General features: G+C 73.4%; 42 protein-coding genes and 2 tRNA genes (1 of these 44 only partly in view). 24 read left to right on the forward strand and 20 right to left on the reverse strand.

Annotated features, from left to right (window positions below):
- Window positions 1-228: the final stretch of a hypothetical protein gene (locus O4U47_RS11515; protein WP_270677788.1), read on the forward strand. It extends 555 nt beyond the left edge of the window; 228 of the gene's 783 nt are visible here — the last part of the coding sequence; its start codon lies beyond the left edge, outside the window; it ends in the stop codon at window positions 226-228.
- Between the two features lie 42 nt (window positions 229-270).
- Here the strand turns inward: O4U47_RS11515 and O4U47_RS11520 are convergent, their stop codons facing one another.
- Window positions 271-564 carry a GroES family chaperonin gene (locus tag O4U47_RS11520; protein ID WP_270677834.1) on the reverse strand — a complete coding sequence of 98 codons (294 nt, stop codon included), beginning with the start codon at window positions 562-564 and terminating at the stop codon, window positions 271-273.
- Window positions 565-762: 198 nt separating this feature from the next.
- On the opposite strand from O4U47_RS11520, the gene O4U47_RS11525 reads away from it, so the two are divergent.
- A tRNA-Ala gene (locus O4U47_RS11525) sits at window positions 763-835 on the forward strand.
- Window positions 836-1066: 231 nt separating this feature from the next.
- Here the strand turns inward: O4U47_RS11525 and O4U47_RS11530 are convergent.
- Complete coding sequence (locus O4U47_RS11530) at window positions 1067-2053, reverse strand: AraC-like ligand-binding domain-containing protein (RefSeq protein WP_270677789.1); 987 nt, start codon at window positions 2051-2053, stop codon at window positions 1067-1069.
- Between the two features lie 224 nt (window positions 2054-2277).
- Between O4U47_RS11530 and O4U47_RS11535 the strand changes: the two genes are divergently transcribed.
- Complete coding sequence (locus O4U47_RS11535) at window positions 2278-4263, forward strand: primary-amine oxidase (protein ID WP_270677790.1); 1986 nt, start codon at window positions 2278-2280, stop codon at window positions 4261-4263.
- Window positions 4264-4335: 72 nt separating this feature from the next.
- On the opposite strand, the gene O4U47_RS11540 is transcribed toward O4U47_RS11535, so the two are convergent.
- The 5 genes from O4U47_RS11540 to O4U47_RS11560 form a co-directional block, all read right to left on the reverse strand.
- Window positions 4336-5742: an aldehyde dehydrogenase family protein gene (locus O4U47_RS11540; RefSeq protein WP_270677791.1), complete on the reverse strand. Its 1407-nt coding sequence runs from the start codon at window positions 5740-5742 to the stop codon at window positions 4336-4338.
- Between the two features lie 99 nt (window positions 5743-5841).
- The gene (locus O4U47_RS11545) at window positions 5842-6606 is read right to left on the reverse strand and encodes an SDR family NAD(P)-dependent oxidoreductase (RefSeq protein WP_270677792.1); all 765 of its coding nucleotides are present in this window, start codon (window positions 6604-6606) and stop codon (window positions 5842-5844) included.
- A gap of 49 nt (window positions 6607-6655) precedes the next feature.
- Complete coding sequence (locus O4U47_RS11550) at window positions 6656-7429, reverse strand: SDR family NAD(P)-dependent oxidoreductase (protein ID WP_270677793.1); 774 nt, start codon at window positions 7427-7429, stop codon at window positions 6656-6658.
- The gene (locus O4U47_RS11555; RefSeq protein WP_270677794.1) at window positions 7426-8883 is read right to left on the reverse strand and encodes an APC family permease; all 1458 of its coding nucleotides are present in this window, start codon (window positions 8881-8883) and stop codon (window positions 7426-7428) included. Before O4U47_RS11555 ends, O4U47_RS11550 begins: the two co-directional genes overlap by 4 nt.
- 35 nt (window positions 8884-8918) lie before the next feature.
- Window positions 8919-9719: a MoaF C-terminal domain-containing protein gene (locus O4U47_RS11560; RefSeq protein ID WP_270677795.1), complete on the reverse strand. Its 801-nt coding sequence runs from the start codon at window positions 9717-9719 to the stop codon at window positions 8919-8921.
- A gap of 236 nt (window positions 9720-9955) precedes the next feature.
- Here O4U47_RS11560 and O4U47_RS11565 point away from each other — a divergent pair, with 236 nt between their 5' ends.
- On the forward strand, window positions 9956-11803 hold the full coding sequence (locus tag O4U47_RS11565; protein WP_270677796.1) for an amidohydrolase: 1848 nt from the start codon (window positions 9956-9958) through the stop codon (window positions 11801-11803).
- 16 nt (window positions 11804-11819) lie between these two features.
- On the opposite strand, the gene O4U47_RS11570 is transcribed toward O4U47_RS11565, so the two are convergent.
- The 5 genes from O4U47_RS11570 to O4U47_RS11590 are packed head-to-tail and all read right to left on the reverse strand — an operon-like array spanning window position 11820 to window position 17498.
- Complete coding sequence (locus tag O4U47_RS11570; protein ID WP_270677797.1) at window positions 11820-12497, reverse strand: GntR family transcriptional regulator; 678 nt, start codon at window positions 12495-12497, stop codon at window positions 11820-11822.
- Window positions 12498-12508: 11 nt separating this feature from the next.
- Window positions 12509-13561: a 3,4-dihydroxyphenylacetate 2,3-dioxygenase gene (gene hpaD, locus O4U47_RS11575; RefSeq protein ID WP_270677798.1), complete on the reverse strand. Its 1053-nt coding sequence runs from the start codon at window positions 13559-13561 to the stop codon at window positions 12509-12511.
- The gene (gene hpaE, locus O4U47_RS11580; protein ID WP_270677799.1) at window positions 13558-15081 is read right to left on the reverse strand and encodes a 5-carboxymethyl-2-hydroxymuconate semialdehyde dehydrogenase; all 1524 of its coding nucleotides are present in this window, start codon (window positions 15079-15081) and stop codon (window positions 13558-13560) included. The genes hpaD and hpaE overlap by 4 nt, the downstream gene beginning before the upstream one ends.
- Window positions 15078-16016: a 4-hydroxy-tetrahydrodipicolinate synthase gene (gene dapA / locus O4U47_RS11585; protein WP_270677800.1), complete on the reverse strand. Its 939-nt coding sequence runs from the start codon at window positions 16014-16016 to the stop codon at window positions 15078-15080. The genes hpaE and dapA overlap by 4 nt, the downstream gene beginning before the upstream one ends.
- A 51-nt stretch (window positions 16017-16067) precedes the next feature.
- Complete coding sequence (locus O4U47_RS11590; protein WP_270677801.1) at window positions 16068-17498, reverse strand: fumarylacetoacetate hydrolase family protein; 1431 nt, start codon at window positions 17496-17498, stop codon at window positions 16068-16070.
- Between the two features lie 337 nt (window positions 17499-17835).
- On the opposite strand from O4U47_RS11590, the gene O4U47_RS11595 reads away from it, so the two are divergent.
- Window positions 17836-17908, forward strand: a tRNA-Ala gene (locus tag O4U47_RS11595).
- 264 nt (window positions 17909-18172) lie between these two features.
- On the opposite strand, the gene O4U47_RS11600 is transcribed toward O4U47_RS11595, so the two are convergent.
- On the reverse strand, window positions 18173-19060 hold the full coding sequence (locus O4U47_RS11600; protein WP_270677802.1) for a LysR family transcriptional regulator: 888 nt from the start codon (window positions 19058-19060) through the stop codon (window positions 18173-18175).
- Between the two features lie 104 nt (window positions 19061-19164).
- On the opposite strand from O4U47_RS11600, the gene O4U47_RS11605 reads away from it, so the two are divergent.
- The 4 genes from O4U47_RS11605 to O4U47_RS11620 all read left to right on the forward strand — a co-directional run bounded on the left by O4U47_RS11605 (window position 19165) and on the right by O4U47_RS11620 (window position 23651).
- Window positions 19165-20226 (forward strand): MBL fold metallo-hydrolase, encoded by a 1062-nt coding sequence (locus O4U47_RS11605; protein WP_270677803.1) that lies wholly within the window; start codon window positions 19165-19167, stop codon window positions 20224-20226.
- The gene (locus O4U47_RS11610; RefSeq protein ID WP_270677804.1) at window positions 20223-21554 is read left to right on the forward strand and encodes an MFS transporter; all 1332 of its coding nucleotides are present in this window, start codon (window positions 20223-20225) and stop codon (window positions 21552-21554) included. Before O4U47_RS11605 ends, O4U47_RS11610 begins: the two co-directional genes overlap by 4 nt.
- Before the next feature lie 105 nt (window positions 21555-21659).
- Window positions 21660-21824 carry a DUF202 domain-containing protein gene (locus tag O4U47_RS11615; protein WP_270677805.1) on the forward strand — a complete coding sequence of 55 codons (165 nt, stop codon included), beginning with the start codon at window positions 21660-21662 and terminating at the stop codon, window positions 21822-21824.
- A gap of 363 nt (window positions 21825-22187) precedes the next feature.
- The gene (locus tag O4U47_RS11620) at window positions 22188-23651 is read left to right on the forward strand and encodes a hypothetical protein (RefSeq protein ID WP_270677806.1); all 1464 of its coding nucleotides are present in this window, start codon (window positions 22188-22190) and stop codon (window positions 23649-23651) included.
- 239 nt (window positions 23652-23890) lie between these two features.
- On the opposite strand, the gene O4U47_RS31275 is transcribed toward O4U47_RS11620, so the two are convergent.
- Window positions 23891-24085 carry a helix-turn-helix domain-containing protein gene (locus tag O4U47_RS31275; RefSeq protein ID WP_408638958.1) on the reverse strand — a complete coding sequence of 65 codons (195 nt, stop codon included), beginning with the start codon at window positions 24083-24085 and terminating at the stop codon, window positions 23891-23893.
- Between the two features lie 337 nt (window positions 24086-24422).
- Between O4U47_RS31275 and O4U47_RS11635 the strand changes: the two genes are divergently transcribed.
- Both O4U47_RS11635 and O4U47_RS11640 read left to right on the forward strand, forming a co-directional pair.
- The gene (locus tag O4U47_RS11635) at window positions 24423-25214 is read left to right on the forward strand and encodes a DUF427 domain-containing protein (protein ID WP_270677807.1); all 792 of its coding nucleotides are present in this window, start codon (window positions 24423-24425) and stop codon (window positions 25212-25214) included.
- 117 nt (window positions 25215-25331) lie between these two features.
- Window positions 25332-27383 carry an ATP-dependent DNA helicase gene (locus O4U47_RS11640; protein ID WP_270677808.1) on the forward strand — a complete coding sequence of 684 codons (2052 nt, stop codon included), beginning with the start codon at window positions 25332-25334 and terminating at the stop codon, window positions 27381-27383.
- Between the two features lie 78 nt (window positions 27384-27461).
- Here the strand turns inward: O4U47_RS11640 and O4U47_RS11645 are convergent, their stop codons facing one another.
- The 3 genes from O4U47_RS11645 to O4U47_RS11655 all read right to left on the reverse strand — a co-directional run bounded on the left by O4U47_RS11645 (window position 27462) and on the right by O4U47_RS11655 (window position 29892).
- Window positions 27462-27989, reverse strand: coding sequence for a DUF6315 family protein (locus O4U47_RS11645; protein ID WP_270677809.1), 528 nt, complete (start codon window positions 27987-27989; stop codon window positions 27462-27464).
- Between the two features lie 213 nt (window positions 27990-28202).
- Complete coding sequence (locus O4U47_RS11650) at window positions 28203-29432, reverse strand: AI-2E family transporter (protein WP_270677810.1); 1230 nt, start codon at window positions 29430-29432, stop codon at window positions 28203-28205.
- A 112-nt stretch (window positions 29433-29544) separates the two neighbouring features.
- Entirely contained in the window at window positions 29545-29892 is a 348-nt protein-coding gene (locus O4U47_RS11655; protein WP_270677811.1) for a hypothetical protein, read from the reverse strand.
- Between the two features lie 182 nt (window positions 29893-30074).
- Here O4U47_RS11655 and O4U47_RS11660 point away from each other — a divergent pair, with 182 nt between their 5' ends.
- Window positions 30075-31541, forward strand: a complete 1467-nt coding sequence (locus tag O4U47_RS11660) for a hypothetical protein (RefSeq protein ID WP_270677812.1) — start codon at window positions 30075-30077, stop codon at window positions 31539-31541.
- 77 nt (window positions 31542-31618) lie between these two features.
- On the opposite strand, the gene O4U47_RS11665 is transcribed toward O4U47_RS11660, so the two are convergent.
- Complete coding sequence (locus O4U47_RS11665; RefSeq protein ID WP_270677835.1) at window positions 31619-32371, reverse strand: glutamate racemase; 753 nt, start codon at window positions 32369-32371, stop codon at window positions 31619-31621.
- A gap of 397 nt (window positions 32372-32768) precedes the next feature.
- Here O4U47_RS11665 and O4U47_RS11670 point away from each other — a divergent pair, with 397 nt between their 5' ends.
- The 9 genes from O4U47_RS11670 (at window position 32769) to O4U47_RS11710 (ending at window position 42042) form a co-directional block, all read left to right on the forward strand.
- The gene (locus tag O4U47_RS11670; RefSeq protein ID WP_270677813.1) at window positions 32769-34190 is read left to right on the forward strand and encodes an FAD-binding oxidoreductase; all 1422 of its coding nucleotides are present in this window, start codon (window positions 32769-32771) and stop codon (window positions 34188-34190) included.
- Window positions 34191-34261: 71 nt separating this feature from the next.
- Window positions 34262-35521 carry an SAM-dependent methyltransferase gene (locus O4U47_RS11675; RefSeq protein ID WP_270677814.1) on the forward strand — a complete coding sequence of 420 codons (1260 nt, stop codon included), beginning with the start codon at window positions 34262-34264 and terminating at the stop codon, window positions 35519-35521.
- Window positions 35522-35592: 71 nt separating this feature from the next.
- Window positions 35593-36099 carry a hypothetical protein gene (locus tag O4U47_RS11680; protein ID WP_270677816.1) on the forward strand — a complete coding sequence of 169 codons (507 nt, stop codon included), beginning with the start codon at window positions 35593-35595 and terminating at the stop codon, window positions 36097-36099.
- A gap of 60 nt (window positions 36100-36159) precedes the next feature.
- Entirely contained in the window at window positions 36160-37413 is a 1254-nt protein-coding gene (locus tag O4U47_RS11685; protein WP_270677817.1) for a cytochrome P450, read from the forward strand.
- A gap of 149 nt (window positions 37414-37562) precedes the next feature.
- Window positions 37563-38828 (forward strand): sugar ABC transporter substrate-binding protein, encoded by a 1266-nt coding sequence (locus tag O4U47_RS11690; protein ID WP_270677818.1) that lies wholly within the window; start codon window positions 37563-37565, stop codon window positions 38826-38828.
- A 16-nt stretch (window positions 38829-38844) separates the two neighbouring features.
- On the forward strand, window positions 38845-39816 hold the full coding sequence (locus O4U47_RS11695) for a carbohydrate ABC transporter permease (protein ID WP_270677819.1): 972 nt from the start codon (window positions 38845-38847) through the stop codon (window positions 39814-39816).
- Window positions 39813-40640: a carbohydrate ABC transporter permease gene (locus tag O4U47_RS11700; protein WP_270677820.1), complete on the forward strand. Its 828-nt coding sequence runs from the start codon at window positions 39813-39815 to the stop codon at window positions 40638-40640. The genes O4U47_RS11695 and O4U47_RS11700 overlap by 4 nt, the downstream gene beginning before the upstream one ends.
- Window positions 40637-41653, forward strand: a complete 1017-nt coding sequence (locus O4U47_RS11705) for a glycoside hydrolase family 3 N-terminal domain-containing protein (protein WP_270677821.1) — start codon at window positions 40637-40639, stop codon at window positions 41651-41653. Before O4U47_RS11700 ends, O4U47_RS11705 begins: the two co-directional genes overlap by 4 nt.
- Window positions 41654-41778: 125 nt before the next feature.
- Complete coding sequence (locus O4U47_RS11710) at window positions 41779-42042, forward strand: hypothetical protein (protein WP_270677822.1); 264 nt, start codon at window positions 41779-41781, stop codon at window positions 42040-42042.
- Window positions 42043-42109: 67 nt separating this feature from the next.
- Here the strand turns inward: O4U47_RS11710 and O4U47_RS11715 are convergent, their stop codons facing one another.
- Entirely contained in the window at window positions 42110-43651 is a 1542-nt protein-coding gene (locus O4U47_RS11715; protein WP_270677823.1) for a long-chain-fatty-acid--CoA ligase, read from the reverse strand.
- Window positions 43652-43868: 217 nt separating this feature from the next.
- Window positions 43869-44339: a DUF6406 domain-containing protein gene (locus O4U47_RS11720; protein WP_270677824.1), complete on the reverse strand. Its 471-nt coding sequence runs from the start codon at window positions 44337-44339 to the stop codon at window positions 43869-43871.
- A gap of 527 nt (window positions 44340-44866) precedes the next feature.
- Here O4U47_RS11720 and leuS point away from each other — a divergent pair.
- The 3 genes from leuS (at window position 44867) to O4U47_RS11735 (ending at window position 49767) form a co-directional block, all read left to right on the forward strand.
- The gene (gene leuS / locus O4U47_RS11725; protein ID WP_270677825.1) at window positions 44867-47362 is read left to right on the forward strand and encodes a leucine--tRNA ligase; all 2496 of its coding nucleotides are present in this window, start codon (window positions 44867-44869) and stop codon (window positions 47360-47362) included.
- A gap of 3 nt (window positions 47363-47365) precedes the next feature.
- Window positions 47366-47998 carry a hypothetical protein gene (locus O4U47_RS11730; protein ID WP_270677826.1) on the forward strand — a complete coding sequence of 211 codons (633 nt, stop codon included), beginning with the start codon at window positions 47366-47368 and terminating at the stop codon, window positions 47996-47998.
- A 1136-nt stretch (window positions 47999-49134) separates the two neighbouring features.
- Window positions 49135-49767, forward strand: a complete 633-nt coding sequence (locus O4U47_RS11735) for a hypothetical protein (protein WP_270677827.1) — start codon at window positions 49135-49137, stop codon at window positions 49765-49767.
- The last annotated feature ends 341 nt before the right edge of the window (window positions 49768-50108 follow it).

Consider the following 50108-nt stretch of genomic DNA (forward strand, 5'->3'; position numbering starts at 1 on the left):
GCCGCGGGTGCGACGGACCTGTGGACACCGTCGGTGATGGGGGCGGTGTCGCTTGGGACGATGGTGCTCCTCGCCAGGCCGACGCTCCCGTTCAGGCGGCCGTGGTCAGGGAAGGCCAGGAAGGACCGACGCCCCCACAGGCGCGACCCGTGGGGGATCGACGACGACGGGGACTCGGATCGGTCGGACCGCCCTGACCCGTGGGAGAAATACGGCTTCGACTTCTGACCCGCCGTCAGGGCCGTCCGTGTGTCCGACCCCGCCAGGCGGTCACAGGTACAGGCCGGTTCCCTGCTGTGGGGACTCGTTGGCTACGGCGTGGATGTCGCGTTCCCTCAGGACCAGGTAGCGCTCGGCCTGGAGTTCGACCTCCAACTGGTCCTCGGGGTTGAACAGGACCCGGTCACCGGTCTTGACGTGTCGGGCGCTGGTGCCCGCGCCGCAGACCTCGCCCCATACGAGGCGGGTCGCCATCTTCACGGTGTCCGGGATGACCAGCCCGCCGGTGCTGCGGCGCTCCCCCTTCTCCGGGAGCAGCCGCACGAGCAGGCGATCGTGGAGCATCTGGATTTCGAGCTTTGAATCGGGCACCCTGCAAGCCTATTGGGTCCCGACCCGTGACCGGGCGGGATGGCCGGTGCGGGGTGGTGGGCCGCCACCGGGGTGAACACCTGGGGAACGGCGCGAGCACCCCTGCGGATCCGGTAGAGTCGAGGTGTCGCCGCGGCGAGGCCGGACACCGGCACGCAGGGGCGACGACCAGGGGCTATGGCGCAGTTGGTAGCGCGCCTCCATGGCATGGAGGAGGTCTGGGGTTCGAATCCCCATAGCTCCACCGGGTGGGCCGTTGTGCACACCGTTTTCTTCAGAGGTCGCTTGCGCCGGTGAGGCGGGGCGGCCTCTTTTCGTTCCGTAGGGATGCGGGGACCGGGGTGAAGCGCCCGGATCCGTGCCCGCTCCCCGCTCTCCCGACCCTGGGCGGGCACTCCGCACGGGGCGTCCGGCGCGGTCGGCCGAGGGGACACCCGTTGCGCGCGGCCGACGGCCTGGGCGCCTGCCGAGGGGCTCAGACGGCCTGGCGGACGGGGGCGCCGACCAGTCGCTGCCGGTAGGCGGTGGGGGACTCGCCGAACTCGGCCTTGAACAGCCGGCTGAAATGCGCGGCGTCGTGGAGGCCCCAGCGGCCCGCCACCCATGAGACGGGGCGGTCGGCGAACAGGGGGTCGGCGAGGTCGCGGCGGATGTGCTCGAGGCGCCGGGAGCGGATCCACATCGAGACCGTCTGCCCCTCCGACGAGAAGATCGTGTGGAGGTGCCGGGTCGAGATGTAGTGGGCCCGCGCGATGGAGGACGGCGTGAGGTCGTGCTCGCCGAGGTGCCGGAGGATGTACTCGCGCACCTCCCGCGCCAGACTCCGGGCCGGGTGCGTCGCCGGCCCCTGGCGGCGGTGCAGTTCCTGCGACAGCATGGTGACGAGCAGGTCCAGAGCCGAATGGACCAGTCGTGACGCGTGGCTGTCGGCCAGCTGGTCCATGTTCCTGCCGAGCTCGACGAAGAACGGGTTGATCACCCGGCCCAGGCCGTCCTCCCCGGGGAACCGCGTGGCGGTCACCCGGGCGACCTCGTCGCGCGGCAGGTCCACGAGCTCGTGCGGGAACATGATGACCATGGCCCGGCTCCGCTCGGGGAAGGTCAGCGTGTACGGCCGATGCGTGTCATAGATGGCCAGGTCGCCGGGGCCCAGTCCCACGGAGCGGCCGTCCTGCTCCAGCACCGCGGGGCCGGCCAGCTGCAGGCTCAGCTTGTAGAACCGGTCGCCGCCGTCCGAGATGAGCTCCGGGGTCCGCCGCACGACGTGCGGCGTCGCCGCGATCCCGAACAGGGAGACGTTGTCGACCACGGTCTGGGCGATGTGGCCGTGGAAGGCGACGCCGCCGAGCTCGTCGATCCTGAGCGGTACGACGGCGTGCGCGACCGCGGATCTCCAGGCGTCGAGAGCGAGTGGCGCGTTCGGCGTGGCGGTCGCGTGGCTCGCGCTGGCGGAAACGGACATCGCTCGTCCTTCCCCCGACGGGTGGCGGGTGCCGGTGATCATATACGATCCGTGGTGTTGTCTCTACCACATTTCCGAGACGTTCGTCAGCGCCGCTTGTCCGAGCGCGCAGACCGTTTGACGACCCGCGACCGATCGGGCGGGTGGGCCGGGGCGCCCCCGCGCGGACGGCTACGTTGATCCACGACCCGCGACCGCTGGCACCCCTGTACGGAGGAGGATCGTTGACGACGGACACCACCCCGCGCGGCACCCGGCCGTCGTCGTTCGGTGTGACGCACCCGCTCGACATGCTGACGGCCGAGGAGATCTCCGCGGCCCGGGAGATCCTCGTCCGCCACGGCAAGGTCGGCCCGGCGACCCGGTTTCCGCGCGTGCTGCCGGTCGAACCGGACAAGCGGGCCGTCCTGAGCCATACCCCCGGCGCGGACGACTTCGACCGCAGCGTGCTGGTCACCCTCCTGGACACCGCCACCGGCCGGGTCGGCGAGGCCGAGGTGTCCGTCACCGGCGGCGCGGTCACCTCGTGGCGGGACCTGCCGACGGGGGAGCACCCGTACGGCCAGCCCCCGTACCTGCTGGAGGAGTACGGCCGCGCCGCCGAGATCGTCAAGGCGGACCCCCGGTGGCAGGCGGCCATGGCGCGCCGCGGCATCACCGACACGGCGCACACGTTCGTCGCCCCGCTCGCGCCCGGCTACTTTCCCCGGGAGGGCGAGACGGGTCGGCGCATGATCCGGTCGCTCACCTTCCACCGGCGCCACGAGGGCGACAACCCGTGGGCGCACCCCGTCGAGGGGCTGGTCGCGCACGTGGACCTGACGGCCGGGGAGGTGACCCGGCTGGACGACGAGGGCGACGTCCCCGTGCCGCTGGACGACTGGAACTACAAGCACACCGGACCCGCCCGCACCACGCTGAAGCCGCTGGAGATCACCCAGCCCGAGGGCCCCTCCTTCACCGTGGACGGCACCCTCGTCCGCTGGGAGGACTGGTCCCTCCGGGTCGGCTTCAACGCCCAGGAGGGGCTGGTCCTGAACGAGATCGCCTTCCGCGACGGAGACGAGGACCGCCCCGTCATCTACCGGGCCTCCGTCCCCGAGATGGTGGTGCCGTACGGCGACCCGGCGGCCCCCCGCTACTGGATCAGCTACTTCGACGCGGGCGAGTACGCCCTCGGCAAGAACGCCAACTCGCTCAAGCTCGGCTGCGACTGCCTCGGCGAGATCACCTACTTCGACGCCGTGGTGGCCGACGACAACGGCGACCCGATGCCCATCCCGCACGCCGTGTGCATGCACGAGGAGGACTACGGGATCCTCTGGAAGCACACCGAGCCGGGCGAGGCGTCCCAGGTGCGGCGCTCCCGCCGCCTCGTGCTCTCCTACTTCGCCACCATCGGCAACTACGACTACGGGTTCTTCTGGTACTTCTACCTCGACGGCTCGATCCAGATGGAGGCCAAGGCGACCGGCATCGTGTTCGCCGGGGCCGCGGAGCCCTGGACCGAGAACCCCCACGCGCCGGAGATTGCACCGGGCATCATCGGCCCGGTCCACCAGCACATCTTCTGCGCGCGGCTGGACATGTCCGTCGACGGGCCCGAGAACTCGGTCGAGGAGGAGAACCTCGTCGGGATCCCCACCGGGCCGCGGAACCCGTACGGGAACGCGTTCACCTACGAGCGCGTCCCGCTGTCCCGCGAGTCGGAGGCCGTGCGGGACGCCGACAGCGAGGCCGGACGCCGGTGGTACGTCACCAGCGCGCACCGGCGCAACGCCGTCGGCAGGCCCACGGCGTACCAGCTCACCCCGATGGCGGGCCCACGGCTCATGGCCCAGCCGGGCTCCTCGGCGGGCGACCGCGCCGCGTTCGCCCGCCACCACCTGTGGGTGACCGCGCACGACCCGGCCGAGCGCTTCCCGGCCGGGGACTTCCCGAACCAGCACGCGGGAGACGGCATCGGCCGGTGGGTGCAGGCCGACCGTGCGCTCACCGACACCGATGTCGTCCTGTGGCACACGTTCGGGCCCACCCACATCCCCCGGCCCGAGGACTGGCCGGTGATGCCCGTCGACTACTCGGGGTTCTGGCTCAAGCCGCACGGCTTCCTCGACGCGAACCCGGCGCTCGACCTGCCGGACGGGTCCGCCGGCGGGCACAGTGGGCACGGCGGAACCGGTGGGTCCGCCGACGGCCGCTGCCACTGACCCGGCGCGAGAGCGGCCCCGCGGCACCTTCGGGTGCCGCGGGGCCGTGTACTCCTGCGGGCGCGGGCGGCGTCAGGCCGCGATGACCTGCGGCACGCCGACGGCCTTGAGTCCTTCCACGCCGAACTCCAGGCCGTAGCCGGAGCCCTTGACCCCTCCGAACGGCACCATCGGGTGCAGGGTCCCGTGCTTGTTGATCCAGACCGTGCCGGCCTCGATGCGCGCCGCGACCTCCTCGGCATGCTCGGCGTCGCTCGACCACACCGACGCGCCGAGCCCGACGTCCAGGGCGTTGGCCTGGTCGACCACCGCGTCGAGGTCCGTGTACGCGAGGATCGGCAGCGCCGGTCCGAACTGCTCCTCCACGACGAGCGGCGCGTCGGCGGGCAGGCCGGTGACCAGCGTCGCCGGGTAGAAGTGGCCGGGCGCCCCGCGGTCGGGGTCGCCCCCGGTGACCACGCGCCCGCCCGCGGCCCTGGCCTGCTCGACGAGGCCGTCGACGATCCGGAACTGGGCGGCGTTGGTGAGCGGCCCGAGCATGCTCTCCTCGCTGACCCCCGGCCCCATCGGCATCCGGGCGGCCACCTCGGCCAGCGCCTCGACGACGTCGTCGTGGAGGGTGTGGTGCACGTACAGGCGTTTGAGCGCCGCGCACGTCTGCCCCGTATTGATGAACGCGCCCCAGAAGAGGTCCTCGGCGATGGCGGCCGGGTCGGCGCCGGGAAGCACGATGCCCGGGTCGTTGCCGCCGAGTTCGAGCGTGAGCCGCGGCAGGTTGTCCGCGCTGGCGGCGGCGATCGCCTTGCCCGTGCGGGTCGAGCCGGTGAACATGATCTTGTCGAACGCCGGGTGCGCCGCGAGCGCGGCACCGAGGCCGCCGTCCCCGGACAGCACCGTCAGCACGCCCTCGGGGAGCACCTGGTTCACGATCGCGGCCAGCGCGAGCACCGAGAGCGGCGTGTCCTCGGACGGCTTCATCACCACGGTGTTGCCCATCCGCAGCGCGGGCCCGAACTGCCAGGAGGCGATGAGTGCCGGCCAGTTCCAGGGCCCGATGGCGCCCACCAGGCCCACGGCGCGGTACCTGAGCGTCGCCTGGCCGGATCCGTCGTCGAGCACCCGCTCGGGTTCGAGCGGGGTGGCGGCGGCGGTGCGCAGCCAGGCGGCGACCCCGCCCGCCTCGAAGCGGCTGCCCGGGCCGTTGAGCGGCTTGCCCTGCTCGCGGGAGATCAGGTGCGCCAGCGCTTCGGCGGACCGGTCGACGGCGTCGGCCGCGGCGTTCAGCAGCCGGGAGCGCTCCTGGTGGCCGAGCGCCTCCCAGGTGGGCTGGGCCTTCCGGGCGGCCGCCACGGCCCGCTCCAGGTCGTCGGTGCCGCGTTCCGGAGCCCGGCCGATCTCCTCGCCGGTGGCGGGGTCGGTGACCGGCCGACCGCCCTCCGGCGCCGCCACGGCAGCCAGCAGGTTCTCGTAGTTCTCCATGTCCTCACCTCTGTGTCGTTCACCATGCGTGGTCGGTGCCCCGGTCCGCCCGAGCGGGCGCCTGTGCGCGCGCACGGGACCGGCGCGGACGTGCTCGGCTCACGCGGGGAAGGCCGAGCGCGCGGAGAAGCCGAAATCCATGGTCAGGGCCGTTCCATGGATCCCCGCGGCCTGCGGGGAGGCGAGGAACAGCACGTGCTCGGCGACGTCCTCGGGCCGGTGGACCGGGTAGTCGGCGTCGGCGAAGTCGCGGCGCCCGAGGCTGCTCCGGCTCATCGGGGTGTCGACGACGGACGGGCAGACGGCGTTGACGCGCACCTCGCCCGCCGTCTCCACCGACAGCGCCCGCGCCAACTGCACCACGGCGGCCTTCGAGGCGCAGTACGGCACCATCCCCGGTGCGGCGACGAGCGCCGAGTCGCTCGCGACCAGGACCGCCGCGCCGTGGGGGGAGCGGCGCTGGGCCGGGAGGGTGTGCTTCAGCACCAGGAACGCGCCGGTGGTGTTCACGGCGAAAATCCGCTGCCAGTCGGCGAGGGAGACCTCTTCCAGCGGGGTGCCGACGGGCCCGGACACCCCGGCGCACGTGACGACGGCGTCGATGCGGCCGAGGCGGTGGAGCGTCGCCCCGACCGCCGAGCGCACCGACTCCTCGTCCGTGACGTCCGCGGCGAACGCCTGGGCCCGGTCGGGCGTGCCGAGGGCGGCCGCCCGCTCTCGGGCGCCGTCGCCGTCCTGATCCAGCAGCACGGGCGTCGCGCCCCGGTCCGCCGCCGCGGCGGCGACCGCGGCGCCGATGCCGCTCGCGGCGCCCGTGACGAGGACGACGAGGCCCCCGAGGTCCGAGGAAGGGGTGGTCACCATATGTTCCCTGCCTTTCGGCGGTGGATCGGTGCCGTTTCGCGGGCGGCCATCAGCCGAACGCCAGGGTCGGCACGTCGACGATGTGCGCGCCGCCGTCCACCACGAGGGTCGCGCCGTTGACGTACGTCGCGTCGGGCCCGAGCAGGAACGCCACCACACCGGCGATCTCCTCCGGATCGGCGGGCCGTCCGAGCGGCACGTCGCGCGTCACCTCGGCGTAGGCGGATTCGACGTCGGCCGCGCCGCCGCCCTCGACGAGCACCTGCATCTCCTGGTCGGCCATCGGTGTGCGGACCCAGCCGGGACAGACGGCGTTGGCCCGCACGCGGTGCCCGTAGTCGCGGGCGAGCGACCGCACGAGCCCGAGCAGCGCGTGTTTGCCGACCGTGTACCCGGCCGTCTCCGGCCCCGCCCGCAGGGCCGCGAGCGAGGAGACGACCACGATGCTTCCACCGGACCGCACCAGCGGTTCGAGCGCCTCGCGGGCGGTGACGAAGGCCGTCGTCAGGTTGGCGTCCAGGCTGGAGCGCCACGCCTCGTCGCTGGTATCGCCGACGGTGTCGTAGCCGTGCCCGCCCGCGTTCGCGACCACGCCGTCGAGTCCGCCGTAGCGTTCGGTGACGTCCTCGACGACGCGCCTCATGGCGGCACCGTCCGTGGCGTCGGCGGGCATGGCGGTGATGCGCGGGTGCGCCGAGGCGACCTCTTCGAGGGGTTCGCGCCGCCGACCGGAGACGACGACGTCGCCGCCGTCCTCGGCCAGCCGGGTGGCGACCGCGGCGCCGATCCCCGTGCCGCCGCCGGTGACCAGGTAGGTGCTCATGTGGTCCCTCCGGTGGTCACGGCCTGGTCGGGGACGCGGTCGAGGTCCTGGTCGAGGGACCGCCACACCTCCGGCTTCGACGAGCGCAGCCGGTAGGCCACGGCCGCCGCCGCGGCGGCGGCGACCGGCAGCAGCCAGGGGAGCAGGGCGATGACCGGGCTGTCGCTGCCCGCGAGCTCGGGGAAGTTGCCGAACGCCAGCGCCGTGACGGTCCACAGCCCCAGTCCGCCGAGGAGCGGCAGGACGAGCGTCGAGAGCGGGCGCGGGTCCCGGACCCGCCGGAAGTGCACCACGATCGCGGTCGCGGCGATCGCCTGGAGGACGACGATGCCGAGCGTGCCGATGCCGGTGAAGGCCGCGACGAGGTTGGCGATCGGGTCGGCTCCGGCGACCGCGTACGCCATCGCGACGAGCGTGGCGAAGGCGAGCTGGGCGGTGGAGGCGGCGACGGGCGCCCCGCTGGCGCGGCGGGTGTGCGCCAGCCGCCGGGGCAGGACGCCGACCCGGCCGAGCGCGTACAGGTAGCGGGTCGCGGAGTTGTGCAGCGCGAGCAGCGCCGCGAACAGGCTGACCACGAGCAGCAGCTGCATCGCGTCGGTCAGGCCGCCGCCGAGGTACCGCCGGGAGACGGTGAAGACCAGGTCGCCCGCCGCGAGGTGGTCGCGCGCGGTGTCTCCGGCGCTGCGCACGCCGAGCGCGGAGACGATCGCCCAGGTGGTGACGGCGGCGAAGACGCCGATGAAGACGATCGCCACGTAGGTGGCGCGCGGGATGGTGCGCCTGGGGTCGCGCGCCTCCTCGCTGAACAGCCCGGTCGCCTCGAAGCCGACGAACGCGTTGGCGGCGAAGAGCAGCCCGAGCCCCACGGAGCCCGTCAGGAACACCTCGGGCAGGAACGGCTCGAACGAGTAGCCCGTGGTGACGAGGATGGCGGCGTCGAGGATGAGGAGGATCGCGACCTCGAGGACCAGCGCGACCCCGAGCACCTTCGCCGAGACGTCGATGCCGCTGCGCGTCAGCAGCCACACGCCCGCGGCCGAGACCAGGCTCCAGAGCCACCACGGCAGGTCCAGGCCGAAGACGTCGGCGAAGACGATCGAGGTGAAGAAGCCGCTCGTGCCGACCGCCCCGGCGACGAAGCAGTTGTAGCCGACCAGCGCCACGAAGGCGGCGACCAGGCCCGCGGTCCGGCCGAGGCCGCGCACCACGAAGGCGTAGAAGCCCCCGGCGTTCACCAGGCGCTTGGACATCTGGGCGTACCCGACGGCGAAGAGCAGGAAGACGGCGGTGGCGAGGAGGAACATCATCGGCGTCCCGCCGCCGGTTCCGACGGCGATGCCGATGCCGCCGATGACGATGATGCCGGTCAGGGGGGCGACCGCGGCCAGGACGAGGAACACGACCCCCGGGACGCCGAGGCGCCCTTTGAGCCGCGTTTCCGGTGGGGTGGACAAAGGTCTGCTCCTTTGCCGAGGGGACGCTTGGGGGGTCAGGCCGTGGCGGCGCTGAGGATCTCGGCCCGTGCTCCGACGGGGAAGTTCACGATGGCGCCGGCGTCGAACCCTTGGTTGCCGAAGATCTTTCCGTCGGTGCGCATGCGGTCGAGGTCGATGAGCAGGAGCCCGAGCGTCGGGACGATCTTCTCCCGCCAGACGAACAGGGTCAGCCGGTCCCGGATGGCCACGTGGTGGCACCGGTCCGTGTCGGCGAGGCCCTGCTCGACCCCTCGCAGGCAGTGCCACGTGTACAGGTCCGGGGTGAGGTAGACGTGCTCGTACACCTCGCTGGGCGAGTACGTGTACCGGTTGCGCAGCCCGACGAGCGCGGTCGTCGGCGCGTGCCGGGCGGCCGGTGGGCCGCCGATGCCGCCGTGGACGATGCGCGCGGTGACACCGGTCGGCTCGTCGCCCCGCCGGACCCGCGTGTACGCCGACTCCGCCCTGGCCTCGGCGCCCGGAAGGCGGCCTTCGACCTGGGTGACGGCCCCGGTCTCGACATCGGCGACGAAGGTCGTGGAGACCCCGTCCGCGACGCCGTCGATCATGTAGACGCCGGACCGGATCGAGGTGACCCGGACGGGGACGTCGGTGTGGCCGCCCCAGGACGCGGTGTGTTCGGCGATCCGCAGCGTCGTCGGCGCCGACGACGCCGACGACGCCGACGGCGCCGACGGCGCATCGAGGTTCAGCGTCAGCGTCCGCCCGCTGAGGTCGGCCGTCTCACCGAGGAGGTCCGCAGCGGGTGCGAACCCCTCGCCGAGGGCACCGACCGGGATGAACGATTCGCTCATCTGCACTCCTCATCGTCGGGTGGTGGGGGCCGATTCCCAGGACCCTAGGGAGCGCCGCCGTGAGCTCCTAGGACACCGGCGCACGGGGCTTGTCTCTGACGGCACACCGGCGGAGCGGCGCCCCGAAAGCGCCCGACGACAAGCCCGCCGCGCTCCCGCGCAAGACGGCGGCGCCCGCGGCGCGGACGATGCCGGGCTACGGCGTCGGTGCGACGGCGAACCAGAGGAGGCCGGACATGACGGATCAGCGGAGGCCGCTACGGCGGCGGAGGTTCCTGCAAGCCGCGGGCGCGGGGGTCGCGCTCGGTGCGATCGGGGGCGCCGCCGAGGCGGCGGCCCAGACCGGAAAGGGCGGCGGTGCCGGGCGGGGCGGTGCGGACCTGGTGCTGTACGACGGCAAGGTGCTGACCATGGACGGGGAATCCGCCCCCGCCGAGGCCGTCGCCATCAAGGACGGCGTGGTTCTGGCCGTGGGGACCACCCGCGAGCTGCGGCGCCTCACGAACGCGCGGACCGAGGCGGTCGACCTCCACGGCCGGACCGTCATCCCCGGGGTCAACGACGCGCACTTCCACCCGATGGGCCTCGGTACGGGACGGCCGCCGCTGACGCTGGACCTCGGCCGGGACGCGGTCGCCTCCATCGCCGAGATCCGCGACCTCGTCGCCGAGGCGGTCCGGGACAAGGCGCCGGGGGAGTGGATCCGCGGCTTCGGCTGGGACCAGGGGTACCTGGCCGAAGGCCGGTACCCGACCCGGCACGACCTCGACGGGGTGTCCGCGGACAACCCGGCCGCATTGCGCGAATGGTCCGCACACGCCCTTTGGGTGAACTCCAAGGCCCTGGAGCTCGCGGGCATCACCCGGGACACCGAGCCGCCGCCCGGCGGCGAGATCGTCAAGGACGGCGACGGTGAACCGACCGGGCTGCTGCTGGAGGGGGCGGCCGGACTGGTGGACGGGGTCATGCCGGACTTCACCGAGGAGGAGAAGCGGCAGGGCCTGCGCGCGGCCGTGGACATCATGCACCGGTACGGCATCACCTCGGTGACGGACGCCGGCATCGGCCTCGAATCGGTCCGGCGGTACGACGACATGCTGCGGTCGGGCGACATCCGCCAGCGCTGCACGATCATGGTTGCCGCCTCCGGCGCCGACGACCTGCGGGATACGCTGCTGGAGGCCGGGCGGATCGGGACCGACCCCGCATGGCTGAACGTGAACCAGGTGAAGATCTTCGCCGACGGCGTGCCGACCCAGGCCCGGACGGCCTGGGTCTCCGAGCCCTACATCGGCGGCGGCAACGGCGGGCTCACGCTGCCCGGAGGCTCGGAGGAAGAGCAGCTCGCCCTGCTGAACGACTGGGTCATGACCGCGCACGAGCTGGGCTTCCAGGTGGGGACCCACGCGACCGGCGACCTGACCGCCAACGCGGTCGTCGACGCCTACGAGGCCGCCGTCGAGCGGTTCGGCGGCGCGGGGCTGCGCCACTACGTCATCCACGGAGACCTGGCGACGCCCGCGGACCTGCGGCGCATGGCCGCGCTCGGCTTCCCGGTGAGCTTCAATCCGCAGATCAAGCGCTCCCTCTCGCACCAGCTGGTCGACATCCTCGGCCGCGAGCGCACGGACTACCAGTGGCCCTACCGCACCGCGCTCGATCTGGGCGTCTCGGTCGCCAGTTCCTCCGACGCCCCCGTGGTGGGCATGCCGGACTTCCGCGCGGGGCTGACGGCCGCGCTGACGCGCAAGAGCCTGGAGACCGGCGAGGTGTTCGGTGCCGAGGAGGTCATCGGCCTGGAGGAGGCTCTGGCCTCCTACACGACCGCGGGCGCCTGGCAGGACCGTGCCGAGTCGTGGAAGGGCACGCTCGCGCCGGGCATGGCCGCCGACCTCGCCGTGTTCGACGGGGACCTGGCCGATACCCCGCCCGAAGAGATCGTGGACCTGCCGATCGCCATGACCGTCGTCGGCGGCGAGGTCGTCTACGACGCGGCGGACGACACGCCCGCCGCGACCCCCTCGTCCGCGTCCGCGGCGGGCGGCCTCGCGGCGTACATGGACACCGGCTGCCGCCACGATTGAGCGCTCCGCAGGGCGCTCACGACGGTCGGCCCGCGTCGAGGTAGGCCTCCAGGGTGCGGAGGGTGTGCGTGCGGGTGGCCCGTTCGACCTCCTCCTCCGGCGCCCCGCGGCGCAGGAGGTCGAGAAGGTGCTCGTGCTCCTCGACCGAGACGGCGGGCCGGGCGGGCACGAAGGAGAAGCTGGAGCGGCGGATGAGCGACATGCGCTGCCATTCGCGGTCGAGCAGGTCGAGCAGGTGGCGATTGGGACACGGAGCGCACAGCAGCTGGTGGAACCGCTCGTTGAGCTCGGTGAACCGCACGGGGTTGAAGTCGGTGCGGTGCAGGGCGCGCATCTCTTCGTTGAGCGCCGCGGCCTCGTCGAGGCGGGCCCCGTCCAGGTGCGGCGCCGCCAGCGCGGTGGCGGCGCCCTCCAGGTAGGCGAGGACCTGCATGGTGTCGGTGTAGTCGGCGGTGTCGATGCCGGTCACCTCGGCTCCGACGTTCCGGGTGAACGTCACGAGGCCTTCGGCTTCCAGGCGCCGGACGGCTTCGCGGACCGGCACCGGGCTGACGGTGAACTCACGGGCGAGCTGGTCGAGGACGAGCCGGTGGCCCGCGCTGTAGCGGCCGGTCAGGATGCGTTCGCGCACCTGCCGGTACACGGTCTCCGACTTCGACGGCGCGCGGCCGCCGGCAGCGGCGGTGTCCGGCATGGACGTCCTCTCTACAGCTGCTCGCCGACCTTGAAACCCCTGGCCGTATCGTCCTTGCGAGTGTAAGAGAAGCCGTCGGCGCCGATGGTCACGTCCATCTCCGAGGCCTGTTCGCGTTCGCGCAGCGGCACGGGGGCCCCGTCGAGGTCGAGCACGGTCGAGGCGTCGGTGTACCAGCTCGGCACGACGGCGTGGCCCCACCAGTCGCGGCGCTGGTTGTCGTGCACGTCCCAGGTGACGACCGGGTTGTCGGGGTCGCCGGTGTAGTAGTCCTGGGTGTAGATCTCGATGCGGTGGCCGTCGGGGTCGCGCAGGTAGAGGTAGAAGGCGTTGGACACGCCGTGCCTGCCCGGGCCGCGTTCGATGGCGTCGGAACGGCGCAGGGCACCGAGCTTGTCGCAGATGTACAGGATGTTGTGCTTCTCGTGTGTGGCGAAGGCGATGTGGTGCATCCGGGGTCCGGAGCCGCCGGTGAGGGCGGTGTCGTGGACGGTGTCCTTGCGGGCGAACCAGGCGGCGTAGGTGACGCCGTCGTCGCCGCGGATGTCCTCGGTGCGTTTGAAGCCGAGCTCCTCCAGGTAGGCCGCCCCGGCCACGACGTCGGGGCAGACCTGGTTGAAGTGGTCGAGCCGGACGATCGCGCCCGCGCCGTACAGGTCGGAGCGCCACGTGAGGCGCGGCGCGTGCGCGACGTCGTAGAAGAACTCGTACGGGAAGCCGAGCGGGTCGAGCACCCGCACGACCTCGCCGACCCCGGTGCGGAACCCTGCGGGCTCGCGCCGGACACCGCAGCCCAGCGCGCGGTAGTGGGCCTCGGCCGCGTCCAGTTCGCGGGGGCTGCGCACGCGGAACCCGAACGCGGCGACCGCGGGCACGGGGCCCTCGCGCAGGACCAGGTTGTGGTGGATGAACTCCTCCAGCGCGCGCAGGTGGATCTCCCGGCCGTCCTCCTCGGTCACGACGAGCCCGAGGACGTCCACATAGAACTCGCGGGACGCCGCGAGGTCGCTGACCACGAGTTCGAGGTAGGCCGAGCGCACGATGTCGGGGGGCGTGGCGGTCATCGGGTACTCCCTGCTCCCGAGAAGAACGGGTCCTGGTCGTTGTAGCCCTCGGCGCCGAAGCGTGCGGTGTGCACGTCGCCGAGCGTGACGTGCACGGCCTGCTGCTCGGTGTAGAAGTCCAAGGAGCGGTGGCCGCCCTCCTGGCCGAGGCCGGAGGCCTTCACCCCGCCGAACGGTGAACGCAGGTCGCGCACGTTGTGGGAGTTGATCCACACCATGCCCGCCTCGATCCGGTCGGCCACCCGGTGCGCCCGCCGCAGGTCGTTCGTCCACACGTACCCGGCGAGCCCGTACTGGACGTCGTTGGCGAGGTCGACCGCCTCGTCGTCGGTGTCGAACGGGGTGACGGCGACGACGGGGCCGAAGATCTCCTCCTGGAAGATCCGCGCCGTGCGGGGCACGTCGGCGAACACGGTGGGGGACAGGTAGTTGCCGTCGGGCAGGTGCTCCGGCCGCCCGCCCCCGGCGACGAGCCTGGCCTCGCCCTTGCCGCTCTCGACGTAGCCCAGCACGCGCTCGTAGTGCTCCGGGTGCACGAGGGCGCCCACCTCGGTCGCCGGGTCGTCCGGGGGGCCGACCTTGATCGCGGCCGCGCGTTCGGCGAAGCGGGCCAGGAACCCGTCGTAGACGGACCGCTCGACGAGGATGCGGGAGGAGGCGGTGCAGCGCTCGCCGTTGAGGGAGAACACGCCGAACAGGGTCGAGTCGAGCGCGGCCTCCAGGTCGGCGTCGGCGAAGACGAGCGCGGGGGACTTGCCGCCGAGCTCCATCGACAGCCCCTTGAGCCGCTCGGAGGCGTTCGCGAAGATCCGCCGCCCGGTCCCGGTCTCGCCGGTGAAGGAGATCAGGTCGACGTCGGGGTGCGTGACCAGCGCCTCCCCGGCGACCTCGCCGATGCCGTTGACCAGGTTGAACACCCCGTCAGGCAGCCCGGCCTCCGCGAACACCTGGGCCCACAGCGACGCCGAGAGCGGCGTGAACTCCGCGGGTTTGAGCACGACCGTGCAGCCGCCGGCGAGTGCGGGGGCGAGTTTCCACGACTCCAGCATGAACGGCGTGTTCCACGGCGTGATCAGCCCCGCCACGCCGACCGGCTTGCGGTTGACGTAGTTGAGCTGCATGCCCGGCACCTTGTAGGCGTCGTCGGACCGGGCCACGACCAGGTCGGCGAAGAACCGGAAGTTCTCCGCGGCGCGGCGGGCCTGGCCCTTGGCCTGGGTGATCGGAAGACCGGTGTCGTAGGACTCCATGGCGGCCAGCTCTTCGTCGACCGACTCGACGGCGTCGGCGATCCGGTTGAGGATCCGGGCGCGTTCGCGGTTCCTCATCCGCGGCCAGGGCCCGTCCGTGAAGGCGCGGCGGGCGGCCGCGACGGCGGCGTCGATGTCCGCCTGCCCGCCGGCGGCGGCCCGGGTGTAGACCTCGTTGGCGGCGGGGGCGAGCACGTCGAACGCCGCGCCGTCGGCGGAGCCGGTGGGCGCGCCGCCGATGTGGTGCGGAATGGGGTCGGGGATGTTCACGTGAGGCTCCTCGACGGGACGGGAGTGAGGTGGTGCTCGGCCTCGGCGGCCAGCGCGCGCACCGTGTCCCGGCCCCGCTCGGTCAGGGGGGTCAGCGGCGGGCGGACGTGATCGGAGCGGATCAGGCCGCGACGGGCCATCAACCACTTCGCCGGGGCCGGGTTGGTCTCGGTGAACAGCAGGTCGACCAGCGGGTGCACGCCGTAGTGCAGCTCGCGGGCCCGGTCCCAGTCACCGGCGACGGCGGCTTCGTAGGTCTGGGCGACGGCGGCCGGTGCGATGTTGGACAGGGCGGAGATGAAGCCGATCCCGCCGAGGGCGATCAGCGGCAGGCACAGCAGCTCGATGCCCGACCACATCAGGACGTCGCGCCCGCAGGCGTGCATGACCCGGGAGAAGTGCTCGAAGTCCTTGGTGGTCTCCTTGATGCCCACGATGTTGTCGTGGTCGCGGTACAGCCGGGCGAACGTCTCCGGCGCCAGCTCGACCGCGGTGCGCACCGGCACGTTGTAGGCGACGATCGGCAGATCCGGGAACTCACGGGCGACCGTCGAATACCACGTGTACAGCGCCTCCTGCGTGGGGCGCGCGTAGTACGGCGTGACGACCAGGACGGCGTCCGCACCCGCGTCGGCGGCGATGCCGGTGAGCTCCAGCGTCTCGTCGAGCTTCGCCGATCCCGTGCCGGGCAGGAACGGGACGTCGTCGCCGACCTCCGCGGCGACGAGCCGGATCGCCTCGGCGCGCTCGGTGGGCGTCTGCGCCGACGGCTCCCCGGTCGACCCGCCGATCGAGATCCCCCGCGAGCCGTTGGCGAGCTGCCAGCGCACCATCGCCCGCAGTGACGCGTGGTCCACGTCCCCCTCGTCGGTGAAGGGGGTGAACAGCGGCGCCATCGCGCCCCTCATGCGGGACGGGTCGGATCGGAACCGCATCGGTCCTCCTCTCAGTCGTGCTCAGCTGTGCCCAGTCCTGCTCAGCCGCGCTCAGTCCTTGGCCTCGTACCGCTGCCGCCACTGCGTGTTCAGCGGGTACAGCCCGTCCACGGATTCGCCCTGCCGGACCATCTCGGCGATGAACTCCTCTTCCCTCTCCTGGGCCTCGGCCGCCTCAAGCACCTCGTGCACGAGACCGGGCGGGATGACGAGCGCGCCGTCGTCGTCGGCCACGATGACGTCGCCCGGCTGGACGGCGGCCCCGCCGCACGCGATCGCCGTGTCCGTCTCCCACGGCACGTGCCTGCGGCCGAGCACCGCCGGGTGGTGCCCCGCGCAGAAGACCGGCAGGCCGGTCGAGGCGACGGCGGCGGCGTCACGGACCGCGCCGTCGGTCACCACTCCCGCGGCGCTGCGGACCTTGGCCCTCAGCGCGAGGATGTCGCCGAGCGTGCCCGCGCTCGCGTCGCCCCGCGCCTCCATGACCAGGACCTCGCCCGGGCCGATGGTGTCGAAGAGCTGCTTCTGCGCGTTGAAGCCGCCGCCCCGCTCGGCGAACAGGTCCTTGCGGTACGGCACGAACCGCAGCGTCCGCGCGGGGCCGACCAGGCGTCGGCCCGGGACCAGCGGCCGGACCCCGTCGATGGCGGCCTCGTCCAGCCCCCGCCTGCGCAGTTGGACCGAGAGCGTCGCCACCGCCACCGCCTCCAGGCGCTCCCGGATCTCCGGGGTGAGCACCGGTTCCGGTGGGAGGCCCCAGGCGGCGGCGCGTTGTGCCTCGTCCGCCTCGGGCGGGCTGCCCCACGGGGCCAGCGCCGGGCCCGCGCTCACATCGGTGGCCAGGCGGCCCGACGTGAGCGCGGGGGCATCGAGGGAGAACACCTCCACCTCCACCCGCTGCCCCGGTCGGGCGACGGAGGCGCCCGCTGGCGTTCCGGTGAGGACGACGTCGCCCGGTTCGAGCGTCATCACGCGGGACAGGTCGGCCAGCATCAGCCCGAACGGGAAGATCAGGCCGGCGCTGCTGTCGTCCTGGACGAGCACCCCGTCCAGCCACGTGCGGATGCCGATCCGCCCCGGATCGAGCCGCTCGGCCGGGATCAGGTCCGGGCCGAGCGGGGTGAAGCCGTCGCCGCCCTTGGCGCGCACGTTGGAGCCCCGGTCGGCGTAGCGCAGGTCGTACAGCCCGAGATCGTCGGCCGCGGTGACCCAGCCGACGTGCGCCCACGCCTCGTCAGGGGAGACGTCGCGTGCGGCCGTGCCGATGACCAGCGCGATCTCGCCCTCGAACCCCAGGAGTTCGGTGCCGTCGGGCCGGGTGACCGTGCCCGGCCCGGTGACCGATGAGCCGGGCTTGAGGAAGTACGACGGGTGTGCGGGCACTCGTCCGCGCTGCCCGGCCCGCGAGGCGTAGCTGAGATGGACGGCGACCACCTTGCCCGGACGGTGGCCGAGGAGTCCGGAGACCGGGTCGTTGCTCACCAGGGGCACCTCATATCGTCGATGAAATCATATATGATTCTGTTGGCCGGGACCCGCCGCGTCAAGGGTGGAGCCGGGGCCGGGCTGGCGGAGCGTCCGCGGGCGACGCGTCCGCCCGACCCGCCTCGCGGCCGACCACCGGGACGTTCTTCCTCATCGCGCAGGCGGCGTCGACCCTGGACGCCGGGTGCTTCGTCCTCGACGCCTCTGACCGCTGTGCGGCACGGGGTACGGGGGCAGGGGCGGCGTGTAGGGGGGAAGCGCAGGAATGACCGGCGTCGCCGGTCACCCCACTCCCGCGAATCCGGTAGGATCAAGGCGTTGCCGCACGGCACACGGGGCTATGGCGCAGTTGGTAGCGCGCCTCCATGGCATGGAGGAGGTCTGGGGTTCGAATCCCCATAGCTCCACCCTGGGATTGTTCTTAGGACCCTTGCCCGAGCGCGTACGGCCGAGGTGGCTGGGTCCGGGAGTTGATTCGCCGCGAGTTCGGTGTCGAACATGGTCTTCGCGATCACCCCCGGCGGCACGCTGTGCTTCACCGTGCACCAGGGCCACGTCGATGCCCGCGCGTTCATCGATCTCTCGTGGACGGCCGCAAGGCCCACACCGCCCGCGCCGCCGAGGACTTCGTCGCCTCCGCCCGGGGCCGGCCCACCCTGCACCCGCCGGAATTACGACGCCAGCGCCGCCTGGCAGTGCTCGACCAGCGCGGCGGTGAGGGTGGACGGCCGTACTCCGCGCGGTGACGCGGCGAGGATCGAGTTCGTCCCGAGGTCCTCCACGATGGGCAGGAAGCGCAGCGGACGGCCCTCGTCGCTCTCGGCGACCTCGTGCATCAGCAGCGCGCACGCCAGTCCGCGCCCGACGATCGAGCGGATGGTGTGCACGTTGGAGCTGCGGTACACCACGTTCGGTACCACGCCGAACCGGCGCAGCATGGCCTCGTTGAGATACGTCGCGGGCTCCACGTTCAGCAGCGCGAAGGGATGCCGCCCCAGTTCGGCGACGGTCACGGCGTCCTGCCGGGCGAGCGGGTGGTCGGCCGCGACGGCGACCCGGAATCGGCGCTCCTTGAGCAGGACGGTGCTCGCCTCGGGATGCCGCTGTGCCTCGTAGATGAAGCACAGGTCCACCTGCCCCCGCATCATCCGTTCCTGGATCTCCGGGCCGGTGTCCTCGACGATCTCCAGACGAACACTCGGGTAGGTGCGGGCGACGAATTCGGCCAGCTCGGGGATGACGAGCGGCGAGAGGGTCGGGAAACAGCCGACCGTGTAGGTGCCGGTCTCCGCGGTCCCCTCCGCCGTGCTCACCAGGTGGCGCACCTCGCCGAGCAGCGTGCGGCTGCGCGTCGCCACCGCCCGGCCGGTGGGCGTCAGGTGGATTCCCTTCGCCGTGCGCCGGATCGCGAGCTGCACGCCGAGCACCGCCTCCAGCTCCTTCAGCGCCTGGCTGATCGCGGCCTGTGTGACGTGGCATTTCAACGCGGCCCGGGTGATCGACCGCTCTTCCGCGACGGCGACGAAGTATTCGAGCTGCCGTATCGTGACGTCCTTCATAAGCCGAGCTTAAGGCTTCCCGTAAGAGATTCAGTTTTTCCTGAGGCCCGCCGGGTGCGAGCGTGATCGGCACGAACGCGACGCGTGACACAGGGGAGTGCCCCATGACCGAACACGCAACCGGACCCGGACCGCATGTGGTGGCCCTGGGCACCGCGGGAGGCCCGCGCTGGTGGGACCGTCCCGGCGAGACGCCGCGCAGCGGCATCAGCACCGCGGTCGTCGTCGACGGCGCGGTCTACCTGGTGGACTGCGGGCAGGGCGCGGGGCGCCAGCTGGCCCGTGCCGGACTCCGGCTGGGCCGGGTCCGCGGCCTGTTCCTCACTCACCTGCATTCCGACCACGTCGTCGACCTGGCCGCGCTGTTGCTGTTCGGCCAGTTCGAGCGGAAGGACGCCGAGGCCGGCCCGATCGCCGTGCGGGGCCCCGGCTCGCGCGGCGCGTTGCCGCCGGTGTCCCGGCACGCCACCGCGACGCCCCGGGCGGTCGCTCCGGGGAACCCCACCCCGGGCACCGCCGACATGATCGAGCAGCTCTACGCCGCCTACGCGACCGACCTCAACGACCGGATCTTCGACTCACTCACCCGCCCACCCGCCGAGCACTACGAGGTGCGCGACATCGTCCTGCCCGCGGGCACGGGCTTCGACCCGGACGTGGCGGTGGCGCCCGAGATGGAGCCGTTCCCGGTGTTCGAGGACGACCACGTGGCGGTGACGGCGACGCTGGTGGCGCATCCGCCCACGGCTCCCGCGTTCGCGTTCCGGTTCGACACGGCGAACGGCTCGGTGACGATCTCCGGTGACACGGCGCCGTGCACCAATCTGGAGCGGCTGGCCAGGGGCACCGGTCTGCTGCTGCACGAGGCGATCGACCTGGATCTGATCGCGGGCCGCTATACGGACACGGAGATGCTCAAGGCGACCATGGACCACCACCGCCGGGCGCACACGACGCCGCGGCAGGCCGGCCGGGTCGCCGAGCGTGCCGGGGCCGGTGCACTGGCTCTGCACCACCTGGTCCCCGCGAACGCCCCCCGTGCGTCGTGGCTGGCCGCCGCGGAGACGTTCGGCGGCCCGCTCTACATTCCCGAGGACCTCGATGTGCTCCCGTTCGCCACGGTGCGGGCGCCGCAGGCCGGTATCGTCCCGGAGGCCCGCCGATGACCACCGCGAACCCCACCCCGCCGACGCAGGCGGGGGCCACCACCGCCGGTCCCCGCGAGATGCGCCGCATCCTCGCCTCCAGTTTCATCGGCACGGCCATCGAGTACTACGACTTCGTCCTGTACGCCACCGCCGCGAGCATCGTGTTCGACCAAGTGTTCTTCACCGGCGCCGGGGAGGGCGTCGCACTGCTGCTGTCCTTCGGCACCCTCGCGGCGGGATACCTGGCCCGCCCGCTGGGCGGCCTCGTGTTCGGCCACCTGGGGGACCGGCTGGGCCGCAAGTCGACGCTGATCGTCACGCTCGTGCTGATGGGGGTGGCGAGCGTGCTGATCGGCCTGCTGCCCACCCCGGCGCAGATCGGCGTGGCCGCGCCGCTGCTGCTGGTCACACTGCGGGTGCTGCAGGGCGTCGCCGTGGGCGGCGAGTGGGGCGGCGCGATGCTTCTGGCGTTCGAGCGCGCGCAGAAGACCAAGCGCGGGTTCGCCGCCTCGTTCGCCTACATGGGCGCGCCCGCCGGGGCGATCGTCGCCACGCTGGTGCTGAGCGCGGCCTCGACGCTTCCCCATGCGGACTTCCTCGCCTGGGGCTGGCGAATCCCGTTCCTGCTGAGCGCCGTCCTTGTGCTGGTCGGTCTGGTGATCCGGCTGAAGGTGGCGGAGTCGGCGGTGTTCACCGAGGCCGCCGGTCAGGCCAAGGCTGCGAGGGCGCCTGTCGTCGAGGTGGTCACGAAGTACTGGCGCAGTTTCCTGATCTCCGTGGGCACCGGTATCGCGGGCCAGGCGGCGCAGGGCCTGATGGGCGCGTGGGCGATCTCCTACGCCGTGCGGCAGGCCGTCCTGTCGCCCACCTCCGTGCTGAACGTCAAGGCACTCGCCGGCGTGTGCACCATCGTCATGATCATCGTCGCCGCGCGGCTCAGCGACCGGATCGGCCGCAAGCGGGTGATGCTCGGCGGGATGGTGGGAGCCGCCGTCCTGGCGTTCCCCATCCTGCACCTGCTCGAGTCCGGACAGACCTGGGCGCTGTTCGTGGCGCTCTTCCTCGGGCTCAGCGTCGTCCAGGGCTTCACGGCAGGGCCCTACGGCGCGTTCGCGGCCGAGCTGTACCCGACCCGTATCCGCTACAGCGGCACGTCCATCGGCTACCAGACCGCCTCGACCCTGGGCGCCGGGTTCATGCCGATGCTCGCGACGGGCCTGGTGCTCGCGGCCGGGGGATCCCTCTGGCTGGTCGCGGTCGCCTGGATCGCCCTCTCCGCGATCGGCGGGATCGCCCTGCTCGCCGCCCAGGAGGGCAAGGACAAGGAGATCCGGGAGATCGGGTAGCCCGTTACCGCCCTCTCGGAAGGCACCCGGCCCCGCACGCGGCGTCCCCGGGCGCTGCGTGCGGGGCGTGAGCCCGATCCGCGGGTCACCTGTGGCCGTCGGCCGGTGAGGCCGTCCGGCGGGCGCGGCACCCGTCCCGATCACGGACTCCAGCCGGAGCGGACAACGCTGGCGTGGGAGCGCACCGTGCCCGGTCTCGTCGTCGCGCACGTGCTGTTCGTCGTACACGTCGCCGCGCCGGCGGCCGTCGCGATCGTGTTCCCCGGCTGAACCCGGTCGCCGCGGAAGCCCGGACCTCTGAATCCATTCTGGACTGACTTGGGTGAGCGTCTTCGCCGACCGAACCGTACGGCAGATGCATCGGATGCCTCCCCTCCATGCTCTGCCCACCCCCGTCCCGGCCGTCACATGCGCCACGCCCCTGGTGGCCGGTATCGGACCGCACCACGGCCGGCCGTCCGATGCTGTGACGCGTGCCACCCCGCCGGGGAAGCCGGAGGTGAGGGCGGATCGCGCGCCGGGGGGAGGCCGCCTCCGCCCCCTGAGTGCCGGCGTCGAAACGGACAGGGGCCTACTGAGGGCGTCGATCGGAATGTAGTTTCGTTGACGTCACCCACTGAGTAGAGGAAGACCGTGACACCGAATCCCCCCGCCCGGTCCCGCCTCACCGCACGAACACTCATCGCGGCCGGGGTCCTGGTGGCGGCCGTCTCCGTCGGGAGCGCCGCCGCCGACACCGCACGTCCGGACGCCCCCGGGACCGGAGGCGAGCACTTCGCGGGCGCGCGCATCGCCGCCGTCGAATGGTGCGGCACGGGCGTCGTCGGCGACCTCAACAGCGACCGGTCCGAAGGCCCGGCCACCGCCCGCTGGACCCCGCCCGCGGGCTCCGAGCGCTCTGAGGGCTCTGAGGCCTCCGAGCGCTCGCCGGGGCCGGGCGGAGTGGCGGGGGAGCAGCACTTCCCCGAGCCCCCGGAGGCGGGCGTCAGCAAGGTGACCGCGGGGCGCGACGCGCTCCTCGCCGAGGCGTCGGTGTCGGGCGTGCACTTCTCCCCGTCGTGCGCCCACTTACAGGAGGGCGCCGACAGCGGGAAGGAAGCGGAGGCCCAGCGAGAGGACGCCCCGGCCGGTGGCCCGCGCGCGCAGGCGGAGGACGAGGACCTGGCGGCCGTCTTCGGCGCCGATGACCTGGTGGTCGTCGGCAAGGTCGAGTCGCAGGCGCAGTGGAGCCGCGAACGCGGGGCGACCGCCCGGCTCGACGTGCGGGACCTGCACGTGCTCGGCCACGAGGTGGAGATCGGCGCCGGGACCTACGAGCGTACGTTCACGGCGGCGGGGCCGGAGGGGCCGGTGGAGGTCGACTTCACCGCGCGCGCGACGGTGACCGAGCTGCCGGACGGGCAGCCGGGCGCGACGACCGCTTCGGCCGGCCTGGACATGGAGTTCGACGTCACCTCCCCGTCGAAGGACGGGGAGGAGCCCGAGCGGCGGACCTACCGGTTGGACCTGGCGGGCACCAGCGTGCACAGCGAGCGCCCCGTCCAGGGCGGTCAGGAGCCGCAGCAGGGGCAGGACCCCGAGCCCGACGACGACCTCTCGCCCGGAGTCCCGCCGGACCCGGGCGAAGGTCCGGACAGGGGCGGCGACGGAGGAACGGGCGGCCAGGGCGACAAGGACGGCCAGGAGGGCCGGGACGGCCGTGGAGGCGGCGACGGCACCGGTGGCACCGGCGGTGCCGACGGCACCGATCCGGGCGACGGTGACCAGGGCGCGGACGGCGATCGAGGCGGGGACGGCCCCGCCGGGGATTCCCCGGACGGCTCCTCCGATTCCGACCCCGGAAACGGGGGCGGGAGCGGGGACACCGGCGATGGCCCCTCTCCGGATCCGAGCAGGAACTCCGACCCCGGGTCCCGGGACGACCCCGGCCGTGACGACGTGGCCATCGACCCGCAGGGGAGCGAGCCCAGCGGCGGGCTTCCGGTGACCGGGACGGCGATCCTGGGCATGGTGGCCGCCGGGGCCCTGTCCCTGGCCGGAGGGAGCGCCGCCCTGTACCTGGGCCGCACCCGAAGGTCCTCAGAAGCCGAGTACTGACCCCGGACGCCCTCGGCAGGCCCCGAGTGCCCACCGTGTTGCCGGGGTACGGGGGAGGTGGCGGCGACGGCATGAGCCGGGCGGTCCCCCGGCTCCGCCTGCCGGGCGTCGGGCTCCCCGCGGTCCGGGTAGGCGGCGTATACCGGGCACTTCGGGTGTTCCCCGCGACCGCGTCCGTGGCCGGGTACACGGTGTCGGCCTCCTCCACCAGCAGGCAGACGAACCAGCGGCCCGCCGCGTCACACGAGACGGCGACCGTGGACGGCTCGGCGCCCTCCGGGAGCCTGCGGTGCCACACGATGTCCAGCGGCTCGGCGGTCCTGGCCGACCCGGATGCAGCCGAACGTGCGGTGCAGGAGCACCGCCTGATCGGTGGTGGGGGAGAAGCGGTACCTGTAGGCCCGCTCGATCGTCTGGGACACGCTTGACGCCATGGACCGACGCGGGCCTGGACCGCCTGGTCCCCCTGTCCTCCGGGGAGAAGGCGGCCGACCCGCGCCACGAACGCCGCGACCGGCACAGGCCCGCCAAGGCGCACAAGGCCCTGTCGCGCAAGGCCGAAGGGGCGAACAACCGGGCCTACCGGCCTGCTCTTCTAGGGCGCCCTCATCCTGGTGTGCGGTGCGGCCGCGATCGCCTTCACCCGCCCCGAACGCGACGCCGCGCGGCTCGCCGCCCGCGCCGCCACCGAACCGGCCGACCGGTAGAAGGCCTTCCGACCTGGGCATAACCACCGCCGATGGTCGAGTCATCGGTAAGGAGGAGACCGCGATGTCCCTGACCCTCGGCGGTGGGCCGCTCAGCAAGCACCCGCCGGACACCGTCAACTACACGATCGAGTCGCCGCACCACGCGCTCTTCATGCAGCCGTTCCCGCGCAGGGTCCGGGCGCGGCTCGGGGGCGGCACGGTCCTGGACTCCGGGCGCGGCTACCTCGTCCACGAGACCGGCCTGCTCCCGCAGCTCTACGTGCCGACCGAGGACATCCCGGCCGCCCGCCTGACGCCGAGCGAGACCGCCACCCACTGCCCGTTCAAGGGGGACGCCTCCTACTGGCACCTGAAGGCGGGCGACCGCACCGTGCAGGACGCCGTGTGGTCCTACACCGACCCGCTCCCGGGCGCGCGCTGGCTGCGCGGCCTCAGCGCCATGTACTGGGAGGCCGCCGACTCCTGGATGGACGAAGAGGAGGAGGTCCACGGCCACCTGCGCGACCCGTTCCACCGGGTCGACGCCCGCATGTCGGCGACCCTGGTGCGGGTCCGCCACGGCGACCAGGTGGTCGCGCTCACCAGCAAGCCCAAGATCGTGTCCGAGACCGGCCTGCCGAACCGCTACTACATCCCGCCGGACGACGTGCGCCGGGACCTGCTGGTGCCGAGCGAGACCACCACCCACTGCCCGTACAAGGGCCACGCGCGCTACTGGAACCTGCGCACCGGCGCCGGGGAGCTGGCCGACGCCGCGTGGAGCTACACGGTGCCGCTCAAGGACGGGAACGACATCCGCGACCACTACTGCTTCCTGCACGACGACCTGGAGACGACGGTCGAGCAGGCCTGAGGGGCGGGCAGGCCCGAGGGGCCCGGGGAAGGGGTTCCGGAGGGCCGCCCGCGGGCCGCCTCCACAGGCCCGCGACGACGGCCGCGGGCGTCACCGGGGCGCGGTACTGTCGCATGCGTGCCAGAACTCCCCGACGTCCCGACCCTGCTCCAGGCCGCCGTCGACGCCCTCGGCGGCTCCCACCGCGAGGGCCAGGCCCGCATGGCCCGCGCGGTCGACTCCGCCATCGGCGACAGCGAGCACCTGGTCGTCCAGGCGGGCACGGGCACCGGAAAGTCGCTGGGCTACCTCATCCCCGCGATCCGGCACGCCGTGGCCCAGGACACGACCGTGGTGGTCTCCACCGCCACCCTCGCCCTGCAGCGCCAGCTCATCGAGCGCGACCTGCCCCGCCTGGCCGCGGCCCTCGCCCCGAGCCTGGGCCGCGAGCCGACCTTCGCCATCCTCAAGGGCCGCGGCAACTACCTGTGCCGCCACAAGCTCGACGGCTCCGGGGAGGACGCGGACGACGACGGCGCCGAGCTGTTCGACCCCCGGCAGCTCTCGTCCGTGGGCCGCCAGGTCAAGCGCCTGCACGAGTGGGCGGAGGACACCACCACCGGCGACCGTGACGACCTCGACTCCGGTGTCGGCGACCTCGCTTGGCGGCAGGTGTCGGTCTCGGGCAACGAGTGCATCGGCAGCGCCTGCCCCTTCTCCCACGAATGCTTCGCCGAGCTCGCCCGCGAGGACGCCGCCTCGGCCGACGTCGTGGTCACCAACCACGCGCTGCTGGCCATCGACGCCATGCAGGGCCGCCACCTCCTGCCCGAGCACGCCGTGCTCGTCGTCGACGAGGCGCACGAACTGGTCGACCGGGTCACCTCGGTCGCCGCCGCCCAGCTCGGGGACCGGGCGGTGACCGCCGCCGCCAAGCGCGCCGCCCGGCTGGTCGAGCCGGACACGACCGAGCGCCTGGAGGAGGCCGCCGACGGCCTGGGGCTGATGGTCGCCGACGTGGAGCCGGGCCGCCTGGACCAGCTCGACGAAGGGCTGGCCGGCGCGGTCGCCGTGGTGCGCGACGCCGCGCACGCCTGCCTCACCGCGGTCAAGGGCGTCAAGACCGGGGGCGAGGACGACCCCGAGGGCACCGCCTCCCGGCGCCGGGCCCTGGCCGCCCTGGAGGAGGTGCACGACGCCGCCGAGCGCATCCTGGAGGCGGTCGAGCCCGCGCTGCGCGAGCGCACCTCGGTGGTGTGGCTGGCCAAGGGGCCGCGCACCGCGCCCAGCCTGCACGTGGCCCCGCTCGGGGTCGGCGGGCTGCTGCGGGACAAGCTCTTCGGCGACCGGACGGCCGTGCTCACCTCGGCGACGCTGGCCCTGGGCGGCACCTTCGACGCCCTCGCCGGGCAGTGGGGGCTGGGCCGGGAGACCGTGCTCAAGGACGACGCCCCCGACCCCGACCTCGCGCCGGACCCCGACAGCGCCGACGGCGAGCCGCGCTGGCGCGCCCTGGACGTGGGGTCCCCGTTCGACCACGCCCGCAGCGGCATCCTGTACGTCGCCAAGCACCTGCCCCAGCCGGGCCGGGACGGGCTCGACGAGAGCTACCTGGAGGAGATCGCCGGGCTCGTCGAGGCGGCGGGCGGCCGCACGCTCGGCCTGTTCTCGTCCATGCGGGCCGCCGAGAAGGCCGCCGAGGAGATGCGCGAGCGGCTCGACTTCCCCGTGCTGTGCCAGGGGGAGGACTCCACCGGCCGCCTGGTGGAGCGCTTCGCCGCCGACGACCAGGCGTGCCTGTTCGGGACCCTGTCGCTGTGGCAGGGGGTGGACGTCCCGGGGCCGTCGCTGCAGCTGGTGATCGTGGACCGCATCCCGTTCCCGCGCCCGGACGACCCGCTGTCCTCGGCGCGCCAGCGCGCGGTCGGCGCGCACGGCGGCAACGGTTTCATGGCGGTGGCGGCGACGCACGCCGCGCTGCTGCTGGCGCAGGGCACCGGGCGCCTGCTGCGGTCGGTGGACGACCGCGGCGTGGTGGCCGTGCTCGACCCGCGCCTGGCCACGGCCCGCTACGGCGGGTTCCTGCGGTCGAGCCTCCCGCCGTACTGGGGGACCTCCGACCCGGAAGTGGCGCGGGCGGCGCTCAAGCGCCTGGACGCGGCGGCCCCTGCGGCGGCGGGGAAGGGCTGAGCCCGGGCCCGGCCGCGGGCCCGGAGGGCGCGGCGGCGCTCCGCGGGCGGGGGAGGCGCCGGCGGCCGTACCGGCCGTTCAGCGGCGCACCCGGTAGCCGAAGAGCCGGACGGCGTACTCCGGGCTGCTCCCGTCCTCGGAGGACTGGATGTGCCAGCGGTCCTCGTGTCCGCCGATCGCCAGCTCGTTCCAGACCAGGTCGATCAGTTTGAGCCGGGCGGTCACCGCCGACTCCGGGTCGAGCACCACCGAGTAGGCCAGGTCCGACAGCCGCTGGGTGACCATGCCCACCGGCTGGCCGTCCCAGATGGCCGGCACCGGGGCGTGGCCGATCTCGACGTCGCACTGGCGGAGCTGCTCGATCTCCTCCTCGAGCGCCTCGGCGGCCATCGCCTCGTCGAGCTGGAGGGCCTCCTCCAGCTCGTCCCGGTCGCCGTCGTCGCGCAGGTAGGCGTGGTCGGTGCGGCGCCCGCAGGTGCCGCACAGCCTCCGGACCACGCACCGGGCGACCCCGTGGGCGGACTGCGCCTCACCCGTGCCCTGCCTGTCGCTGACGGTGCGGATACGGCCGCATTCGCAGCACAGGGCCGTGAGATCCTGCTTCATCCTTCAGTCCCCCTCCCACGGCGAGTATGCGATGGGAGCGCACCGTTAGGGAACCGGTTCTCCGAAGGAGTTCCGTCAAACTTGTGCCGATCAATGACCAAAGAGTCATGGATCGCCCGAATCGCCCGGACTTTCACCTGCGATGTCTCCGCGTCCGCTCCCCGGGCGCGGGCGCCGCGGGCGGCCGATTTCCCAGCATTCTCAGGTTTTCCGTCAGGTTTCCCGGGCCTTTTCGTGCTTTTCCGCCGCCCCTTCGGGATGCTCCGGGGCCCCGGCGGGCGGATCGGCCCCGAGGGGCGTGCGGACCCCTTCCCCTTCCCCGGCGCCTGCGGGGTCCGCGTCCCCGCGGGCGGCGCGCTCCTCCTCGGGGCCGTCCAGCAGCGGGTGCCCGGCCACCTCGTAGCGGCGGATGTACACGCCCAGGAACGCCTGCAGGCTCGCCCCCGCGGGCAGGGCCAGCAGGGCGCCCGGCGCGCCCAGCACCGCCGCCCCCGCCAGCACCGCGCCGAAGGCCACCGCCGGGTGCATGTCCAGGGTCCGGGCGGTGATGCGCGGCTGCAGCACGTAGTTCTCGAACTGCTGGTAGACGGTGATGAAGACGAGCATCCACACCGCCGGCCACACGCCGCCGATCAGCGCGACCACCACCGGCAGCGCCCCGCCGATGTAGGTGCCCACGGTCGGGATGAACTGGGAGAGCACCCCGACCCACAGCGCCAGCGCGAACGCGTAGTCCACGTCCAGCACCATCAGCGCCGCGAAGTGCGCCAGCGTGGAGACCAGCGCCAGCAGGGCCCGGGAGTAGATGTAGCCGCCGGTCTTGGAGACCGCGATCTCCCAGGCGCGCAGCACCTCCCGCTGGGTGCGCGGCGGCAGCACCGAGCACAGCGTCCGCCGGAAGCGCGGGCCGTCGGCGGTCAGGTAGAAGGTGAACAGCGCCACCGCCAGGCCGTTGAACAGCAGCGTCAGCAGGGCGGTCCCCGCGCCCCAGGCGTTCTCCGCGGCGCTGGAGGCCCACCGGTTGAGCTGGCCGCTGACGTCGGTCATCTCGGCCAGCAGCAGCTCCGGCTCGAAGTCGGTGTTGAAGGTGGTGTTGACCCAGCTCAGCAGGGCGCGGCTCATCGCGGGGATCTGCGCGGCGAACTCCAGCACCTGGCCCACCAGCATCGACCCGAGCACCGACAGGAACGTCACCAGCGCGCCCAGCGCCCCCAGCATCACCACGCCGGTGGCCAGCCCGCGCGGCCAGCGGTGCTGCTGCAGCCAGTTCACCGCCGGCTCCAGCGCCAGCGCCAGGAACAGGGAGACCAGCAGCAGCATGAGCAGCCCGCGCAGCTGGAGGAAGAGCCAGCCCGCCACCGCGAAGCCGATGACCGTCGCGACCGCCAGGAACATCGCGCGCGGCAGCCACGCGGGCATGCCGCCCTTGTCGGAGTCGGTCATCGGGGTGGAATCGCCATCTCTGCTGTGCTCGTCCGCTCTGCTCGGTGGGGGACCGCGCCCGGGGCCCGGAACCGGCGGTGCCGCCGGGGGCCGGGACGGGCGGTCCCGGGGGTCAGTCGTCGAGGGACAGGCCGCGCTTGTTGCGCTCGGTCCACGCGCGCATCCGCTGGGGGTACCCGACGATCTGCACATCGTAGACGGGGGCGGCCAGGTCGCGTGCGACCTTGCGGATCACGTCGGGCGAGCCGACCCGCCGCCGGGTCCACTCGCCGTCGTGGGCGACCGCCACGGCCGTGGTGGAGGTCGCGAACGTCTCCGGCTCGACGAAGAACTCCACGCCGGTGCGGGACTTCGCGAAGTCGATCAGGGTCCTGATGTCGGAGTCCTCGGCGGCTCGATCGAAGCGGGCCTTCCCCTTCTTGCGGGCCCTGCGCAGTCCGAACCGGTCTCGCCATCCCATGTGCGTGTGCGCTCCTGTCGCCGTTCCGCCGGAGTGTGCCGGAGTGTGGTGGTCGTGGTGTGCGGTGGGATATGTGCCACCGAGTCTATCCACCGGCGGCCAGGCGTTTTTCGGCGTTCGGCACCTGCCGGAGTGACCGCGCTGCTACGGTCGGTGCGCACGGACGCGAGGGAGAGTGTGGCGTGACGCTGTGGACCTGGGTCGCCGAGACGTCGCGGCGCCTCCGCGAGGAGGGGCACGCGGAGACCGCGGACGCCGTGGCGCGGCTGCCGCAGCTGGCGGCCGAAGGCGAGGTGGGGCGGATCCGCGGCCTGCTGCCGACGGCGCTGCGCGCCGCGCGGGCCGACGCCGGTGTGCTGCCCCCGTGGACCGAGGGCTACCTGAACCACTGGGGCGCGGCCGCGCGCGTCGGCCACCGGGGCGAGGGGACCGCCGCCCTCGACCTGGTCGAGGGCGCGCTGCGGACCGCGCACGGCGAGGACGGCGACGAGGACGAGGACGGGGGCGCCTGCGGCCCGGCGGCCTGCGCGGCCCAGAACGTCCTGGACTGCTACGCCAACATCGACGGGCCGGGCCGCACCGTGGACCGCACCGCGCTGCTCGCCGAGGCGATGACGCACGGCGGCCCGGGGCTCCCCGCCTGGGAGGCGCTGGTCGTGGCGCACGCCGACATGCTCATCGACGACGAGCGCCCCGACGAGGCCGTGCGCGAGCTGGACCTGCGCGCCGCCGAGATCCGCGAGGCCGGGTCCGAGGTCGGCATGGAGTACGGGTTCGCCTACGTGCGCGCCCTGCGCTACCAGGAGCGCTACACCGACGCCCTGCTCACCGTGGACCGGCTGGAGGAGGGGGCGCTCCAGATGGTCCCGGTCGGGGTGCCGCGCTCGGCGGCGGCCCGCCGCCTGCGCTTCGAGCGGGCCCGGCTGCTGGCCTGGCTGGCCCGCTCGGGCCTCAAGCCCCCGGAGGAGGCGCGCGAGGCCCTGCCCGAGACGGCCGAGGCCGACGCCAACCCGCGCCTGCGCAAGGCGTGGGTGGACGCGGCCGAGGACCTGGTCTCGCTGGGCGAGCTGCGCAACGACTGGCGCGTCGGCGTGGCGCTGACGTCGTGGTCCCGGTACGCCGAGCGCGTCGGCGCGCACCGTCCGTGCGCGCAGATGTCCATGGCCGCCGCGCGCCTGGCGGCGGCCCGCGACGCCCGCTGGGTCGCCGACTGCGCGATCCGCCGCGCCCAGCGCGCCCTGGTGCGCGTGCGCCGGGCCCAGGACCTGGAGAACGACCTGGAAGAGGCGCACGAGATGGTCAGGGACGTCCCCGCGGTGGCGCTCCCGACCGAGCCGGAGGACCTCCTGGACGAACTGCGCAAGGAACCGCGCGCCTCGGTGGACCCGGAGCGCCAGGCCGACCTGGTGGTGGCGGCGCGTGCCCGCCGCCCCGATGACACGGCGCTGCTGAACGCGCTGGGCCAGGTGGGCAGGACGCTCATGCTGAGCGACACCGCCGCCGAGCCCCAGTGGCACCACGTCCGCCGCGAGCCGGGGGACCAGAAGGCGGCGCTGTCGCTGCTGGAGACGCTGCTCCACGACAACGACACCGCGGGCGTGCGGACCCTGGTCCGCACCCTGACGGAGGCGACCCCCGCGAAGGCCTGACACTGCCCGCGTTGATCTCGGGGAATGGGACCCTGAAACCGCGCCGGTAGCGTCGTTCTTCCCGAGATCAACGGCGGTCAGTCCGCCATCGGGCCCTGGGCCAGGGCCTGTCCCGCGGGGTAGGCGAGGGCGGCCTTCGGGAGGTCCGACGGGCGGCCGCTGGCGAGGACGCGCAGGGTGCCGGTCGGGGCGGCGCCGGGGGCGGGCCCGGTGCCGATGCGGCGCAGCGTCTGGGCCGCCACCGCCTGTGCGGCCGTGAACAGCGCCGGCCCCGAGCCCAGCACCGCCGAGATCTCGGTGTCCACCAGGTCGTAGTGGGTGCAGCCGAGCACCACGCCCCGGGTGTCGGCCGGGGTGCGCTCGGCGGCGTAGGCCACCGCCTCGGCCACCCGCTCCGGGTCGGCCGACTCCACCGCCTCGGCCAGGCCCGCGCACGCCACCGGGGTCGCCCGCCCGCCCGGCGCGTACCGCTCGATCAGGTCGCTCTGGTACCGGCTGGCCGTGGTCGCGATGGTGGCCCAGACCGCGATGCGCCCGCCGTTCTCCGCCGCGGGCTTGATGGGCGGAACGGTTCCGATGACCGGGACGTCCGGCTCGAACCGGGACCGCAGTGCCACCAGGCCGTGGACCGATGCGGTGTTGCACGGCACCACCACGGCGTCCGGGGCGCCGCCGGGGACGGCCGCGGCCGCCGCTTCGGCGCCCGCGATGACCCGGGCCACCACGGCGTCGTGGCCGCGGGGCCCCCACGGCATGTGGTCGGGGTCCATGGAGAGGATCAGGTCCGCGTCCGGCCGCGCCGCGCGCAGGGCGGCGGCGGTGGAGAGCATCCCGATTCCGGAATCGACGAGAGCAATGCGCACGTCACCCGATCTTATGGCGCGCCCTGCGCAGGCGGGACGCCGGACCCCGGGCGTGTCGGAGGGCGGTCCGGGAGGGGCGGCCGGAACCGGCCGCCGGGAGGGCTTGCGGGGGGAGCGCCGCGCGGCCGCGCCTCTGTCGTCACCTGGGGTGCGGGGTCGTGCGCGCCGGGTGCGGGCGTGCCGCGGCCGCCACCGCCCGGAACCCGCCCGACCTGCCGTAGGGACGTAATTCCGTTGCGCATTCCCGGTTGAGAGAGTGGCATGGGGAACAGTGTCGCCCGCACCTCACTACCGCTTGGTAGGCGTAGGGTTGCCCCGGGCCAGACCGACGTCCGCGGCGCACCCGGTGCGCCGGAGAAGGGGAGTGAGCGTGCACCGTCAGCCTCCGCAGCGGGACTTCGCCGACCACGTGGCCGCCGTCCAGCGGCTCCGGCGCGACTTCGCGGACCTGCCCGAGGGCGCGCCCGTCCGGCTCGCCAAGCCGACGTCGAACCTCTTCCGGTTCCGCGACGACGGCGACGCCCCCCGGCTGGACGTGTCCGCCTTCGCCTCGGTCATCTCGGTCGACCCGGCCACCCGCACCGCGGAGGTCGGCGGCATGACCACCTACGAGGACCTGGTCGCCGCCACCCTGCCGCACGGCCTCATGCCCACCGTGGTCCCGCAGCTGCGCACCATCACCCTGGGCGGGGCCGTCACCGGCCTGGGCATCGAGTCCAGCTCCTTCCGCACCGGGCTGCCGCACGAGGCGGTGGAGGAGATCGAGATCCTCACCGCCACCGGCGACACCGTCGTCGCCCGCCGCGACAACGAGCACGCCGACCTCTTCTACGGGTTCCCCAACTCCTACGGCACCCTCGGCTACAGCCTGCGCCTGCGCATCCGCCTGGAGCCGGTCGAGCCGTTCGTGCACCTGCGCCACCTGCGCTTCGGCGGGGGCAGGGAGGCTATGGACGCGCTGGCGCGGATCTGCGCGGACTCCGAGTACGAGGGCGAGCGGGTCGACTTCGTCGACGGCGTGTCCTTCGGTCCGGACGAGCTCTACCTCACCCTCGCCTCCTTCACCCCCAGCGCCCCCTGGACCAGCGACTACACCGGCCACGACATCTACTACCGGTCGATCCCGAGGTACGCGGGCACGGGGCCGGGCGACTACATGGCGGTCGAGGACTACATCTGGCGCTGGGACACCGACTGGTTCTGGTGCTCGCGCGCGTTCGGGGTGCAGAACCCCGCGGTGCGGCGCCTGTGGCCGCGCGCGCTCAAGCGCTCCGACGTCTACCGCAAGCTGGTGGCCCTGGACCGCCGCACCGACTTCAGCCGGCTGCTCAACCACTACCGCGGCCGCCCCCAGCAGGAGCCCCTCATCCAGGACGTCGAGGTGGGCGTCGAGCGCGGCGCCGAGTTCCTCGACTTCTTCCACGAGAAGATCGGCATGACGCCGGTGTGGATGTGCCCCCTGCGCCTGAGCGAGAAGGGCGCGCCGGGCGACGGCGGCCACATCTGGCCGCTGTACCCCCTGGAGCAGGAGCGGCTGTACGTGAACTTCGGCTTCTGGGGCATGGTCCCGATGACGCGCGGGCAGCGCCGCCACCACCACAACCTGCTGGTGGAGGAGGAGGTCACGCGCCTCGACGGCCACAAGTCCCTCTACTCCGACGCCTTCTACTCCGAAGAGGAGTTCTGGAGGCTCTACAACGGCGACGCCTATGGCCGCCTCAAGCGGGAGTACGACCCGCAGGGGCGGCTGCTGGACCTGTACGCCAAGTGCGTCGGCAACAGGTGAGGCGTTCAACGAAGAGATGACACGCCCGCCCCGGGGGATGGGGGCGACGTGCCGCGACGAAGGGAACGAACATGCGGCTTGCGGAGATCTTCGAACGCGTCGTCGGGCCCGACGCGCCCGTGGGGTTCCGCGCCTATGACGGCAGCACGGCGGGTGACCCGGACAGCGACACCACGCTGGTGGTGCGCAGCCCTGTGGCGCTGAACTACATCGCCCAGGCGCCCGGCGCACTCGGCCTGACCCGCGCCTACGTCTCCGGGCACCTGGACCTGGAGGGCGACATGTACACCGCCCTCAAGAGGATGGCCGACCTGGTCTTCGACGACGGCCTGCGGCTGTCGCCGCTGGAGCTCGCGCGGATCGCGGCGGGCATCGGGTGGGTCAAGTTCGTCAACCGCGTCCCGCCGCCCCCGCAGGAGATGCGCCGCACCCGGCTCTCCGGGCGCGGCACCCGGCACAGCAAGGGGCGGGACGCCGAGGTCATCCACCACCACTACGACGTCTCCAACGCCTTCTACGAGCTGGTGCTGGGCCCGTCGATGACCTACACCTGCGCGGTGTTCCCGAGTGAGGACGCCACGCTGGAGCAGGCGCAGTTCGACAAGTACGACCTGGTGGCCAGGAAGCTGGACCTGCAGCCGGGCATGCGCCTGCTGGACGTGGGCTGCGGCTGGGGCGGCATGGTGCGGCACGCGGCCAAGGAGTACGGCGTCAAGGCGCTGGGCGTGACCCTGTCCAAGGAGCAGGCCGAGTGGGCGAGCAAGCGCATCGCCCAGGAGGGCCTGTCCGACCTGGCCGAGGTCCGGCACATGGACTACCGGGACGTGCCCGACGAGTTCTACGACCGGGTCAGCTCGATCGGGCTGACCGAGCACATCGGCAAGAAGAACGTGCCGGACTACTTCGCGGGACTGTACTCCAAGCTCAAGCCGGGCGGCCGGCTGCTGAACCACTGCATCACCCGGCCCCGCAACGACCTGCCGGCGATGGTGCCGGGCGGGGTGATCAACCGGTACGTGTTCCCCGACGGCGAGCTGGAGGGGCCGGGCTGGCTCCAGGCGCAGATGAACGACGCCGGGTTCGAGATCCGCCACCAGGAGAACCTGCGCGAGCACTACGCGCTGACGCTGCGCCACTGGTGCGCCAACCTGGAGCGGAACTGGGACACCGCGGTGCGCGAGGTCGGCGAGGGCACCGCCCGGGTGTGGCGGCTGTACATGGCCGGCTGCATCCTCGGCTTCGAGAAGGACGTGGTGCAGCTGCACCAGATCCTCGGCGTGAAGCTGGACGGGACCGACGCGCACATGCCGCTGCGGCCGTCCTTCTCCTGACCGGGCCCCGGCGCCCGCCACGCGCCCCCGGCCGCTCCCGGCGGCCGGGGGCGTTGCGGGATCATGGGGCCATGCCGGATGAAGCGAGCGAGGAGCGGCTGCGCGCCGCCGAGAACGCCGTCACCCTGATCGACGCCTATGTCCGCTCCGACCGCGAGGCGCTGCTCGCGGCCGCCGAACGGGTCAGCGGGGAGGGGGGGACCGACCTGGTCGCCTCCGAACTGCGGATCTTCGCCACCTTCCTGACCCGCCGGGTGCAGGAGACCGGGGTGTCCTACCGCCCCGCCGACTCCCGGGAGGCGGTCGCGCGCACCGTGGCCGACCTGTTGCCCCCGGAGCTGGAGTTCGCCGTGGTCACGGCCTGGGAGGCGCATTCGGTGGGGGAGGAGGAGGCCGCCGAGCGGCTGGCCAACGGCGACCCCATGGTGCAGGTGCACATGCTCGCCGCCTTCTGCGCCGCGGTGGGCCGGGCCGTGTACAAGCCGGCCGAGCTGGTCTCGACGCTGCGCCTGGCGGCGGGGATCGAGCCGGACGGCGGCGGGGAGCCCGGAGGGGAGGGGGACGACCAGGCCACTTGACACGAAGAGGGGGCGTGTAAAGAGTGTGGGGGAGTCCGCACCCGTCGGAAGGCCCCCCGCATGCTCTCGACGCACTCGGCCGGACCGGCCGGCATCGACCTGTCCTCGATGGACTTCTGGCGCGCTCCGCAGGAGGAGAGGCACGCCGCCTTCGCCCGCCTGCGCGAGCGCGCTCCCGTCTTCTTCGAGGAGCCCGACGCGGGCCCCGTGCCCGCCGGCCCCGGCTACTACGCGCTGGTCCGGTACGCCGACGTCACCGAGGCCAGCCGCTCCCCGCAGGTCTTCGCCTCCGAGCCCAGCGCCGTGTCCATCCCGGACATGCCGCCCGACTTCGCCGAGTACTTCGGCTCGATGATCACCATGGACGACCCGCGCCACGCCCGGCTGCGGCGCATCGTCTCGCGCGGCTTCACCCCGCGCATGCTCGCCCGGCTGGAGGACGACGTGCGCCGCCAGGCCGAGGCCATCGTCGACGACCTGCTGGAGAAGGGGCCGTGCGACTTCGTCTCCGAGGTCGCCGCCCGGCTCCCGCTGGCCATCATCTGCGACATGATGGGCATCCCGGAGAGCCGCCGGGCGATGGTCTTCGAGAACTCCAACGTGGTCCTGGCCGGGAACGACCCCGACTACCTCGGCGACGACGCCGAGACCGCGATCACCCGGCTGCTGAACGCCGGGGCCGAGCTGAGCGCCCTGCTCGGCGAGCTGGCCGAGCTGCGCCGCCGCGAGCCCGCGGACGACCTGACCACCGCCCTGGCCAACGCGAACATCGACGGCGAGTCCCTGAGCGACCAGGAGCTGGGGTCGTTCTTCATCCTGCTGGCGGTGGCCGGGAACGAGACCACCCGCAACGGCATCAGCCACACCCTGACGCTGCTCACCGACCACCCCGACCAGCGCGAGCTGTGGTGGGAGGACTTCGAGGGCCGGGCGGGAACCGCGGTGGAGGAGGTCGTCCGGTACGCCTCGCCGGTCACCTGGATGCGCCGCACCCTCACCCGCGACCACGAGATGAACGGCCACCGGTACCGGGCCGGGGACAAGGTGCTGCTGTTCTACCCCTCGGCCAACCGGGACGCCGCGGTCTTCGACGACCCCGACCGGTTCGACATCACCCGCTCGCCCAACCCGCACGTGGGCTTCGGCGGCCCCGGCCCGCACTTCTGCCTCGGCGCCCACCTGGCCCGCCGGGAGATCACCGCGATGTGGCGCGAACTGCACCGCCGGGTGCCGGGCATCCGCGCCGCGGGGCCCCCGGAGCGGCTGCTGTCCAGTTTCGTCAACGGGATCAAGGAGCTGCCCTGCGAGTTCTGAGGCGTCGGAGCCCCGGCGCCCAGTAGTCTCGGCGCGCGGCACGCGCTCGGTCATAACATCCGTGTGACTTTTCTTCACAGCTCACCCGAGTGTGCGTAGTTTTTCTACCAAGCCGATCCCGGGGGCCGTGACCGGATGGGAGAGCGCCGATGCAGCCGAGGATTCCCCGCACCGCCGCGGTACTGACCGCCCTCGCCCTCACCGCCGCCGGGTGCGGCGGCGGGGGAGGAGGCGACGACGCCTCCGACGGGCTCCTGGTGTGGATCATGGAGGGCACCAACCCCGACGCCACCGACTACTTCGAGGCGGTCGGCGACCGCTACGAGGAGCAGACCGGCACCCCGGTCGAGGTGGAGTTCGTGCCCTGGGCCGACGCCCACGACCGCTTCACCAAGGGCATGGCCGGGGGCACCCTGCCCGACGTCGCCGAGCTCGGCACCACCTTCACCCCCGAGTTCGCCCAGCTCGGGGCGCTCGCCGATCTGTCCGAGCAGGCCGGGGACACCTCCGCCTACAACGAGGCGCTGGTCGAGGCCGGCACCTTCGACGGCGGCCTGTACGGCATGCCCTGGTACGCCGGGGTCCGCTCGATCATCTACCGCACCGACGTGTTCGAGGAGCACGGCCTGGAGGTCCCCGAGGACTGGGACGGGCTGCGCGAGACGGCGGTGGCGATCTCCGAGGAGGAGGACGACATGGTCGCCTTCCCCGTCCCCGGGGACGCCCCCTACTCGGTGATGCCCTTCATCTGGGGCGCCGGGGGCGGTATCGCCGATGAGTCCGGCGGCACCTGGGAAGGCGGGCTGACCAGCCCCGAGTCCCGCGAGGGCCTGAGCTTCTACACCGACCTGGCGCTGGAGGACGGCGTCTCCAGCACCGGCGCCGCCACCTGGAAGGAGACCGACGTCCAGGACAACTTCGTCGACGGCAACGTCGCCATGGCGGTCTCCGGGAGCTGGACCCCGCGCGCCATCGAGGAGGCCGACCCCGAACTGGCCGAGAACCTGGGCGCCTTCCCCATCCCCGGCCCCGACGGCGGCTACAGCCCCTCCTTCCTCGGCGGCTCCCACCTGGGCGTCTTCGAGGGCGCCGACACCGAGGCCGCCTGGGCCTACATCGACCTGCTCACCGGCGACGAGTTCGCGCAGCGCTGGACCGAGGAGAGCACCTACTTCCCGGGCAAGCAGGAGCAGATCGAGGCGCTGGCCGAGTCCGACGACCCGCTGGTCCGGCCGTTCGCCGTGCAGATCCTGGAGGCGAGCCGCGTCGCCCCCGTCTCGCCCAAGTGGGGCGAGGTCGAAGGGGCCCAGATCATCCCCGGCATGACCCAGTCGGTGCTGAACGGCGACGCCACCGTGGAGGAGGCCACGGAGACCGCGAACACCGAGATCGAGGACACCCTGAACCAGGACTGACCGGACCGGGACCGACGTGACCGCGACGACGACACCGGGGCGGCCCAGCGCGGCCGCCCCGCCCCCGCGCCCCCGACCGCTGCTCACCCGGCGGCGCCGCCGCGCGCTGCTGCCGTGGGCGCTGCTCGCCCCCGGCCTGGCGGTGCTGGGCGGACTCCTGCTCTACCCGCTCGGGCGGGTGCTGTGGCTGTCGGTGCAGGACTACGGGCTGGACAACATCCTGTCCGGAGAGACCGACTACAACGGGCTGGAGAACTACGCCGAGCTGCTCTCCGACGGCTACCTGTGGCGCGTCGCGCTGCCCAACACCGCCGTGTTCGCGGTCGTGGCGGTCGGCACCACGGTCGTCTTCGGCACCCTGGTGGCGCTGCTGCTGGCGTCGCTGCGCCCGCTGGCCCGCACCGCCGTGATCAGCTGCGTGATGATCGCCTGGGCGATGCCCGCCGTCACCGGCACCTACGTGTGGGTGTGGATCTTCGAGGTGGACCGGGGCATCGTCCGCCAGGGCCTGGAGGCCGCCGGGGCGCTCGGCCCCGAAGGCATGAACTGGTTCGCCGACCGGCTGCTCTTCTACGGCATCGTCACCCTCAACATCGTCCACCACGGCTTCCCGTTCGTGGCGGTGACCGTGCTGGCGGGCCTGCTCACCGTCCCCCGGGAGCTGTACGAGGCGGCGCTCATCGACGGAGCCGGGGCCTGGCAGCGGTTCCGCCACGTCACCCTGCCCGTGCTGCGCCCGGTGTTCGCGGTGGTGACCATCCTGTCCACCATCTGGGACTTCAAGGTGTTCGCCCAGGTGTTCCTGATGCCCGGCGGCGACGGCGCCAACCGGGAGGTGCTGAACCTGGGGGTGTGGTCCTACCTGCAGGGCATCGTGCAGCGCGACTACGGGTCGGGCGCGGCGGTCGCGGTGCTGCTCACCCTGCTCCTGCTCGCCATCACCCTGGTCTACCTGCGGTCCCTGTTCCGCGACGAGGAGCTGCGATGACGCGCCGCACCCGGTGGATGCTCGGCAAGGCGCTCGCGGTGGCCGCCCTGCTGGCCTTCACCCTGTTCCCGGCCTACTTCATGGTGGCCAGCTCCCTGGCGCCCGCGCGCAGCGTCACCGGCACCGAGGCGCTGCTGCCCGCCGACCCCACGCTGGACAACTACCGGTACGCGCTGACCGAGGCCGGGTTCCTCACCTACCTCGGCAACTCGCTGGTGGTGGCGGTGGTGACGGTGGCGGGGAGCGCGCTGCTGGCGCTGCTGGCGGCGGTGGCCGTCTCCCGCTTCCGGTTCCGGCTGCGCACCACCGTGCTGGTGATGGTGCTGGTCGTGCAGATGGTGCCGCTGGAGGCGCTGGTCATCCCGCTGTTCCTGCAGGCCTCCTCGCTGGGCATGCTCAACTCGCTGCTGGGCCTGTCGGTGGTCTACATCGCGCTGTCGCTGCCGTTCGCCATCTGGATGCTGCGCGGCTTCACCGCCGCGGTCCCGGCCGAGGTGGAGGAGGCCGCCTACATCGACGGCGCGTCCTGGCCCCGCATGTTCTGGTCGGTGCTGCTCCCGCTGGTGGCCCCGGGGCTGGTGGCCACCGGGATCTTCTCCTTCATCACCGCGTGGAACGAGTTCCTCATCGCCTTCGCCTTCATGGACGACGCCGACACCTACACCGTCGCCGTCGGGCTGCGCCAGTTCTTCGGCCAGAACACCACCGACTGGGGCGCCATGATGGCGGCCTCGACGGTCATCACCGTCCCGGTGATGCTCTTCTTCCTGTTCGTGCAGCGGGGCCTGGTCTCCGGCCTGGTCCAAGGGGCGGTGAAGGGGTGAGCCGCGCCGACGCCGAACGCGCCGCCCGGGTGCTGATGCCCGGCTTCCTGGGCACCGCCGCCCCGCCGTGGCTGCTGGAGGCCTGCCGGGACGGGCTGGGGGCGGTGCTGTACTTCGCGCAGAACCTGGACGGGGACCCCGCCGCGCTCTCCCGGGAGCTGCACGGCGCCCGCGGCCGGCTGCTCATCGCCTGCGACGAGGAGGGCGGGCCGGTCAGCCGCTTCCACCCGGGCGGGGCCTCACCGCACCCCGCCCACGGAGAGCTCGGTGCCGCGGGGGACACCGCCGCCACCCGGGCGGCCGCCCGCTCCATCGGTGACCTGCTGCGCCGGGCGGGTGTGGACGCCGCGCTCGCGCCGGTGGTCGACGTCGCCTCCGACCCCCGCAACCCGGTGATCGGGCCGCGCGCGTTCTCCGACCGGCCCGGGGCGGTCGCCGAGCACGGGGCGGCGTTCACGGCCGGGCTGCAGGATGTGGGCCGGGCGGCCGCGGCCAAGCACTTCCCCGGGCACGGCGACACGCGCACCGACTCCCACGTCGGGCTGCCGGTGATCGGGGCGGGGGAGGGACTGCTGCGGGAGCGGGACCTGGTGCCCTTCGCCGCCGCCGTGCGCGCGGGCGTCGACATGGTGATGAGCGGGCACATCGTGGTCCCCGCCGTGGACGCCGCACCGGCGAGCGTCTCGCCCCGCTGGTACCGGCTGCTCCGGGAGGAGCTGGGCTTCGAGGGGGTCGCCGTCACCGACGCGCTGGACATGAAGGGGCTGGCGGTGCACACGGGGGAGGCGGACACGGTGCGCGCGGTCGCGCGCGGCGCCGTGGAGGCGCTGGCCGCCGGGGCGGACCTGCTGTGCCTGGGCAACCCGGCCACGGCCGGGGGCACCGGCCGGGAGGCCTACCTGGCGGCCCATGCGGCGGTGCTGGAGGCCGTGGACGGCGGCAGGGTGCCCAGGGCGCGGCTGGCCGAGGCCGCCGACCGCGTCGACGCCCTGGCCGACGCGCTGCCTCGTTGATCTCGGGAGAAACGACGCTAAAACCGTGCTCGTAGGGGCGCTTTTCCCGGGATCAACGGGAAGGAAGGGCGCCGGCCCCGGCCCCGGCCTTGACCCGCCCGCGGGGGTGGGCGAGAGTTGGCCGGATGGACACCGCCGCCCCCGGGGAGCACCCCGGCGGGGAGGGCCCCGCCGAGGACGGCCACCCCATCGAACCGGAGCCGCCCTGGCCCAAGAGCCCCACCGGGGTACGGATCCGCTGCAACCGCTGCGCCGAGCCCCGCCTCTTCGCCGACCGGCACGCCGAGCAGCCGGACGGGCACGGTCCGGGACCGCACTGCGCCGCCTGCGGCCGGCGCATCGTGTACCGCTGTACCGCGTGCGGGGCTCCGTGGAGGCCGCTGTCCTGAGCGCCGCCCGGCGCCCGGGGCCCCTCCCGGTGCGGGGCGGGGTCCCGGGCGTGCGCGGCGCCGGGGATCAGCGCAGGTCGCGCTTGAGGATCTTGCCGGTGGCGGTCATCGGCAGCGTGTCGCGGAACTCCACCAGGCGCGGGTACTTGTAGCCGGCCAGCCGCTCCTTGGCCCACGCGACCAGCTCCTCCTCGCCCAGCTCGGCGCCCTCCTCGCGGACCACGTAGGCCTTGATCTCCTCGCCGTGGGACTCGTGCCGCACGCCCACCACCGCGACCAGGCTGACGGCCGGGTGGGTCAGCAGGACCTCCTCCAGCTCGCGCGGGTACACGTTGTACCCGCCGCGGATGATCATGTCCTTGGAGCGGTCGATGATGAAGTAGAAGCCCTCCTCGTCCCGGCGGGCGATGTCGCCGGTGCGGAACCAGCCGTCCTGGAGCACCTGGGCGGTGGCGTCGGGGCGGTTGTAGTACCCCTTCATGACGCAGTGGCCGCGCACCGCGACCTCCCCGGGGCCCTCGCCCTCGACCTCGTTGAACTCGGGGTCGACCAGCCGCATCTCCACGCCCCAGATCGGGCGGCCGATCGACCCGGTCTTCGCCTTGACCTTGGGGTTGTTGAAGGACACCACCGGGGAGGTCTCGGACAGGCCGTAGCCCTCCAGGATCTCCACGCCCAGCCGCTCCTTGACGCTCCTGGCCAGCTCTGCGGGCAGCGCCGCGCCGCCGGAGACCGCGGTGTGCAGGGTGGAGGCGATCTTCTTCAGGTCGTGCTCGCCCTTGGCGCCCAGCAGGCCCCAGTACATGGTCGGCACGCCGCCGAAGGTGGTGACGCCCTCCTTCTCCATGAGCGCCAGCGCCTCGTCGCCGTCGAAGCGCGGCATCAGCACGATGGCGGCGTGCCGGTACAGGGCGGTGTTGAGCTGGGTGGTCTGGCCGAAGATGTGGAACAGCGGCAGCACGGCCAGGAAGACGTCGCGCTCGGCGGAGCCGAACAGCTCGCTCGAGCACACCGCGTTGTACAGCAGGTTGTTGTGGCTCAGCTCGGCGCCCTTGGGCGTGCCGGTGGTGCCGCTGGTGTAGATGATCACCGCGGTGTCGTCGGCCTCGGTGCGCACCGACTCGAAGGTGCCGGGCTGCCCGTCCAGGGCCGCCCACAGCGTCTCGGCCCCGGCGACCGCCGACTCCTTGGCGCCGGGCTCGGCCGGCAGGTCGATGTAGACCTCGCAGGAGTCGACCTGCTCGAAGGCGGTGCGGGCACGCTCGCCCAGCGGCAGGTCGGGGGTGCCGGTGAAGGCGAACAGCGCCTTGGCCCCCGAGTCCTCCAGGTGGTAGGCGATCTCCCGCGGGGTGAGCAGCACGTTGAGCGGGACCACGACGGCCCCGGCCTTGAGCGCGCCGAAGTAGACGAACGGGAAGTAGGGCGTGTTGGGCGAGGCCAGGGCGACCTTGTCCCCGGGCGCGACGCCCCGCGCGACCAGGAGGTTGGCGACCTGGTTGGCGATCATGTCGACGAGTGCGTAGTTCAGGCGCAGGTCGCCGAAGATGAGGCATTCGCGCTCGGGGTTGTTCCGGGCGCCGTCCTCCAGCAGCACGGACAGGTTGAGCATCGCGTCTCCCAAGGGTGCGAGAGGGTGTTCCCGGTCACTTTTTACCGCACGGTAACTTGCGGTGTCCGCACCGGGGCCCACTCGCGCCGTCACGGCCCGGGCCACCGGCCCTCCGGCAGCCGGACCCCGGTCCCCGGGGTCGGCCGTGTCGCGCCCGCCCCGCCCCGCTTCCCGCCCCCCGCATCCCGCCCGGGGGCCGGGGGCGTGCGGGCGCGCCTCAGGCGTCGCCGCCGGAGGCCGCGCCGGACCCGGAATCCCCGCCGGAGGCGTCGTCGGCCCGGGTGAGCGTGGTGCTGCTCGGCTGGGACCGGGTGTCGCTCAGCCCGATCTCCGAGACCCGCCAGCGGTCCCCGGCCACGTCCAGCTCCCCGCCGAGGGGCAGGGTGTACTCCTCGGCCTCCCCGCCCTCAGCGGTGACGGTGATGGTGACCTGCGGGTCGTCCCCGGGCTCGTGCCCGGTCATCTGCACCGCCGCCATCGCGCCCGAGCGGGTCTCCATGCTCACCGGCGCGCCCTCGGTCAGCCGCACCCGCTCCTGGTTCTGCCCCAGGTCCGGAGCCTCGCTCTCCACGGAGGCGGTGTCGGTCTCCGCGTCGCCGGCGCAGGCGGCCGCCCCCAGGGCCACGGCCGCCGCGAGCAGGGCGGCGGGCAGGGCGCGGACGGCGCGGCGGGCGGGGGTGGGGATCATCGGGGCGGACTCCCAGGGTTCGGCGGCCGCGGCGCGCGGGACGGGTGCCGCCGGCGGAGCCGTGAGGGGCCCACAAGCCGGACGCGCCGGGGGCGGCCAGGGGACGCCGCCCGCACCGCATTCTTCCACCGGCCCCGGCGCCGGGAGGGCCCATCCCCCTCAACGAAGGGGTCTCCGGTTGGTGACGGAGGGGTCACCCGGCACCGTCCTCCGCGCGGCCCCGCCCGACTCCCCGGTTCGCGCCCCGAATGTCGCCCCCGGCGCCTAGGCTCGGCTCGCATCCGCAAACCTTCGGATCAGGCGTGCGGAGGCGGGGCCCACCGGGGGCGCGGTGGGCCCCGCGCGCCCGCGCCGCAATGGCGGGGCGCCTCCCCGGTCGCGCTAACCTTGGAACACAGGAGAACCCGCCCGGAGACGGCGCGGCCCGCGGACCCGACCGTACGGCGCGCCACGGGCGGCCGAACGCGCCATACACGGGCCGCCTCCGGCGGCCGCGCGGAGCGAACCGGTAGAGGGACTATTCAGCGATGACAGCGGTTGAAGGAGACCGGGTGGCGGGCGACGCCTACGACGCTCGCGCCCTGCAGGACAAGTGGCAGGCCCGCTGGGCGGAGGACAACCCCTTCACCGCCTCCGAGGACCCGGGGGACACCCGCCCGCGCCGCTACGTCGTGGACATGTTCGCCTACCCCTCCGGCGACCTCCACATGGGGCACGCCGAGGTGTACGCCATCGGCGACGTCATCGCGCGCTACCACTTCCAGCGCGGGGAGAACGTCCTGCACCCCATCGGCTGGGACTCCTTCGGGCTGCCCGCCGAGAACGCGGCCATCCGCAACGGCACCCACCCCGCCGAGTGGACCTACGCCAACATCGAGACCCAGGCCGAGTCGTTCCGGCGCTACGGCATCTCCGTGGACTGGACCCGCCGCCTGCACACCAGCGACCCCGGGTACTACCGCTGGAACCAGTGGTTCTTCCTGAAGTTCTTCGAGCGCGGGCTGGCCTACCGCAAGGACGGGCTGGTCAACTGGTGCCCCAAGGACCAGACCGTGCTCGCCAACGAGCAGGTCGTGCAGGGCCGGTGCGAGCGCTGCGGCTCCGATGTCGTGCGCCGCAGCCTCAACCAGTGGTACTTCCGCATCACCGACTACGCCCAGCGCCTGCTGGACGACATGGACCAGCTCGAAGGCAAGTGGCCCGACGAGATCCTGACCATGCAGCGCAACTGGATCGGCCGCTCCGAGGGCGCCGACGTCCGGTTCGCCGTCGAGGGGCGCGACGAGCCGGTCACCGTCTTCACCACCCGGCCCGACACGCTGTACGGGGCCACCTTCTTCGTGGTGGCCGCCGACGCGCCGCTGGCCGAGGAGCTGTGCACCGAGGGGCAGCGCGCGGCGTTCGAGGCCTACCGGGGCGAGGTCGCCAAGCTCAGCGACATCGAACGCCAGTCCACCGAGCGCGAGAAGACCGGCGTCTTCCTGGGCCGGTACGCGGTCAACCCGGTCAACGGCGAGCGGATCCCGGTCTGGGCCGCCGACTACGTGCTGGCCGACTACGGCCACGGCGCCATCATGGCGGTGCCCGCCCACGACCAGCGCGACCTGGACTTCGCGCTCACCTTCGGCCTGCCGGTGCGCCCGGTGGTCGACACCGGGCAGGACGACCCGGCGCAGACCGGGCTGGCCACCGCCGGCGAGGGCACGCTGATGAACTCCGGGCCGCTGGACGGGCTCGCCAAGAGTGACGCCATCCCGCGGATCATCGAGATCCTGGAGGAGCGCGGCACCGGGACCGGCACCGTCAACTACCGGCTGCGCGATTGGCTGCTGTCCCGCCAGCGGTTCTGGGGGACGCCGATCCCGATCGTCCACTGCCCGGCCTGCGGCGAGGTCCCCGTCCCCGACGAGCAGCTCCCGGTGACGCTGCCCGACGACATGCGCGGCGCGGACCTGGCGCCCAAGGGCATCTCCCCGCTGGCGGCCAACGAGGCGTGGGTGAACGTGGACTGCCCGGCCTGCGGCGGCCCGGCCAAGCGCGACACCGACACCATGGACACCTTCGTGGACTCGTCCTGGTACTTCCTGCGCTACCTGTCGCCGGACCTGGCCACCGCGCCGTTCTCCGAGGACGAGGTCAAGCGGTGGGGCCAGGTCGACCAGTACATCGGCGGCAAGGAGCACGCCACCCTGCACCTGATGTACGCCCGGTTCTTCATCAAGGCCCTGCACGACATGGGCATGCTGGAGTTCACCGAGCCGTTCGCGCGCCTGCTCAACCAGGGGCAGGTCATCAACCGCGGCAAGGCGATGTCCAAGTCGCTGGGCAACGGCGTGGACCTGGGGACCGAGATCGACACCTACGGGGTGGACGCGGTCCGGCTCACCATGCTCTTCGCGGGCCCGCCCGAGGACGACATCGACTGGGCCGACGTGTCCCCCGGGGCGTCGCTGAAGTTCCTGGGCCGCGCCTTCCGGGTGATGGTCCAGGCCGGTGAGGCCTCGGCGCCGGGCACCGACCCGGCGACCGGCGACAAGGAGCTGCGCAAGGCCACCCACAGGGCGCTGGCCGAGATCTCCGCAGCCATCGAGGACCACCGGTTCAACGTCGCCATCGCCCGCATGATGGAGCTGGTCACCGCCGCCCGCAAGGCCATCGAGAACGGGCCCGGCGCGGCCGACCCGGCGGTGCGCGAGGCGGCCGAGGCCATCGCCGTCACCCTGTCCCTGGTCGCCCCGTACGCGGCCGAGGAGGGCTGGGAGCGGCTGGGCCACAAGGGGTCGGTGGCCGTCGGCAACTGGCGCGCGCCCGACCCGGAGCTGCTGGTGCGCGAGGAGGTGACCGCGGTGGTCCAGGTCAACAGCAAGGTCCGGGACAAGCTGCAGGTGCCGCCGGACATCGACGAGGGCGAGCTGGAGCGGCTGGCGCTGGCCTCGGAGAAGGCGCAGGCCTTCCTGGAGGGCAAGACGGTGCGCCGGGTCGTGGTGCGCGCGCCCAAGCTGGTCAACATCGTCGTGGGCTGACCCGTGCGCAGCCCGGAGAGCCTGTGGAGGTCGGCCCCGCCCGCGTCGCGGTGGGCGGCGGCCGCCGTGGGCGTGCTCGTCCTGACCAGCGCCTCGCTGATGGTGGGCCAGGTCTTCGAGGAGAGCGGCCCCTCCAGCGAGGCCGGTCCGGACGACCGGTACACCGCCGCGCCGGAGTGCGCCTCGGTCCCCGGGGAGGCGGTGGGCGCGCTCGTGGACGAGGCGGCGCTGGACACCTCCGACGGCGGGCCGATGGACGGCTCCGACACGGCCCGGTGCGCCTGGACCTCGGTGGGGACCGGGGCCGCGCCCCGGACCCTGCAGGTGGACTTCCGGGCGTACTTCAGCGACGCGGCGGGGGACACCGGCGGGGCATCGGCCGCCGCCGACACCGTGGCGGAGCTGGACGCGTTCCAGCTCGGGGCGGTGCCCGCACCCGCGTCCCTGGGCGAGGACGCCCTGCTGGGCAGGGCGGGACCGGCCGGGACGTCGGGGGAGGCGGTCTTCCGGGACGCCAACCTGGTGGTCCGGGTCGTGTACACCGGCGCGGCCGACCCCGGCGCGGGCGCCATGGACGAGGGGCAGGCCCGGGACGGGGCCGCCCGGGCGGCGGAGGCCATCGCCGAGGCGCTGTGAGCGCCTCGGGTACGGTGCGGCGTGACCGGCCCACCGGGGGCCCGTCCGGGCAGGCCGGACCGGCCCGCCCGGTCCGGCCCGCGGTGCGCCCGCACGGCCCGGACTGGCCCGGTCCGGCCTGCCCGGACCGGCCTGCGCGGTCGCGTCCGGCATGTAGGGGCCTCGGGCTTCCGACCCGCTCCCCGGGGAACCGTTCACACCCCCGGGAGCATCGGAGTGGCCGGAAGAGCAGCCGCCGGGTGCGCTCGTGGGGGCACTCGCGGGGGCGCCGCCGACAGAGACCGGGACTAGGGGAGTCGCTCATGGACCGATCGCAGGACCCCGCACAGGCCGACGGCTCCGGACCGGAGCCGGACGCGCACGTGTCGGAGGCCCATGCGGAGGTCGCTCCGGACCCCGCCCCGGCGGAAGCGGCGGCGGTTCGGGAGGCGCCCGCCCCGCAGCCGCAGCCGGGGCCGGGGCCGGTTTCGGGGCAAGAGCCGGAACCCGGAGCGACCGAGGAGCCCCGGCCGTTCTCTGACGACGCCCCTTCGGACACGCCCTCCGGTCACCAGGGGGATGGGGGAGAGGCGGATGAGCAGGCGCCGCCGGAACCCGCTCCCGCCGCCGCCCTGAGTGAGGGCGCGGAGCCACATGAGCCGGAGCCGGGGGAGTCGGAGCCGCCCCCCGCAGCGGTCACCCCGGAGTCGCCTTCCGCAGCGGCCACCCCGGGACCGCCGAGCAGCGGACAGGCGAGGCCTTCAGCGGCGCAGGGGCACCAGGGCCCGCCCCCGGGCCCAGCGCCGACCGCCCCACCCGGCACGTCCGGCCCCGATGCACCCCCGCCCGGACCGATGCCAGGCCCTCCCCCCGGCCAGGCGGTCGGCCCCGCGTCGGCCCCCGCTCCTGGCCAGGCGTCCGGCCCTGCGTCGGGCCAGGCACCCGGCCGGGCGTTCGACCATGTGCCTGGTCCCCACGTGCCTGGTCCCGCACCAGGCCACTCGGCCCCTTCCGGAGCACCGCATCCTGGCTCCCCGCACATGCCTCCGCCCGGACCCCAGGCGGCCCACGGCACTCCTCCCGGCCCGCCGCCTCCGGGAGGGGATCCTCAGGGGCCGTATCCCGGGCCCGGGGCCTCTCCGGAGCCGCCCTCCCCGGTGGTGAATGAACCCCGCTCCAATCGGGGGTGCGCGGTCGCCGCGGTGACGGCGATCGCCGCCACCGCGCTCGCGCTGCTGGTCGGCGGAGTGTGGGCGGTGGTCGCCCTGGTCACCATGGACAAGGGGTTCGAGCGTCTGCCGGAGTGCGCCGCTGCGGAGGGGGAGGCGCTCGAGGAGTTGGTGCCCGGCTTCGAGGCGGGGATCGACGAGGCCATCGACGGCCTGCCCGAACCGCAGCGGGAGGGCGTGCAGTGCCGCTGGGAGACCACCGCGGATTCCCCGCACACCCCGGCCGCCGCCCGCGTGGTGCTGGTGCGTGCGGAGCCGGACGCGCAGACGTCAGGGGAGGAGGCGGCCGCGGGCCTGCTGGAGGGCGGGTCGGAGCGGCGTGACCGCACCGCGCTTTCGGGCATGGGCGACGAGGCCTATTCGTGGTTCGAGCCGGACTCCGAGCCGCTGGGCTGGGGGTGCGTGGGGACGCGCACGGCCAACCTGTACGCGGAGACGTGCTACACGACTTCGGCGGACTTCGCGGGGACGGAGTCGGTGTCCGAGGCCGACCTGGTGGACGGCGCGAAGCGCCTGGCCAAGGAGCTCCAGGCCGAACTGGACACCCAGCGGGAGGAATGACCCGCACCCCTGAACACGAGCGCCGGGCGGCCCCGACGAGCGGTGGCCCGGCTGGTACCCCGCTTCATGGGCTTTGGCCGTCCGCCAGGCCGCCGCGGTGCGGGGTAGATGGCGGCGACGGCGTGAGCGGGGCGGTTCCCTGGGCCTGCTTGCCGGGCGGCGGGTTCCTCGCGGTCCGGGCGGGCGGCGGCTCGGCCGGTACCCCGCTGACGGGCCCCGGCCGGGCGGCGGGTGGTCGGGGCGCAGGGTGGCGGGCGGCGACGACGAAGGACAGCGGCCCTACCTGCTGTTCTGTCGGCCGCCGGGCGTGTGCGTGGTCCGGGTGGTTGGCGGCGACGGCG

Origin of the sequence: Nocardiopsis suaedae (assembly GCF_027706745.1) — a bacterium.
Taxonomy (GTDB): Bacteria; Actinomycetota; Actinomycetes; order Streptosporangiales; family Streptosporangiaceae; genus Nocardiopsis_A; species Nocardiopsis_A suaedae.

Excerpts from the sequence above, each read along its gene's own strand:
- hpaD (WP_270677798.1), bottom strand. The coding sequence starts at position 13,561 with ATGACCGCCACGCCCCCCGACATCGTGCGCTCGGCCTACCTCGAACTC.
- O4U47_RS11610 (WP_270677804.1), top strand. The coding sequence starts at position 20,223 with ATGACCACCGCGAACCCCACCCCGCCGACGCAGGCGGGGGCCACCACC.
- O4U47_RS11565 (WP_270677796.1), top strand. The coding sequence starts at position 9,956 with ATGACGGATCAGCGGAGGCCGCTACGGCGGCGGAGGTTCCTGCAAGCC.
- O4U47_RS11605 (WP_270677803.1), top strand. The coding sequence starts at position 19,165 with ATGACCGAACACGCAACCGGACCCGGACCGCATGTGGTGGCCCTGGGC.
- O4U47_RS11700 (WP_270677820.1), top strand. The coding sequence starts at position 39,813 with ATGACGCGCCGCACCCGGTGGATGCTCGGCAAGGCGCTCGCGGTGGCC.
- O4U47_RS11560 (WP_270677795.1), bottom strand. The coding sequence starts at position 9,719 with ATGAGCGAATCGTTCATCCCGGTCGGTGCCCTCGGCGAGGGGTTCGCA.
- O4U47_RS11715 (WP_270677823.1), bottom strand. The coding sequence starts at position 43,651 with ATGCTCAACCTGTCCGTGCTGCTGGAGGACGGCGCCCGGAACAACCCC.
- O4U47_RS11520 (WP_270677834.1), bottom strand. The coding sequence starts at position 564 with ATGCTCCACGATCGCCTGCTCGTGCGGCTGCTCCCGGAGAAGGGGGAG.
- O4U47_RS11545 (WP_270677792.1), bottom strand. The coding sequence starts at position 6,606 with ATGGTGACCACCCCTTCCTCGGACCTCGGGGGCCTCGTCGTCCTCGTC.
- O4U47_RS11675 (WP_270677814.1), top strand. The coding sequence starts at position 34,262 with ATGCGGCTTGCGGAGATCTTCGAACGCGTCGTCGGGCCCGACGCGCCC.
- O4U47_RS11655 (WP_270677811.1), bottom strand. The coding sequence starts at position 29,892 with ATGGGATGGCGAGACCGGTTCGGACTGCGCAGGGCCCGCAAGAAGGGG.
- O4U47_RS31275 (WP_408638958.1), bottom strand. The coding sequence starts at position 24,085 with ATGGCGTCAAGCGTGTCCCAGACGATCGAGCGGGCCTACAGGTACCGC.
- O4U47_RS11550 (WP_270677793.1), bottom strand. The coding sequence starts at position 7,429 with ATGAGCACCTACCTGGTCACCGGCGGCGGCACGGGGATCGGCGCCGCG.
- dapA (WP_270677800.1), bottom strand. The coding sequence starts at position 16,016 with ATGCGGTTCCGATCCGACCCGTCCCGCATGAGGGGCGCGATGGCGCCG.
- O4U47_RS11710 (WP_270677822.1), top strand. The coding sequence starts at position 41,779 with ATGGACACCGCCGCCCCCGGGGAGCACCCCGGCGGGGAGGGCCCCGCC.
- O4U47_RS11720 (WP_270677824.1), bottom strand. The coding sequence starts at position 44,339 with ATGATCCCCACCCCCGCCCGCCGCGCCGTCCGCGCCCTGCCCGCCGCC.
- O4U47_RS11530 (WP_270677789.1), bottom strand. The coding sequence starts at position 2,053 with ATGTCCGTTTCCGCCAGCGCGAGCCACGCGACCGCCACGCCGAACGCG.
- O4U47_RS11540 (WP_270677791.1), bottom strand. The coding sequence starts at position 5,742 with ATGGAGAACTACGAGAACCTGCTGGCTGCCGTGGCGGCGCCGGAGGGC.
- O4U47_RS11685 (WP_270677817.1), top strand. The coding sequence starts at position 36,160 with ATGCTCTCGACGCACTCGGCCGGACCGGCCGGCATCGACCTGTCCTCG.
- O4U47_RS11570 (WP_270677797.1), bottom strand. The coding sequence starts at position 12,497 with ATGCCGGACACCGCCGCTGCCGGCGGCCGCGCGCCGTCGAAGTCGGAG.
- O4U47_RS11645 (WP_270677809.1), bottom strand. The coding sequence starts at position 27,989 with ATGAAGCAGGATCTCACGGCCCTGTGCTGCGAATGCGGCCGTATCCGC.
- O4U47_RS11690 (WP_270677818.1), top strand. The coding sequence starts at position 37,563 with ATGCAGCCGAGGATTCCCCGCACCGCCGCGGTACTGACCGCCCTCGCC.
- leuS (WP_270677825.1), top strand. The coding sequence starts at position 44,867 with ATGACAGCGGTTGAAGGAGACCGGGTGGCGGGCGACGCCTACGACGCT.
- O4U47_RS11600 (WP_270677802.1), bottom strand. The coding sequence starts at position 19,060 with ATGAAGGACGTCACGATACGGCAGCTCGAATACTTCGTCGCCGTCGCG.
- O4U47_RS11635 (WP_270677807.1), top strand. The coding sequence starts at position 24,423 with ATGTCCCTGACCCTCGGCGGTGGGCCGCTCAGCAAGCACCCGCCGGAC.
- O4U47_RS11680 (WP_270677816.1), top strand. The coding sequence starts at position 35,593 with ATGCCGGATGAAGCGAGCGAGGAGCGGCTGCGCGCCGCCGAGAACGCC.
- O4U47_RS11650 (WP_270677810.1), bottom strand. The coding sequence starts at position 29,432 with ATGACCGACTCCGACAAGGGCGGCATGCCCGCGTGGCTGCCGCGCGCG.
- O4U47_RS11665 (WP_270677835.1), bottom strand. The coding sequence starts at position 32,371 with ATGCTCTCCACCGCCGCCGCCCTGCGCGCGGCGCGGCCGGACGCGGAC.